Here is a 57,477-nt window from a genome sequence, read left to right on the forward strand (position 1 = left end):
CAAACCTGGACCACCACCAATGAGGCCGGGCTGGGCTGGGACAATCCGGCGATGATCGGCGGGTTCGATGCCGCAAACCTCAATTCCTGGGCCGATATTTCCGAAGTTCTGGCCACCGAAGAATGGCCGGCATCAAGCGGAGTAGTGGCCGCGCAGATCGCCTGCGGGCCGATGCCTTGCCCGCCCTATCCCCCGGCCAGAGATGATGCGGCCTATCCGGCGCAGGCGCAGGCCCTGATCGAAGCCAGCGCGAAGGACTATCTTGATGGACAGGCCAGCACATTCTGGCCCAACCGCTTTGGCCCCGATGGGCCAAAAGCCGGAACCCTGGCCAGCAGCTATAACCGCGCCAACATCGATCCAAGCGAGCGTTATACATTGAGCGTGGCAGATACGGCCCGCATGCGGCTGCGCACCGATGGATCGGGCTATGGCAATCTCTACCTTACCGGAGACTGGATCCAGAACGGCCAGAACCTTGGCTCGTTTGAAGCAACCACGGTTTCGGGCATGCTGGCCAGCCGGGCGATTTCGGGATTTCCTGTTAGCATCAAACGGATCGATGCGGCGCGGTACAGCACGGTTCGGCAGGTGCCCGGCGCCCTGCCGCGGTTTGCCGAGCATTCCGGATCGGCGACGTTCCCCGGCAAAATAGAGCTCAATCAGACCCGGATGTGGGCCTTTCTGGTTGAAGCCGATCAGGCCCGGATGACCGCCTGGTGTCAAGCCATATTCGATGGGCCCAGCCACGGCGCGGTGCAGGTTTTGCCGCTGTCCTCGTTCATGATGATGACGGTGGTCGATATCGGCGTGGGCCGCTTTGCCGCCGCGCCCGAGATGGGCTGGTCAAGCGAGCGAGAGTTGACATTCTGGTTGCCGGCGGTGCGAGTTGAAGACCGGGACGGACTGAAAGTGGCGACCCATTTCAACATGGTCATGCCCTATCTGGTGCTGAACAATCCGGTCGCGATTGCATCGGGCCGCGAGATTTTTGGATACTTCAAGCAAGCCGGGCACATCACCTGCCCCGGCGATCCCGGCAATCCGGCGGGCCTTTCGGTCGATCTGTTCGCCACCAAAACATTTGGCCAGGACAGCCAAGAGCAATACCAGCGGCTGCTGGATCTGACCCCCACCGCCAGTCCGCCGGGCCCGCTGGACCAGGCGGCCCAGACATTCGAGGGCGGAGCCAGGGCGCTGTGGTCGATGATGAAAAGCGATGCCCAGCGCTGGTATCCCAGCCTTGAACTGGGCGAAGACCTGTTGGCCGATGTGCTGGAGCGGCGGATCCCGCAGCTGTTCCTCAAACAGTTTCGCGATGTGGCTGATGGCACCCGGGCCTGCTATCAGGCGATTGCGCAAGCACCCGGTTATGTGACGAAGTTTGACTCGATGCCGCATCTGACCGAATTCGACATGGTGCTGCACCACCTTGATTCGTCACCGATCGCCACTGATTTCGGAATAGCGCCGCAGCAAACCCTGCTGGGCGTCGAATTTGTCTATGACATGACGATCATGCCCGGCTCTGTGTTGTGGAAAGCCTGAGGCGAGCGCGCGGATGAGCCAGATTTTTCTCTCCTATAACCGCGAGGATCAGGCCACTGCGCGCTTGTTTGCCGAAGCGTTCCAGCGCGCCGGACTGGATGTGTGGTGGGATGTCACGCTGCGATCGGGCGAGGCCTATGATGAGGTGACCGAAAATGCGCTGCGCCGCGCCAGCGCAGTTGTGGTGCTGTGGTCGCCGCGCAGTGTGGTTTCGCGCTGGGTCCGTTCCGAAGCAACCCTGGCCGATCGCAACAAGACCCTGGTCCCGGCGATGATCGCGCCGTGCGAACGCCCGATCATGTTCGAGCTGACCCAGACCGCCGAACTGGCGCACTGGAGCGGCGCTGATAGCGATCCGGTCTGGCAGGCCTTTCTGGCCGATGTTCAACGCTTTGTTGCCGCCGGCGCGGCTTCGGCTGACAATGCCGCAATTCCGCTTGCCCCAAACCTGACCCCAAGCCTGACCTCAGCGTTGGCCCCGGCCCCGCCGCCTGCCCGGCCGCGCCGCGGCAAGCATGGCGAAGTGCCATCGCTGGCGGTGCTGCCGTTCGCCAATCGTTCGGGCCTGCCCGAAGACGAGGTGTTCTCGCTGGGGATGGTTGAAGATATCATCGACGCCCTGTCGCAAGGCGTGAACCTGCGGGTGATTACCAGTTCGGCCACGGCCCGGTTCCGCACCGGGGCAATCCCCGATCTGACCGCCATGGCCCGCGATCTGGGCGTGCGCTATGTGATGGAGGGCAATGTCCGCCGGGCCGGGCAAATGCTGCGCGTCACCGCACAGCTGGTCGAGGCAGAAAGCGGTGCCGTGCTGTGGACCCAGCGGTTCGAACGCCCGGTTTCGGAATTGGCAGACCTTCAGGAAGATCTGGTGGTAGAGGTTTCGGCCCACCTTCACAGCCAGGTTGAGCGGCTCGAAATGGCGCGCCTGCTGAAAAAGCCCGACGATCTGACCGCCTGGGAATGTGTGACCCGGGCCAGCGCTGCTTTCCGCAATATCACGGGTGAGACATTGCTGCTGGCGCTGACCGAAGCGCAGCGCGCGGTAGAGATCGCGCCTGACTATGGCCTGGCCCATGCGATGCTGGCCGATGCTGCGGCAACGGTTTACATGTGGCTGGTGCCGGATGATCCGCAAGAGGTGCGCATGATCACAGCCAGCATCGATACGGCCATCGTGCTTGAGCCGGATAATGCGGTGGTGCTGGCCCATTTGGCTGAAGCCTACAACTATGTTGGCCGCCCCGATGATGCCCTTCGGCTGGCCATGCGCGCACGCACGATCAGCCCCAGCTGCGGCCTGGCGCACTATGCCGCGGGGGTGGCGACGACCCAGACTAACCGGATTGATGCGGCTTCGGGACACTTCGAAGATGAGCTGCGCGCTGCGCCAGGATCACACACGCTTTATGCATCGCATACCTGGCGCGGGGCAGGCCAGCTGCGCCTGCGCAATTGGCAGACCGCGCTGGATTGGTATGAAGCGGCCTGGCAACACAATTCGATGTCAACCGGCGTTCTGATCGGCCAGGCAATCGCCAATAGCTATCTTGGCAATACCCCGCAGGCCCATGCCCAGATCGACCAATTGCGCAAGCTGGACCCGGCAACCACCATCGAAGTGTGGCAACGCTGCATGAAGCGTTGGTTCATCAATTGTGACCATGAACCCGAAATGACCGCGCTGCTGACCGGCCTGTGGCACGAAGCCAAGCTGGTCTGAAGACCCGTCGTGCTGCATATCGGTGGTTGGAAAGTGGAGCGGGTAAGGGGAATCGAACCCCTCTAGCCAGCATGGGAAGCTGGTGCATTACCACTATGCTATACCCGCTCAGCTCAGCGCGGTGCGATGATTGGGCGCGCTTGCCACTATCGCGGGGGATTCGTCAAACACTTTGGCACGGGTTCGGGCCTGGGCGCACTACAGGGCCGGAACGCCGGGATCGCAATCCCGGTATCCCGGCCTGTCTTCCCAATGCGATTACCAGGCCAGCGTCATGCCAACCCGCGCCCCGGTTGAGCCCTTGACGCTTGATCCGCTGAAGCCCGCGCTGACATAGACGTGATCGCTTGCCCGGGCGGTTACAGCGGTCGAAAAGCCCTGTTCACCGCGATAGGTTGCAAGGTTGAAGGAAATTGCCAAATTGGCATCGGCCGGCATGATCGTGCCGCCCAGCGCCATCGCGGCGGCGATCCCGGCTTCGTTCTGGCGCTGGTTCAGCGTGACCTGATTGGCCAGCATGGTTGCCGATTGCTGCACGGCATAAAGCTGGCCGCCGTTGACTGCATCGGTACTGGCCGCGCTGATCGTGCCGGGTGCGACATTGACCACGCGGCGTTCGTTGCCGGCCGAACCAACCGAGACGGTGTTGGCAGCATTCGCGATCGAACCGGTGCCCAGCGCAACCGAATTGGGCGCGCTGGCCACCGCACCAACGCCGATTGCGGCCGAATTGGTGCCGGTTGCCGCCGCGGCTGCGCCGGTGCTCTGGAAGGCCAGATAGGGATTGCCCGATGCCACGGCAGCCAGCATCTGGGTCAGGTTTACCGCATCGGTCCCGGCGGTCCCGGCTGCGACATTGGTGATCCGCCGCTGCAGCGTGATCGTGCCAACCGAAACTACGTTACTATCGCCGCCATCGCTGCTGCCCTGCCCCAATGCGACCGAATTGGTGCCTGTAACCGAAGCATTGGCACCCACAGCCGTACCATCCTGCCCGGCTGCCGATGAAGCGCCAAGCGCGGTGGAATTGGTGCCAGTGGTGGCTGCCGTTGGTCCGCAAGCCACAGCGGTTGGTTCGGTGATTACTGTTCCATTGGCAATGGTTATGCCGTCGTTAGTCGCATCAAGGCCTGAATAGGTTTGGCCATTAGCCAGCACGCAGCCATCGGCCAGTGCCGGCTGGGCCACGCCGATAATCCCGAAAACCAACCCGGCAGCGGCAGTTGCCGCCATACCTGAAATGTAAAACCTGCTCATCACTTGTGCTCCTGTATCCTGGCGATGATGCAAAATGCCCCACCCATCAGCCGCCTGGCTTGTGCCGGGCCTGCCAAGGTCGGCGTGGCGGGCGGGATGGTTCAATTGCGGCAGAAATTATTCTGGCACTGCGAAGGCAGGCAAAAGGATGGGGTGCAACGGAGCCTTGTCCATCGCACCCCATCAGGGAACCATCCGTCTTCCAGGGTCGCAAAACGGCGGATGGCTTGGGTGAAGAGCGACGACCTAGCCGGCCGCCTCAAGCAGTTCGGCAGGGGCCAGTTCGAATTTCAGTGCCTTGCGGGCATGGAACAGGCGGGTTTTGACAGTGCCTTCGGGGCAGCGGGCAATTTCGGCGATTGCCGCCAGCGGCAGATCTTCAAAATAGCACAGCATCACGGCCTCGCGCTGTTCAAAGCTTAGCCTGGCCAGCGCAGCCGCCAGCCGGGTAGAGGCATCGCTGGTTTGCGCGGCCTGTTCAGGGTTGACCGCCGGATCAGCATCAAAAGCCCCCAGATCGTCCTCAAGGCCAAGTTCAAACCGGCCATTGGCGCGCAGCCAATCGACCGCCTTGTTGCGCATGATCCGCCGCAGCCAACCTTTGGCCTGGGCATCGCCATACCCCTGATATTGTTTTGCCCCCTGCCAGACCCCGATGAAGGCGGCATCAACAACGTCTTCGGCCGCGCTGCGATCGCCCGCCAGAATGCCGGTGGCAAGCGCCAGCAAGGCCCGGCTTTCAGCACGATAAAGCCGGGTGAAGGCGGCGTGATCGCCCTTGGCTATGCCGCGAATTTCCTCGCTCAGTTCGCGCATTGTCATTCCCCCTCGCTGCCGTTCGCCGGGCACGCGCGCAGTTCCGCCCAGACCAGACTGTCGCTGGCATCATGAAAAAGCCGCGGCTCAAGGCCGGCGGCGCGCGCCGCAGCGCCAAACGCCGCAGGTGCGTGGCGTTCAATCTGCTGATCCAGCCAGATTGTTTGCCAACCGCAGCCCAGATGGCCGGGAACAAAGAATGACAAAACCAGCCGCCCGCCCGCAGCAAGGCTATCCGCCGCCGCCTTGATCGCTGGCTCAAGCTGGGTGCTTGTGATCCGATCGGGCAGGTCTGCCGCCAAAATCAGATCGAACTGGCCTGGGCCAGGACGCGGCAGGCTATCTGCCAGAAACAGGCTGCGATCTCCGCGCTGGTTGGCATGATCCAGGGTTGACCGGGACAATTCCTTGCGCGCATCAAGCGCTGCGGCGATCCCAAGCCGCTGTGACCATGCGGCCAGGACCGGTTCACGCAGTGCCGCGCCCAGTGGATGCGCCAACAGATTCTGACGCACAGCAGCTGGATTGCTGCAATCGATCAGCACGGCATCAAGCAGTCCGGCCAGATGGGTTATTCCCTGATCGATCTGCCCAGCCTCGATCCGGGACAGGATCCGGTCAAACTGGGGGGTCAGGGCGTGATCGGCTTGGTTCATGTCGGGGCATTGGCCCCTGCTGCGCCCAGCCAGCGTGAAACGAACGTCGCAGTGGCGTGAAAAAAAGCAGTGAAATCCCAAAACTTTGCGGTAAGCTTCGCTCCAACAGGGGTTGTTCACACAGTGCAGGTCGCACCATTTTCCATGCAGACGCTTGGCCCGTTCCGGCTGTCCGGTGCTGCCGGGCGGATCGATATTCCGGGCCGGCGCGCACAGGCGCTGCTGGCCATGCTGGCCGCATCGCCCAGCGCAGAACGGACCCGGGTCTGGCTGCAAGATCGGTTGTGGGGATCGCGCCCAGCCGAACAGGCACAGGCAAGCCTGCGGCGCGAGCTTTCCAGTTTGCGCAAGGTGGTCAATCGCGATGGCCAGGAGCTGCTTTGTGCAGATCACCAGCGCATCTGGATCAACCGCGATCTGGTGGTGATCGATCTGCACCAGACTGGCACCCAAGCTGTCGGCGAATTCCTTGAAGGGATCGATCTGCCGGGTGAGGAAGGGTTTGAAGACTGGCTGCGCGAGGAACGCGGCCGGTTGATGGCCGCAGCGCCCGCAGCCCCGGCGCGCAGCCAGCCCGCATTGGCGGACGGTTCATTGACATCGCTGGCGCTGCTGGAGATCGCCGGATCCGATGAGGCCGGCGATCTACTGGCTGAGCGTCTGGCGCGGATCCGCTGGCTGCGGCTGCAGGTCGGGCCGGGCAGCGATGCCGCCCGGTTTGAGATCAAGGGCCAGGTTCGCCCGGCTGGCGCTGCTGCCCCGGTGCTTTCGCTGACCCTGACCGAGCGGCATGGCGGGCGGCTGCTGTGGAGCGGGCGCTTTGCGCTGGCAGGCCTTTCGGCCGAAGCACCATCGACCATCGACGAGGCGGCAAGTGCAATCAGGGCGCGGATTGCCCAGGCCGAACAGGCCGCCGCAATCGCCGCCGATCGATCGGATCAGGCCGGATTAATCTGGCAATCGCAGTGGCACATGCACCGGATGACGCGTGAAGATGCAGTCCGCGCGGCGGAACTGGCCGACCGGGCAAGCGCGATCGATCCCTTTGCAGCCGAAGCGATTTCCCAGGCTGCATGGGTCAAATTGTGGGACCTGTGGGTTACCCGCGCCAATGCAGAGGCGATCGGCGAAGTGCGCAAGCAAGCCCAGCGCGCAATCGTGGCCGATCATCAGGACGCACGCGGGCACATGCTGGCCGGGATTGCAGAGATCTGGCTGATGCAGCCACTGCGCGCCGAAGCGCTGCTGCGCCGGGCGGTGGAACTTGATCCCAGCCTGATAATGGCCCGGGTGCAGCTGGGCTGTGCGCTCTATCTTGGGCTAAAGCTGGCCGAGGCCGAAACCGAATTGCGCACCGCGCTGCGGCTCAGCCCCAATGACCAATATCTGTTTTTCATTGCTGGTGAACTGGCGACCATCAGCCTGATGCAGCAAAATTGGGACGGCGCCCTGGTCTATGCCGAAACCGCGCTGGCAGCCCGGCGATCATACGTTCACGGCCACGTTGCCAAGGTCAACGCGCTGGTCCGGTTGGACCGGATAGCCGAAGCCCGCGCCGCGCTGAACGAACTCTACCGGGCCAATCCCGGCTACAGCCCAAAATTCATCGATTGGATTCCGTTTCTCGATTCAACCTGGAACGAATTTTTGAAAGAAGGATTGAACCGCGCAGGCCCGGCGCGCGACTAGCCTTTCGAAAGGGCCCTTCAATGCCAACTCCAAAATACTTCGCCGCCATCGAAACGGCGCAGCATGCCGCCAGCGCGCATCCCCCTGCTGCGCTTGAGCCGTTCGATTTCAGCGTGCTGGCCCCGAAGGGCAAATTGGCCGCGCTGAAATCAAACCTGGCGGGCCGGCTGTTGCCGCTGGTCTATGCCTTTTCGCGCCGGTTCAAGCCGCTGCTGCCACTGGCCGGCCTGCTGCATGTTACCCGCGAGGCGCAAGTGCGCGAAGTGCTGCTGCGGCCAGACGATTTCATCACTCCGTTTGGCCCAGAAATGGCCGAGCTGGGCGATGGGGCGACCTTCCCTTTGGGCCTCGAAGGGGCCGAACATGACCGGATGCGCGCGTTCCTGCACAAAGCGGTGCAGCGCGATGATGCGGCCTGGATCGGCGCGATGTCGCGTGATTTCACCCGCGCCTTGCTTGATAATTCGCCCGGTGAGATCGATGTCGTGGCCGATTTGCTGAAACGGGTCCCGGCTGAGATATGCCTGCGCTATTTCGGGCTTGAATGCGATGATGTGGACCAGTTCGGCGATTGGACCATGGCGCTTTCGGCCTTCCTGTTCGGCGATCCATATGGCGATGCGGGCACCCGCAAAATGGCGATGAACGCCCAGCGGCGGATCGATGCGGTGCTGGGTGATGCATTGATCCGGGCCCAGCGGCGGGCGCGATCGGGCACACTTGACGGCACCAATGCCGAAACTCTGGTTGAGCGGCTGGCCGTGATCCAGCAAGCTGAGCCGCTTGAAGATAGAGAGATCAAGGCGCTGTTGATGGGGCTGGCAACTGGCTTTATCCCCACCAACACGCTGGCAGCCAGCAACATGCTGCAAGAACTGCTGGCGCGCGGCGATGCCTGGGGCATTGCCAGCGAAGCCGCGCGCTGCGGCGATCTGGCGGCCATGCGCGCGGTGGTGATGGAGCTGGGCCGGCTCAACCCGGCGCTGGCCCCCGGGCAGTGGCGCTATTGCCCGCGCGATACCCGGATCGAGATCGATGGGCGATCGCATCCGATCAAGGCCGGCACGACGCTGCTGGTATCGACCATGTCGGCACTGCGCGATCCGCGCGCCTGGCCGCAGCCCGGCAAGTTCCGGCTCGATCGCAAGCTGGCCGATGGCAGCACCCAGGAACCCGATCTGGTCTTTGGGGTTGGCCCGCATTGGTGCCTGGGCAAATATCTGGCGATTGAACAGATCACGGCCTTGTTTGCCGAGCTGCTGGCGCGTGAAGATCTGAAGCCTGCGCCCGGCCGCGCCGGACGGATGGCCAAGTGCGGGCCGTTTCCACGCCATCTGACGATGCGCTTTTCCTCACCGGCAGCGGGGCAGACAATGTTCATCGTGCTGGCCCCGGTCGCTGATGAGACGGCACCCGTGCTGCGGGCTGAACTGGCCAAGCTGGGCAACCCGGCCGGGGCCGCGATCACCGCCGCGCTTGATGCCACCGGTCTGGTCCATTTTTGCTCGCTGGCCTGCATCGATACCGATCAAGGCCCGCGGCTGGCGTTTGAATTGACCGTCGATGGCAGCGACCGCGAAGGTCTGCGGGCCATCACCGATACGGCCGGGCACCTGCTGCGCCCGGCCTTTGCCTTTGCCGGGCTGGGCGATGGGGAGGATCTGTTCGCCTTCATGGCCGCGCGGATCGTGCCGCTGCATGGCAAACCATGGGGCGCAACCGGGCTCAACTACAATGGCCTGGGTGAATTTCCCGTCGCCAGGATTGCCCGGCAGGCACGTTTTGCCGATTTTGCCGGGCGGGTGCTGCGTGATTATGTGGCCAGCGAAACTGCACGCGGCAGCCATCCGATGCTAACCCTGGCCCATCTGCGCCGGTTGCTGCGCGGCGATGGCGAACTGCGGGCCGATGCCAGCCCGGCGCAGCTTGCGCTGATCGATGAGGCCAAGCGTGAGGGCTGGGACGCCTTTCACCTGCAAATCCAGGCGGGCCGGCTCAAGCTGGCGCAGTATAAGGAAAGCAGCGTCGGACAGCGGTTCGGCAGGTTTCTGGCCTCTCGCGATGGCCGGTTGGTGACATGGCCGCTGGCGGGCTTCGTCGCGGTCTGGGCCTGGCTGCTGGGGGCGCGCGGGGAAATGAGCCTGGCCGTCTGGTTGCTGCTGCTGGCGGCCAAGGCGCTGGCGATGGGGCTGTTCACCGCAACCGCCGTTGTGGGGGCCTATCTGTTTTTGCTGCGCCGCGCGGAAAAGCGCGATGTGCCCGATCTGTCGCACGCGCCGCTGGATAAATTGCGTGCACTGGCGGTCCAGGAAAACCCGCCCGGCTATGCCCAGAACCACATCCTAGCGGTGGGCACCTTGAAGCCTGGCTGGTTCCGTGCGCTTAACCATGCAGTGTCGCTATGGGGGATCAGGGTGCTGATCACCTATGGCTTTCGCCCCGGGCTGATCCTTAACATGGGCACGATTCATTTTGCGCGCTGGTGGCGGGTGCCGGGCACCAACAAGGTGGCATTCTATTCAAACTTCGATGGCAGCTGGGAAAGCTATCTGGAAGATTTCATCACCCGTGCGCGTCAAGGCCAGAGCGCAGCGTGGAGCAATTGGCAAGGCTTTCCCAAGACCCGCTTCATGATGGGCGATGGCGCGCGCGATGGCGATAGTTTCAAACGCTGGGAACGGATCCAGCAACAACTGGTGCCGTTCTGGTATGCCCGGTTTCCCGAACTGACAACCGATCAGATCCGCGCCAACGCGCTGATCCATTCCGGACTGGGCCTGGCCGCCAACGCCAGCGAGGGCGAGGAATGGCTGCGCTGTTTCGGATCGATGCCGCGAACGGCCAACCGGATCGAAACCGACGAAATCCAGGCTCTGGTCCTGCGCGGGATGAAACGGCTGCGCTATTCCGCCGCACTTGCACTGCAATTGCCACAAAGCGGCGAGCCGCTGGGCGAATGGCTTTGCTGGGTGCGCGGCAAGCCGATGCGCCCTGATGGCGCGGGCGGTCAGGCCGCCTGTGCGGCGCTGGTTGACGAAGGGGTCTTGTGCACCGTTCCGCGCCCGGCAGGACGTCCGGCTGAATTCATGTTGGCCAATGCCTTGACGATTGCCTTTGGCGAGCGGCCGCTGACCGGTGAGGATACCGGGTTTGATCCCGCCGCGCTGGCCTCGCCCTATGCCAGCGACGTTGCGGATTCGACCCATCAGGCGGTGTTCCTGGCACTATCGGCGGCGGGCCTGGCCCGGTTTGAAGTGCCCAATTGCCGCAGCGATGCACTGCTCAGTTCGATGCCCTATGCCTTTCGCATGGGGATGGGCGCGCGGGCGCGGGTAAACGGCGATGCCGGGCCCAGCGATCCGGCAGGATGGCGCTGGCACGATGATCCAAGCACAGCTGGCACAACCGAGGCGGTCCTGATGCTCTACGCCTCCAGCCCAGACCGGCTGAAACGGATGGTGGATCTGCACAGCCAGTTGATTGCCAACCATGGCGGATCGGTGCTTTCGCAAACCGATTGCGCGCCGGCCTTTGCCGACGAAGCCCGCGCCGATTTTGAGCACTTCGGCTACCGCGATGGCATTTCGCAGCCGGTCATCGCCGGAACCCAGCGCGGCCTGCGCGGGGTTGCGGCGCGCGATGTGCTTGAACCGGGCGAGATGATCCTGGGCTATGCCAATGCCGAAGGCTATCTGCCGCCCAGCCCGCAATTGCCGGTCGAAGCCGATGTGCGCGGGGCCCTGCCGGCCAGCGGCGTGTCTGACCCGTCGCGCTATCCCGATTTTGGTGAAGCCGCTCAGGAACGCAGCCCGCGCGATTTTGGTCGCAACGGCACCTATCTGGTCCTGCGTGAGCTCAAACAGGATGTCGCTGGCTTCGAGGGCTGGCTTGATGCTGCTGCCGATCAGCTTGGTCAGGGCGGCCTGGCAGAGCTTTACCGGCTGGTTGGGCAGCGCCCCGATCGCGAATGGATCAAGGCCAAATTGATGGGGCGTTGGCCCAGCGGGCGGCCATTGGTGGGCAATCCGATCAACCGGCTGTCCACTCCAGGCAGTATCGAGGCCGAACTGGACAACGATTTTGCCTATGGCAGCGACGACCCGCACGGTTTGGCCTGTCCGTTCGGGGCGCATATTCGCCGGACCAATCCGCGCGATAGCAAGCAGCCCGGTGATCCGGCCGAGCAAGTGATTACCAATCGCCACCGTTTGCTGCGCCGGGGCCGAACCTATACCCGCCCTGAAACCGGCGAAAAGGGCCTGCTGTTTGCCTCGATTTGCGCTGATATCGAACGCCAGTTTGAATTCGTCCAGCAGTTTTGGGCCAATGCCCCGGCATTCCACGGGCTTGAACGCGAACCCGATCCGATCATCGGCAGCGATCCGGTCGATCCGCGCAGCGGCTGTCCGCTGGGCCGCGTCTTCACCATCCCGACCGCCGCCGGGCCGATCCGGATCGAGGGGATGAAAAGCTTCGTCCAGACGATGGGCGGCGGATACTTTTTCCTGCCAAGCCGCTCGGCATTGGGCTGGCTTAGCGATACCGCACTGTATGCGCCCAGCACCGAACCCGAAGGGACAGCACATGACTGACATCGCTGATCGCGGAGAGCTTTCCAAGCTCTTGCCCTTCTACCTCAACGGAACGCTGCCCGAAGCTGCACGGGCACGGATTGAGGCCGGGCTGGCAGCATCGCCAATGTTGCGCGCCGAACTTGAAGAGCATCGCCAACTGCTGGACCTGGTTAAGGCTGGCGGGGCGCCCTGGGCTGAAATCCCTGTGCGAGCCCCTCCGGCAGTGGCCGCCAATGATACGGCTGCCGGCGGACCCGCTTCCAATTCGGTCCTGGCCTTTCTGGCACCGGCAAACTGGAGCCCGGCGGTCTCTTTGGGGCTGGCACTGGCGGTGGCGGTGCAAGCCGGGGCCTTGCTGTGGCAAAACGGCAAGATCGGGACGCTTCGCCAAGAGAACTACGAATTGGCTTCGGGCAAGGATCCAGTTGCCGGCAAAGGCTCTATTCTGGTCGAACTCAAGGCTGGCGCGGCTTGGCAACAGGTGTCTGAAATGTTCGCCGCCGAAGACTTGACGATCGTGGGCGGCGGCGATTTCGGGACATTGATCCTGCACAGCAACCAGCAAGGCGGGCGGCTTCAGCAGCAGATCGAACGCCTGCGCGGTTCTGCGCTGATTGCCACTGCGGACCCGGCCGAATGATCCGGCTGGCCGGGGCCGTTCTGGCGGCTTGTCTGACGGGATGCCTGGCCGTGCCACTGTTTGCCCAGGTGGTTGGCGGGCCTGCCACGCAGTCGCCGCCCAATGGCCCGCGGCAAAATATCGGCAGCAGCGGCGGGGGGCTGGGCATATCGCTATCGCTGGGGGGCAAAAAGATACCCGAACCGCCGCTGACTGGTCCTGCTCTGGACATGCGTGACAGGGCAATGGCAGACTATGTGCCGGACCAGGTTCTGGTCTTTCTGGAGGATCCGGCGGCGCAGCCAGCCCGGATCGCCAAGGCAGCAAAGGTCACCGTGCTTGCGGTTTCACCTTTGCCCGAACTCGGCGTGACCATGGTGGTCGCCCGGCTGGCGATCGGGGATACGCCCGAACAGGCCATGGCGCGGCTGGCGAAGGATCCCAAAGTGGCCTGGGCCCAGCCCGATTTTAATTTCCAGGTGCTGGGCAACAGCCGCGAGCAAGGCGCGGCAATAAGCGGGATCAGGATCGGACCAAAGCACAAGGTCAGCGGCACGATTGCCCTGATCGACAGCCCAGTTGATATTGGCAACGCCGCGCTGCGCGGCGCCAATATCATCCAGGAAGGCTTTGGCACGGCGCTGGATCCATCGTCCCACGGCACGGCGATTGCCGAAATTCTGGTGGGAACGGGTGCATTTGCGGGAGTGGCGCAGGGAGCCCGGTTGTTCAGTCTGGCGGCTTTCGCCCCGGTTGGAGAGGACTGGTGGCGTTCGCAATCCTCGCGGCTGGTACTGGCGCTCAACCGGGCGCTGGCGCTGCGGCCCGATGTGGTCAACATGTCGTTCGGGACCGCCCGTGATGATCCGGCGCTGGCCCGCGCCCTGGCGCGGTTCGAAGGCCTGGGGACCTGTGTGGTGGCGGCAGCGGGCAATGGCGGCGGCGGCCCCGTGCTGTTTCCGGGGCGCGATCCGCGCGTTGTGGCCGTAACCGCAATCGACAGTTCGAAAAAGGCCTATGCCTATGCCTCGCACGGGCCCGAAATTGATGTCGCCGCCTGGGGTGTCAGGATGAACGCGGCGGTGCCGGGCGGACGCCGCGCTGTATCGGGAACCAGCTTTGCCACTGCGATTGTCGCGGGCGCATTGCTGCGCGGCAAGCCATGCGGCCAACAGCATAATCCGGCCATGATGCGCGCTGCGGTTGCCGCAAAGGCGGCCGATCTTGGCCCAAAAGGCCGCGACAGCATCTTTGGGGCCGGCTTGTTTCGCTTGCCCTAGGGTCAGGACCTAATCGCGGCGGCTGAAACGGGCCAGCGGGACCTACATCCGCGCCCGGGCGCTTTGCCCATCGTCAATCCGGATCGTCGCACCAGTAACGCATTCGCTGGCGGGCGCGACCAGATAGAGCAGGGTTGAATCCATCTGCTCTGGCACCGGCACGCGCTTTCTGGGCAGGTGGGGAGCGGGATTTCCGCCCATCCGCTCAAACATTCCGTCGGTCATCTCGGATACGAACATGCCCGGCGCGATCGCGTTGACGTTGATGCCATGGTGCGCCCATTCGACACTGAGCGCCTCGGTCATCCGGGCAATCGCGGTCTTGGTGACGGCATAAAGCGCAGCGCCGCCGCCATCGTAGCGGAAATGCGCGACCGAGCTGATGTTGACAATCCGGCCTGGCTTGCCCGCCGCGATCAGCCGCCGGGCAACTTCGCAAGACAGGATCCACGGGCCGCGCAGGTTTACGCCCAGCACCTGATCGATCAGCGCAGTGCTCATCTTGTGGGCGCGCTGGGCATCGGGCATTCCGGCGTTGTTGATCAGGATATCGATCGTGCCGAATGCGGCTTCGCCCGCAGCCACGGCTGAAACGATGCTATCAGCGTCGGTCGCATCCATTTGCACCGCCAGCGCCCTGCCGCCCGCAGCGGTGATCTTGGCCGCCAGTGCTTCAAGCCGGTCAAGCCGCCGTGCTGCCAGCACCACCGCCGCGCCCTGGCTTGCCAGCACTTCGGCAAATCGCGCCCCCAGACCGGATGAAGCGCCGGTTACCATTGCCACGCGGCCGCCAAGATCGGTTGAATTATATGGCAGGGGAAATTCGCTCATTGCACTGCTCCAGTTGCAGCCTCGACAACATCGCGCAGGCGATCTTTGCCGAACCACATTTCATTGCCAAGGAAGAAAGTTGGCACCCCGAAGGCACCGCGCGCAACCGCACTTTCAGTGCTGGTGATCAGTGCAGCCTTGATCGCCGGATCTTCCACCGCAGCGCCAAGCGCAGCCGCATCGAGCCCGGCCTGGATGAGCACTTCGGCCCAGACCGCTGGATCATCAAGCTTTTGCCCATCCTGCCACAGCGCGGTGTACATCGCTTCGCGATACGCCGCCCCGCAGCCCAGGCGTTCAGCCGCAACTGCGCCGCGCATCGCCAGCAGCGTATTGACCGGAAAGTGCGGATTGAACTGGAACCCGGTGATGCCGTGACGCGCCATGAACCGTTCCATTTCCAGCCGATCATAGTTCACTTTGGCGGCAACATGCCCATAGACCATCAGTGGCGGTTTGTTGCCGGTGGCTTTGAACAGCCCGCCCAGCAGCACCGGGACATAGCGAAAGCGCACTTTGCCTTCAGCCTCGATCGCCGGGATTGCCCGGTGGACGAACCATGAATTGGGTCCGCCAAAATCGTACAGAAATTCGATCTCGCGCGGCATCACCACGTCTCCCCATAAGGCCGGATCACTTGCTCGAATGTCCAGGCTGCCTTGGGCTGGTTGTACAGCGACCAATAGGCCTCGGCCACAGCCTCTGGCGGCATCAGCAGATCGGGCTGCGCGGCAAGGGCTTCGGCTCCGATCCGGTCGGTCACGCGCTGGCGAACCCAGGCGGTATCGACCCCGGCATCGATCACCAGATGCGCCACGTGGATTCCGCTCGGCCACAATTCACGCGCCGCGCTTTCGGCCATCAGGCGCAGTCCGGCCTTGGCTGCGGCAAACGCTGCATAGCCGGGATTGCCGCGCAGGCCGGCCGTTGCCCCGGTCACAAAAATCTTGCCTTGCCCGCGCGGGCCCATGATCCGCGCGCCTTCGCGCACGGCCGCAAAGCCGGCAAAACAGGCCATTTCCCAGACTTTGCGGAACACCCGGTCGGTGGTTTCGGTCAGCGGAAACTGGACATTCGCGCCAACGTTGAACACCACCAGAGCCAGCGGCGCAATCGCTTCGGCTTCAGTAAGGAAGGCGGCGACATCTTCGCTTTGCCGGGCATCCAGACTGCGCCCGGTAATTGCACCGCCCAGCAGCGGGGCCAGTTTTTCACCATCGCGCCGCCCGGCGTGGACCGCAAAACCCTGGGCCGCGAATTTGCGGACGATTGCCGCGCCGATAAAATCACCGGCGCCAATGACGGCAACCGATTGGGTGGGCATGGTCATTTCCTTTCCAGCGCGATTACCGCCACGGTAAGCCGCGAGATGCAGACCAATTTGCCCGCCCCATCGGTAATCCGGATGGTCCAGACCTGCGTGGTGCGGCCAATCGATTCGGGGCTTGCCTTGGCATAGACCCAGCCCGAATAGGCCGGGCGAATATGGTTGGCGTTGATTTCCATCCCCACCGCCACGCTCGTTTCGCGGTTAATGCAGAGACCGGCGGCAACCGATCCGATCGTTTCCGCCAGGGCCACGGATGCCCCGCCATGCAACCGCTGGAACGGCTGCTGGGTGCGGTGATCGACTGGCATCCGCGCGGTGATCCAATCATCGCCGCAATCGACAAATTCGATTCCCAAGTGGCCCGGCATGGCATTTTCGCCCAGCGCGGTCATCGGTTCAAGCGGTGGGCGCTGTCCACCCCACCAGATCATTGCGTTGCTCATTGCAACCGTCTGGCGCAGGCAAGGCGGGCTGTAAACCGGGCTTAGGCCGGTTCGGTCACTTTCAGGCCGGCCCGCACCCCATCGTAAACGAATTCGCCGCCTTCCAGATCGGTATTGGGGATCTGATTTTTTTCGGCCCAGTAATCCTGGTTGTGGCGCCATTCGGGCTTGTCGCCGCGCTGGGGCATTTCCTTCAATCCGCGCATCAGATAGCCAGGATTGAAATTGTCGTTCTCAATCCAGTCACCCAGCGGCATGTTGTGGTCTTCCTCGCGCAGGGCAACCTCAACCCGTTTGACGCCATTGCGGTCCATTCGATTGAGCAGATTGCAGACGAAATCGCCCATCATATCGACCCGCAAGGTCCAGCTGGCGCGGAAATAGCCCATCACCCAGGCCATGTTGGGCACCCCGGTGAACATCATTCCGCGATAGTTGATAGTATCGTGCCAGTTGACCGGCTGGCCATCGACCTTGAAGGGAATATCGCCCATCACCGACAGACGGAAACCGGTGCAGGCAACGATGATATCAGCCTCAATCTCGGTACCATCGGCGGTGCGCACGCCGGTTTCGGTGAAGGTATCAAGCGTATCGGTAACAATCGATACCTTGCCTGCCACCGCCGCGCGGAAAATGTCGCCTTCGGGGCAGAAGGCCAGTCGCTGTTGCCAGATCCGGTATTTTGGCGTGAAATGCGGCTCGAATTCAAAATCGTCCTTGCCGGTAAAGGCCCGGACCAGCATCTTCAGTTCCTCAAACACTGCATCGGGCTCGGTCTGGCAGCGCTTGGTCATAACATCCTGATCGTGCATGATCTGGGTTCGGACGACGCGGTGGATAGTGGGCTCATCAATCCCGCCGGCGCGCAATTTGTCGGCCAGCTCGTTCTTGTTCTCTGCACAGTAGAAATAGGTTGGTGAGCGTTGCAGCATGGTAACATGCGCGGCCTTTTCGGCAAAAGCGGGGATCACCGTGGCCGCGGTTGCGCCTGATCCGATCACTAGGATTTTCTTGCCGGTGTAGTCGGTCCCCGGATCCCACAGTTGGGCATGGACAAATTTGCCCTTGTACTGATCCATCCCCTTCCATTCGGGAATGTACGGCGTTTCGTGATCGTAATAGCCCTGGCACATCCACAGGAAATTGGCGGTGAAGGTCTTGGCTTGCCCGCCTTTGTCGGTCGCTTCGATCGTCCATAGGTTGGATTGGCTGTCAAAGCTGCAGGCGGTGATCCGGTGGCCATAGCGGATGTGCTCTGCAATCCCGTTTTCTTCAATCACTTCGCCCATGTAATCGAGGATCGCCTGGCCCGAAGCGATCGGGGTGCCGACCCACGGCTTGAAGCGATAGCCGAATGTATACAGATCGCTGTCAGACCGGACGCCTGGATACTTGTGGGTTTCCCAGGTCCCCCCGAAGGTGTCCTTCATTTCAAGGATTGCATAGCTTTTGCCCGGGCACTGTTCCTGCAGGTGATAGGCCGAACCGATCCCGGAAATGCCCGCGCCGACAATCAGCACATCAACATGGGTTGCCAAATCTTTCGCTGCCACTGCTGCAGTTGCCATCCTGATTCTCCGTTCAAATCCGGGGCGCAGCTGTGCGCCATTGCGGTCGGTTTCGACTCCGAACGCAATTAGGACATTGACCGGGATCAAGCGCAAGCAGGAATTTAGGGTATTCGCCCTAGATCATGACCAATCAAGCACGATCTTGCCCGAATGGCCTGACCGCATGATCTCAAAACCCTGCTCGAAATCGGTATAGGGCATGCGGTGGGTGATCAGGCCCGAGACGTCGAGCCCCGATCCAAGCATCGCCAGCATCTTGTACCAGGTCTCAAACATCTCGCGCCCATAGATCGCCTTGATGGTCAGCGCCTTGAACACGATCCGGCTCCATTCGATCGTGGTTTCACCGGGCGGGAAGCCAAGCATGGCTACTTTGCCGCCCATCACCATGTTATCGACGATCTGATTGAGCGCAGCACCAGCCCCCGACATTTCCAGCGCCACATCAAAGCCTTCGCTCATCCCAAGCCGATGGCGGACCGCTGCAAGGTCTTCCTGGGCAACATTGACCGGCAGACAATCAGCGATCTTGCCGGCAAGTTCCAGGCGGTACGGGTTGATATCGGTGATCACCACATGCCGCGCGCCAACGTGGCGGGCTACTGCGGCGGCCATGATCCCGATCGGGCCAGCGCCGGTGATCAGCACATCTTCCCCGATCAGATCAAACGCCAGCGCGGTATGGACCGCGTTGCCCAGCGGATCGAGCAATGCCGCAATATCCATCGGCACATGATCGGGCAGCGCAATCACATTGAATGCCGGTATGCACAGATAGTGGGCAAACGCACCGGGCCGGTTGACCCCGACCCCTTGCGTTTCAGGATCAAGATGGAAATGCCCGGCCCGCACCGCGCGGCTCTTTTCACCGATCAGGTGGCCTTCGCCAGAGACCCGCTGGCCGATCTTGAGCGGGCGTTTTACCGCGGTGCCGATCGCGGCGATTTCACCGCCAAATTCATGGCCGACAATCATCGGCACCGGAATGGTGCGCTGGGCCCAATCATCCCAATTGAAAATATGGATATCTGTCCCGCAGATCGCGGTCCGGTGCACCCGGATCAGCACTTCATCGGGGCCTGGCTCCGGGATCGGTTGCTGTTGCAGCCAGATACCAGGTTCAGCCCTGGCCTTGACCAGCGCGGGCATCGTGTTGGGGCTGCTCATGATCCGATAACTTTCAGTTCGCGGCCGACCTTGCTGAAGGCCGCAATTGCGCGGTCAATCTGTTCAAATGTATGCGCTGCACTCATTTGGGTGCGGATCCGGGCCTGGCCCTTGGGCACCACCGGGAATGAGAAGCCGGTGACATAGATCCCTTCGTCCAGCAGCATGGCTGACATCTGCTGCGCCAGACGGGCATCGCCCAGCATCACCGGGATGATCGGGTGCTCGCCCGGTTGCAGGGTGAACCCGGCAGCGGCCATCCCGGCACGGAACCGCGCTGCGTTGGCAAACAGCTGGGCCTGGAATGGATTGCCGCCTTCAAGCATCTCAAACACCTTGAGGCTGGCACCCACCAGCCCGGGGGCCAGTGCATTGGAAAACAGATAAGGCCGCGCACGCTGGCGCAGCAGATCGATCACTTCCTGGCGCGCGCAGATATAGCCGCCCATCCCGCCGCCCAGCGCCTTGCCCAGCGTGCCGGTGAGCAGATCGACCCGGCCCATCACCCCGCAGTGTTCGATTGATCCGCGTCCACCTTGGCCCATGAACCCGGCGGCATGGCAATCATCAACCATCACCAGCGCGCCGTACTTGTCTGCCAGATCACAGATCGCCGAAAGGTTGGCGATAAACCCGTCCATCGAGAATACCCCGTCGGTCACGATCACTTTCGCGCCGCTGCCTTCGCGATCCGCCAATTGTAGCTGCACTTCCAGATCGGCCATATCGTTGTTGGCAAACCGATACCGCCGAGCCTTGGAAAGCCGCACCCCATCAATGATCGAGGCATGGTTGAGGCTGTCAGAGATGATTGCATCATCCGCGCCAAACAGCGGCTCAAACACCGCGCCATTGGCATCGAAGCAGGCCGCAAAGGTGATGCTGTCTTCATATCCAAAGAACCCGGCGATGCGCCGTTCCAACTGGCGATGGATATCCTGCGTCCCGCAAATGAACCGCACCGAAGCCATGCCAAAGCCATGACTGATGCTGTATTGGTGCGCAGCCGCGATCAGATCGGGATGATCGGCCAGGCCAAGGTAGTTGTTGGCACAGAAATTGATCACACTGCGGCGGCCGGCTGGCGTATCAACCGCTACCGCAACGCCCTGGGGCGAAAGCAGCGGCCGCTCGTGCTTGGTCAAACCCTGATCTTCGATGTCTCCAAGGGCCTTCCTGACCCCGGCATAGAACGCATCGCGCATTGCCTCGCCTCCAATTCGGGCGAAGACTGACAGGGGACGCGGAAACAGTCCAGATCATGCGGATTTGATATTATGCCATATCCGCAAGATTGTTTGTTCAGTCGCTAATTTTGTTGCCGGCGGTGAACGGCCAGCAGACCGCGCAGCGTACCCGCGCACATCACCAGCAGCACCAGGGCCAGCGGCAGCCCGGTTGCAATTGCCCCGGCCTGAAGCGAATTGAGCCCGCCCGACAGCAGCAGCACGCCGCCAATCCCGCCCACCGCCAGCAGCCAGAAGGTCTTCTGCCGAAGCGGCGTATCGGTGCGCCCGCCCGATGTCATGGTATCAATCACCAGCGTGCCAGAATCCCAGCCGGTGACGAAGAAAATCAGGATCAGGCAGATCGCAATGAACGAGGTAACTTGCGCCCACGGCAATGTGCCCAGCAGCACGAACAGCTGCTGATCAAGACTGGCCTTGGCCAACCCCGCGCCGTCTCCGCCCACGATATGCGCAATGCTGGCATCGCCAAAAATTGTCAGCCACAAAATCCCCAGCAGACTGGGGGCAATCATCGCCCCCGCAATGAATTCGCGCACCGTCCGGCCCAGCGAGATGCGGGCCATGAACATTCCGACAAACGGCGACCAGCTGATCCACCAGGCCCAGTAATAGACCGACCAATCGCGATAGAACCCGCCGTCTTCGCGCCCGACCGGATTCGATAGGGCTGGCAGGTTCTGCAGATAGACCACGATGTTGCGCAGCAGGTCTGACAGCAGCTCGATCGCCGGGCCAGTCAGCAGCACGAACACCAGCAGTCCCAGCGCGATCAGCATGTTAAGCTCGCTCAGGATACGAATACCGCGATCAATCCCGCCGCGCACCGAAAGAAATGTGATCCCCGCCATTACGGCTACCAGGCCCAGGATAGAACCCGGCGTGCTGCCGATCTTGTACAGGAACGTGATCCCCGCCATCGCTTGCTGCGCGCCCAGCCCCAGCGATGTGGCCAGGCCAAAAATCGTCGCGAAAACGGCCAGCACCTCGATCCCGTCGCCCAAACGGCCCCAGACAGCCTTGCCGAACAGCGGATAGAATGCCGAGCGCATCGAAAGCGGCATGCCGAAATCATAGGCGAACAGTGCCAAGGCAAGCCCGGTAACCGCAAACATCGCCCATGGGTGCAGCGCCCAATCAAAGATCGTTGCCGCCATGGCAAGATCGCGTGCACCAGCCGCATTGCCGGCCGCCCCGCCCAGCGGAGCCGCTGATCCGCCCGCCATCGCGCTGGTGAAATGCGAAACCGGCTCGGCAACGCCATAGAACACCAGGCCGATCCCCATGCCCGCCCCGAACAGCATCGCAAACCAGCTTAGCCGCGAATAGTCAGGCACCGCGCCCTTGCCGCCCAGCCGGATCCGGCCAAGCGGAGACACCGCAACCGCCACACAGAACAGCAGCAGCAGATTTCCGGCAGACATGAAGAACCAGTCAAAGCTGGTTGTCGTCCAGACCCGAATATCATTGAAGGCCTTGGCCGATTGCGCCGGCGCCAGCACCGAATAGGCGATCACGGCCAGCGAGATCAGCGCGGTTGGAAAGAACACCAGCGGGTCAATCTGCATGCCCAGAAAACTGCGCGCGCCTTTGCCATAGTCTCCTGTACTGATTTCGTCCGCCCAATCCGCCATGCCTGCTCTCCGTCTGACTAGCTGATGTTTGAATCCGGGAAGCTGGCCTTTTTCTCTTCCATGAAAGCCACCAGCTTGGCGTCGATCACCGGATCAAGCTCTGGCGCGACATAGCTGCCCAACATGTCCTTGTAGAGCTTTTCAGCACGCTGTTCGGCGTCTTGCTTGCCGTCTTCGATCCATTGTTCGTAGCTGTTGTTATCGGCAATGGTCGAACGGTAGAACGCAGTCTTGAAATTATCCTGGGTGTGGCTGCAACCCAGGAAATGCTGGCCCGGGCCAACTTCGCGTATCGCATCCAGTGCCTGGCCATTTTCACTCATATCGACACCCTTGGAATAGATCGCCATCATCGCCGCCTGATCGCAATCCATCACGAACTTCTCATAGCCCATCGCCAGCCCGCCTTCGAGCCAACCGGCAGTGTGGAGCATGAAGTTCACGCCGGCCAGAAGCCCCTGCTGAAGCGTGTTGGCGCTTTCATAAGCGGCTTGGGCATCGGGCACCTTGGATGCATTGAACCCGCCCGCACTGCGGAATGGCACACCCAGCCGCCGGGCCAACGCCGCACCGCAATTGATGATCAGCGATGCTTCGGGTGTGCCAAAAGTTGGCGCGCCCGATTGCATCGACATCGAGCTTACGAAATTGCCATAGATCACCGGCGCGCCGGGACGAACCAGCTGGGCCAGGGCCATCCCGCACATGCCTTCGGCCAGGCTTTGCGCCGCGACTGCGGCCACGGTGACCGGCGACATCGCGCCAGCGACAATGAACGGGCTGACCATTGTAGCCTGATTGTGCCGGGCATAAACCTTCAGCGCGCCCAGCATCGTTTCATCGAATGTCAGCGGCGAATTGGCGTTGATCAAATTGACGGTAATGCAATTTTCCTCAACGAAATCATCGCCGAAGACAATTTTTGACATCGAGACGGTATCTTCGGCGCGTTGCGGATGCGTGACCGAGCCCATGAACGGCTTGTCGCTGTATTTGATGTGGCTGTAGACCATATCAAAGTGCCGCTTGTTAACTGGAAGATCAACCGGTTCACAGATCGTTCCACCCGAATGGTGCAGGCTGTCAGCGGCATAGGCCAGCTTCACGAAATTGCGGAAGTCTTCGATCGTCGCATAGCGGCGCCCGCCTTCACGGCTGTAGACAAAGGGGCTGCCATAGGCCGGAACCAGAACGGTATTGTTGCCGCCGATCACTACATTGTTTTCCGGGTTGCGGGCATATTGCGTGAAAATCGAAGGCGCGTTGTTCTGGATGATTTCGCGGCACATCCCGCGCGGAAAGCGCACCCGAACCCCATCCGCCGTGGCGCCGGCGGCCACGAACAGCGCAATCGCTTCGGGATCATCCTTGATGTCGATTCCGATTTCTTCAAGGATCGTATCGGCATTGTGCTCCAGGATCGCCAGATCGGCATCTCCCAGCACTGAATAGGGCGGAATTTTGCGCTTGATATAGGGATCGCGCACCGGTGTTTCGGCGGCATTGGCTGCGGCACGGCCGCGGCGGCCTCCGGAACGTCCATCTCTTGACATTAATCTTCCTTCCTTAGCGCTCGCGGGTCCGCATGCTGCTGCGGCGGCCTCGGCCAGTTGCGGCATCGCCTTGTTGTTTTGGTGCGGTGGGGAACTTCATAGCAGCGACAAAATAGTCCTGAAACTTCGGTTCGGTAGCAGTTTCAACTTTGATGATATGTTTCACCGCTTCGATAATCCGGGCTTTCTCAGCCACATTGTAGAGCGCCATTGCCGCGCCCATTCCGGCGGCATTGCCAACCGAGCGGATTTGCGCTGCACTGGCAAAGGGGATGATCCCGATATCGGCGACATACTGGCTATCCAGATGGGTGCCGAAAGCCCCCGCCAGCAGCACTTCATCAAAGCCCGGACATTCAAGAAAATCGACAAGCAGGTTGACGCCAGCCGCCAGTGCGGCCTTGGCCAGCTGAACCGCGCGCACGTCAGTCTGTTTAACCCACAATGGGTTTTCCGGGCGATCGAGCAGCAGGAACTTCCAGCTTTGCCCTTCCTGAACAAACCGGTGCGGGGCCGCATCGGGCCGGAACAGGCCGCTTTCGTCCACCAGACCGGCGCTGGCCAGCTCAACCATGACTTCGAAAATGCCCGACCCGCAGATCCCCACCACGCGCTGTTCGGCGATGGCAGGATCGGCATCCGATAGCCATTCATCGCTGCCGATCACCTTGAAGCTTGGCTGGAAGGTCTGCCGATCGATCCGCACGCGTTCGATCGCGCCGGGCGTGGCGCGCACCCCGGCGCTGATTTCCGCACCTTCAAACGCCGGGCCGGTCGGCGATGAACAGGCCGCAACCTTGCCGCCATGGCTAAGCACGATTTCGGCATTGGTGCCGATATCGACCAGCAGCACCGACCGGTCTTTCATCGTATCCAGCTGGGTCAGGTAGGCCCCGGTTGTATCCGCGCCAACATGCCCGCCAACCAGCGGCAGGAAGGCGATCCGGGCAGTTTCCGAAATCCCCAGGTTAAAGCGTGTGGCCGGTGCCTCGAACCAGTCCTTCACCGCCAGCGTGAACGGCGCCTGGCCCAATTCAACCGGGTTAATGCCCAGGAAAAAGTGGTGCATGATCGGGTTGCCCACCAGCACAACTTCAAGAATTTGGTTCGGCCCAAGATCAAGCTTGGCCCGCGCTTCTTCAAGCATTGCGGCAACCTGACCCTGAATCTCGGCGGTCAGTTTTTCCTCACCGCCCTTGTTCATCATCACGTAGGAGACCCGGCTCATCAGATCTTCGCCGTAGCGGATCTGCGGGTTCATCGCCGAAGCCTGGTGGACCAGCGCGCCGTTGGTCAGATCATAGAGATAAAGCGCCAGACTGGTCGATCCGATATCAATTGCCGCACCATAAGCATCGAAGGGCGAAGGCGGCCAGACATCGATGATCCACGCATCATCGCGCACAACTGCAATAAGCTCGCGCTCATTTTGCGCGAGGATCGGTTGCAGCTTGGTCAGCGGGCGATGCTCGATCTGGGCTTCCACCCCGAAAAGGCGCAGCGCTGCGATAAGGGCTTCGGTATCGCTGGGGTTGTCATCCAGCTCGGGCACCGGCAGCTTGACCATGAAGAGTTTGATCGCGGGGTTGAGCTCGGTTTCAAACCCGGTCGAATCCTTTGAAATGCTCGATACCTGATGCCGCGCATCACCCGGCACTTCAACCACCACATCGCCCAACACCTGCGCCCGGCAGGCCAGCCTGCGTCCGGGCTTCAGATCGCCGCGTTTCGCTGCCTTTTCCTCGCTATCGGTCCAGGGCGAAAGGTGATCGGCCTCTACTTTCATGTCGAACTTGGAATAGTCACCCGGTTCGAATTCTATCTGACAGCGGCGGCATAGCCCCTTGCCGCCGCAGATCGAGAGGATATCGACCCCGCTGGCCAAGGCTACGTCATAGACGCTTTGCCCATGCTGCGCCGTGGCCCGAATTCCCGAAGGGGTGAAGATGACTTTGTGTTCGCCCAAGGTCTAAAACCCGCCTGTCGGAGTACCGGTGAACTGGGGCAGCCCATCGGCGATTGCATAGTAATCACCCTTTTCGCCAACAAAGGCGTGGCCCAGCGGATCAAGACCTGCGGCATGGTCAAGACTACCAGCCAGAACACTAAGCGTTGGCGATCCGGGTTGCTGCCAGAATAACGGGCTGGCGCAGCGCGCGCAGCGGCCCAGTTGCGACGTGCCCGAATGGCCGGACCAGCTGATCGCGCCGGAAATATCAAACCGCTCGCGCTCGGTCCGGCAGGCTGCCAGATAGTGCCCGGTTACCTTGCGGCACTGCGTGCAGTGGCAAAACCACACATCGCGCAGGCCCAGGGCACGGTAATTGACCGTACCACACAGGCACCGCCCGCTGTGCTGGACAGAATCAGCCACGCCGCCGCCCACCACCGCGCCGTCCGCCCCGGCCTTCACCTTCGGGGCTGGGTTCGCGGAACATCCGGATCCAGTTGGCGCAATTTGGATCAACCCCGTTGAGCGTATCGGCCGCCTTGATCGCCGGGACCAGCCCTTCGTGGCATGGATTGAGAATTGCGCTGGTCATCCCGGCACAGGCCGCCATCGGCAAGAAGCTGTTGTTGATTGCGTGGCGGTTGGGCAGGCCAAAACCGATATTCGAAGCACCGCAAGTGGTGTTGACCCCCAGCTCTTCGCGCAGGCGGCGCACGAACCTGAATACGTCGCGCCCGGCCTGGTTGATTGCACCAATGGGCATAACCAGCGGATCGACCACCACGTCTTCAGGCTTGAGCCCGTGATCCTGCGCGCGCTCGACGATCAGCTTCGCAATGCGGAAACGTTCGTCGATGTCTGCGGAAATGCCGGTATCATCGTTGGAAATTGCGACAACTGCAGCGCCGTACTTCTTCACCAGCGGCAGCACCCGTTCCATCACCTCTTCTTCGGCGGTGGTCGAGTTGACCAGCGCACGGCCCTTGTAAACCGCCAAGCCGGCTTCAAGCGCTTCGATGATCGAGCTATCGATGCACAGCGGCACATCGGTGACCGATTGGACCAGCTGGATCACTTCGGCCAGAATTCTGGGCTCATCGGCCAGCGGAATACCGGCGTTTACGTCCAGCATCTGTGCGCCTGCTTCAACCTGGGCCAGCGCATCGGCAACCACACGGTCGTAATTGCCTTCCTTCATTTCCGCAGCCAGCAGCTTGCGTCCGGTGGGATTGATGCGCTCTCCGATCATCACAAAGGGCTGGTCGAAGCCGATGATGACTTCCTTGGTGGCAGATGAAAGCACGGTCCTGGACATCGACTGTTCCCTTAGGCTTTTGCGAGTTGGGTAAGGTGGGCGAGGTGGCTGGGTGACCATGGCCTGCGGCCCTGGAGAACCCCCGACTGGGTGACAATTTCGCCAACCCATTCTTCCTGTTTGAAGGCCATCAGATGCACACCGCTGATCCCTTCGATTTCGGCCAGTTGCTGCATCAGCTCAACTGCGATCTTGCGGCCTTCGGCCCGGGGCTTTTCGGCCTGCTCAAGACGGTGGATAATGTCTTCGGGAATGTGCACCCCGGGAATCGCGCTGCGCAGCCATCTGGCGGTTTTGGCCGATGCCAACACCCCCACGCCCATCAGCACATAGCAGCGCTCGGTCAACCCCAGATCGCGCGATCGGGCCATGAACGCACGCGCCATTTCTATATCGAAGCAATATTGCGACTGGACGAATTGGGCCCCGGCCGAAACCTTCTTGGCAAACTGATCGACCCGGGCACTGTGCGGCGGTGCAAATGGATTGATCGATGCCCCCAGAAACAAGCGCGGCGGCAGATCAAGCTGACGTCCTGAAAGAAACCGGCTTTCATCGCGCAGTATCCGAACGGTTTGCAGCAGCGATACCGAATCAAGATCGAACACCGGTTTGGCTTCGGGGTGATCGCCAACCGATACGTCATCACCCGAAAGGCACAGCACCGAACAGACCCCCAGCGCCGATGCCCCCAGCAGATCGCCCTGGATCGCGATCCGGTTGCGATCGCGGCAACTGATTTGGATGATCGGCGAATGGCCTTCGCGGGTCAGCAGCGCGCAGACCGCCAGGCTCGACATGTGGCAATTGGCACCCGACCCATCGGTGGCGTTGATCGCATCGACATGGCCATCAAACAACGCCGCGCGGCGCAAGACCTCTTGCGGATCGGCAGAATCGGGCGGGGCAATCTCGGTCGAGATTGCAAAGTGGCCGGCGCGCAGCACACGTTCAAACCGGCCGTGCGATACATGGCCCGAAAGCTGCGCCAACGGATCACCGGGGTTGAGCCCTTCAGCATCAATGGTCGCGCGGTCAGTCATCCCGGGCCAGCTTGAGCCACGAGCTCTGCCCCTTCAGCCTGTGATCGAGCGCGAAATTGGCTTCTGCGATCCGGTCGCCCTGCTTCATCCGCGAAGCCCCATCCCAGGCCGCAACCCAGACGCAGCGCATCTCGGGCTTTACTTCGCAGTGGCCGTTTTCGCGGACCCCGCCGCAGGGGCCATTGCGCAGCGTCTTGGGGCAATTCATCGGGCACGACATGCCGGTTTTCGAAAGCGCGCAATCACCGCACATCTTGCAATCGAACAGAAATCCCTTGGCCAGCGCCTCGGCCTTGGTGATCGGCTTATCAAGCTTGCGACCAAACACCTTGACCACGCCGCGCAGCACGGCAACCACGGCGGGATTGAAAGTGTTGTAGGCCCATTCCATCTGGCGTGAATGGCGCGCCGACCAAAGCCGCACGCTATACATCGGCCGCGCCCTTGATCGCTTCGGTCAGATCGCCAAAGCCAACCTGGCGATAGACATACCTAAGACCAAGCCGCTCAGCAGCCTCCTGCGCCTTGATCTGCAGCGCCGGGGTTTCGGTTTGGGCCAGATAGACGAGATCGCGATAGTTGCCGAAATAGCTTTCAACCATGTCAGGCCTGGTATCGAGGCCGAGGCCTTCCCACACCAGTCGATCGAAATGCCGCACGAGAAAATCGGTGACGAAATAGCTGCCGATCTCGGCTTCAGTAATCTCATTGAAGCGCGGCGTTGTGGCAAAGAATTCATAGCAGTGCGCATGCGGCAGCCGGCTGGCGGCGTGCCGCTCCAGCACCTTGTCAAGTGCGCCGCCGGTGCCGCAATCACCGTAGCCGAGCACGACCCGCGAATATTTATGGCGGTGCTCGGTCAGGAAGGCATCGACCCGCGGCGCGATTTGGCCTGGGCGATTGTGCAATTCGGCAGGTAGGCAATGCAGAACCATGGCATCGTCGGCGATGCCAAGTTGCTCGCGCAGGGCAATGATTTCATTGGCGATCGCGCCGCAGGCCAGCACCAGCGCCGGGCCTTCGGGGTTGGGGCTGGTGGTTGCGAGCAATTCTGGCGCAGCCGTCGGCGCTTCCTGCGGCCGTGCACGGCGGCCCAGCCGTGCCTCGCGGCCACCGGTCCGGCGGCCACCGGTCCGACGGGCAGCGGGATCACCCATTAACGATTCTTGCCGACCAGCGCCTTGGCCAGTTCAGCACTGACCGCAGCATCGCGGCCATAGCTGGTGGCGTTGATCGCATCGGCGAATTCCTGGTTCAGCGGCGCGCCGCCAACCATCACCGGCAAGTTCTTAAGGATGCCGCGCTTGTCGAGCTCTTCGATCACCACCTGCATATAAGGCATCGTGGTGGTGAGCAGCGCCGACATCCCCAGGATCGAAGGGTTATGCTTGTCGATCGCGTGGAGATAATTATCGACCGGATTGTTGATGCCAAGGTCAACCACTTCAAAACCAGCGCCTTCCAGCATCATCCCGACCAGGTTCTTGCCGATATCATGGATATCGCCCTTGACCGTGCCGATCACATAAGTGCCCAGGCTGGACTTGTCTTCGCTGTTGGCCAGGATCGGGCGGATCAGGCCCATCCCGGCCTTCATTGCACCGGCGCACTGCAGAACTTCGGGGACGAACAGGATTCCGTCGCGGAAATCTATGCCGACGATCCGCATGCCTTCGACCAGCGCTTCGGTCAGCACGTTGTTGGCATCCCAGCCGCGTTCGAGCAGGATCTGGGTGCCCTCATGAACCTCATCGGCCAGGCCGTCGTACAGGTCGTCCTTCATCTGCTCGACAAGGTCGGCATCGTTCAGGTCGCGCAGAATGATTTCTTCGCCGTCAGACATGGGCATCCCTCAACCGTTAATGATCGACTTGATCGCAACAACCGGAACATCCTGCGGCAAATATCGCGATCAATATGTTCCATTTACGCCATTTGCTGATATATTGGCGACATGACAATTTGGTATGCCGCGTGACCGCAACCACCAGACCACCGCGCTGGCCGCGCAGCTTTGCCTTTGTCCTGATCAAGGACTTTTCGATGATGCCGTTTACCGCGGCAATAGAGCCTTTGCGGGCTGCCAACCGGATGGCGGGCCGCACGCTTTATGAATGGAGCACACTGAGCAAGGATGGCGCCCCGGTGCGGGCCAGCAACGGCGCAGTGATCCAGGTTGATGGAATGCTGCGGCTGATTGGATTGGCCGATGCCGTGGTGGTTTGCGCTGGGATCAATGCCTACGATCACCGCGATAGCGATCTGGCCGCACAGCTGCGCCGCGCTTCGCGCCAAGGCGCCATGATCGGCTCGGTCTGTTCGGGCAGCATCGTATTGGCCGATGCCGGCCTGCTTGATGGGCGGCGCTGCACCGGGCACTGGGAAGATCTTGAAACTCTCGCCGAAAACTATCCCACGCTCGATGTAACCAAGAGCATCTACGAATTCGATGGCAACCGCTTCACCTGTTCGGGCGGGACTGCACCGCTCGATCTGATGCTGCACTTCATTGCCGAGGATTTTGGGCGCGACCTGGCCGCACAGGTGGCCGATCAAATGCTGCACCACGCCGCCCGCGCCGCTGCGGGGCCCCAGCGGCTGGCGCTTTCCGAACGGACCGGCGTGCGCCATCCCGGGCTGCTCGATGTTATCGCGGCCATGGAAGCGAACCTCGAAAATCCGCTACCGCTGCCGGCCCTGGCCGAGATCGCCGGGCTTTCGCTGCGGCAACTGGAACGGTTGTTCGCGGCCCAGTTGGGTGATCGTCCGGCAGCCCATTACCGCTCTATGCGCCTGGGCCGGGCGCGCCAACTGGTCAGGCAGACCGGTCTTTCAATGCTGGAAGTAGCGGTCGCAACCGGCTTTTCCTCGGCCCCCCATTTCGCTCGCGAATACCGCCGCACCTTTGGCTGCGCGCCCAGCCGGGATCGCACGGCCATGGGCCCGGCGCGCTACCTCTTCAATCGCTCGGCATGCCAGCGAACATGCTCGGCCATAAAGGTCGACACAAACTCGTAATAGTGATTGTAACCAGGCTGCATCCGGATCATTGCCGGGATCCCGGCCTTGCGACAGGTCATCACCAGCAGCCCGGTTTTGAGCTGTTCGTGGAGGTGATCATCCGCATCGCCCTGATCGACCAGCAGATCGGGCAACCGCGCGCCGTCTTCGATCAGCGCGCAGGCGTCGTATGCGCGCCATGCCGCTTTATCTGGCCCAAGGTAGCCGCCCAGCGCCTTTTCACCCCATGGGCAATTGAGCGGCGAGACGATCGGGGCAAAGGCGCTGACCGATTTGAACTGGCCCGGATTGCGCAGGGCGATGGTCAATGCGCCGTGCCCGCCCATCGAATGGCCGGTAATCCCCTGGCGGCTCATATCTGCGGCTGGAAATTGCGCTGCAATCAGTGCCGGCAATTCCTGTTCGATATAGCTGCGCATCTTGAAATTGGCGGCCCAGGGCGCCTGGCTGGCATCGACATAAAAGCCCGCGCCTTTGCCAAAGTCATAACCATCATCATCGGGCACATCATCACCGCGCGGGCTGGTATCGGGCGCGATGAAGATCACCCCTGCTTCGGCGCATGCTGCCCTAAACTCACCCTTTTCGGTGACGTTGGCATGGGTGCAAGTCAGCCCCGAAAGATACCACAGTACAGGCAGCTGCACGCCTTCGGCATGATCGGGCACGAACACTGAAAACGTCATCGCGGTGCCAGTAGCGCTCGACTGATGGGCATAGACCCCTTGGCTGCCGCCATGGCTGCGGATTGTGCTTACCTGTTCCATCAAACGATCCTGTGAAAGCCGCAAAGCTTGTTACCCGCAGGATCGCGCAGATAGGCCAGATAGAGCACGCGCCCGTCGGGCGGTCTGCGCTCGCCAGGAGGATTCTCGATTGACGTGCCGCCGTTTGCCACGCCCGCTGCATGCCAGGCCTCTACCTCTGCCGGCGAGGCAGCAAGTAAACCCAGAGTGCCGCCATTCGCGCCATGCGCGCTGGCACCGTCGAGCGGCGTGCGGATTACCAATCGGCCGCCGCCATGCATGTAGACCAGCCGGCCCTGTACATCGATCTCACCAGCAGGAACGCCCAGCGCGCCCAATGTAGCATCATAGAACCGCTTGGCGGCGGGCACATCGTCTGTGCCCAATGTTACGTGACTGAACATGATTTGGTCCTAATCAGAAAACCACGACGCTGCGGATCGATTTGCCCGCGTGCATCAGATCGAAAGCGGTGTTGATTTCTTCCAGCCCCATCACGTGGGTAATCATCGGATCAATTTCGATCTTGCCGGTCATGTACATGTCCACGATCCCCGGCACATCGGTGCGGCCCTTGGCTCCGCCAAAAGCGGTGCCGCGCCAATTGCGGCCTGTAACCAGCTGGAACGGGCGGGTGGCGATCTCCTTGCCGGCTTCGGCCACCCCGATGATGATGCTGGTGCCCCAGCCGCGGTGGCAGGCTTCAAGCGCGGTGCGCATCACTTCGGTGTTGCCGGTGGCATCGAAGGTGTAGTCCGCCCCGCCATCGGTTAACGCCACAATCATCGCGACCGTATCTTCGCGGCTCATGCCCTTGGAGTTGAGGAAGTCGGTCATCCCGAACCTGCGGCCCCATTCCTCGCGATCGGGGTTGATATCCACCCCGATGATCTTGTTCGCACCGGCCAGCCGGGCGCCCTGGATCACGTTAAGCCCGATCCCGCCGAGGCCAAAGATAACCACATTATCGCCAACCTGAACCTTGGCCGTGTTGATCACCGCGCCAACCCCGGTGGTTACCCCGCAGCCGATATAGCAGCTTGATTGGAACGGCGCGTCCTTGCGGATTTTTGCCAGGGCAATTTCGGGCAAAACGGTAAAGTTCGAAAATGTGCTGCAGCCCATGTAGTGAAACACAGTCTCACCCTTATAGCTGAAACGCGAGGTGCCATCGGGCATCAGGCCCTGGCCCTGGGTGGCGCGGATCGCGGTGCACAGGTTGGTCTTGCCCGAAAGGCAGCTTTTGCACTGGCGGCATTCGGGGGTGTAAAGCGGGATCACGTGATCGCCCGGCTTCACGCTGGTCACGCCTGCGCCCACTTCGCGCACGATCCCGGCACCTTCGTGGCCCAGCACCGAAGGGAAGATCCCTTCGCTATCGAAACCGTCTAGCGTATAGGCATCGGTGTGGCAGATCCCGGTGGCCATGATTTCAACCAGCACTTCGCCGGCCTTGGGGCCTTCCAGATCAAGCTCGACGATTTCGAGCGGCTGCTTGGGGGCAAAGGCAACTGCGGCGCGGGTCTTCATGGGCTCTGATCCTCTTGACTACCGGCTATCGTGCGGCGTTCCGGGGGCGCTTACCGTGCCGCCAAATGCTCCGTCAATGTTTCGCTATCCGCCATGCTGAAAAGGCATCGGCTTGGCAAGGCGGCGGCAGGCGGCTAGCCCGGCACGATGAAGGCGCTGAAAGATCCCGATTGCCTGCTGGCCGATGGGCTGGCCGCAATCCGCACGCAGTTCAAAGTCCCCACAAATTTTCCGCCGCAGGTTCTGGCCGCGGCCGAGACTGCCGCCCGCCGGGTCTCAACCGAGCATCGCGATCGCACCGCCTTGCCATTTGTCACGCTTGATCCTGCAAGTTCGACCGATCTTGACCAGGCATTTGCGATTGAACGATCCGGCCATGACCTTTTGCTGCATTATGCCATCGCCGACGTGCCGTGGTTTGTCCGCGATGGCGATGCGATCGATGCCGAGGCCTGGGCCCGCGGCGAAACCTTTTACCTGCCCGATGGCAAAGCCGGCCTGCATCCCCCGCTGCTGGCCGAAGGTGCCGCCAGCCTGCTGCCTGATGGAGAGCGCCTGGCCGTGGTGTTCACCACCCGTGTCGCGCCTGATGGCGCAGTCAAGCTTGAAGGGACCGAACGCGCAACAATCCGCAGCCGCGCCAAGCTGGGCTACGAAAGTGTCCGCGAGGATGAACTGCCAGCTGATTTTGCCGCGCTGGCCCGCCGCATCACTGATGCTGAGGAAGCCCGCGGCGCGGCCCGGGTCGATCCGCCCGAGCAAGAGGTTGAACGCGACCGGGCTGGCCACTTTACCCTGCGGCTGCGCCCCCTGTCCGGACCCGAAAAGAGCAACGCCGCCCTCTCACTCGCCACCAACCTGGCCGTTGCAGATGCGCTTTACGCCGCCAAAACCGGACTGTTCCGGGTGATGGCCGGGCCCGATCCGCGCGCGGTGGCAAGGCTGCGGTTTACCGCCAAGGCATTTGGCCTGATCTGGCCCGAACAGGCCAGCCTCGAACAGTTCGAAAAGACCCTCGATCCGCTTGAACCCGGTGCCGCCGCTTTCATGCTGGCGATCCGCCGCGCGGGCAACGGGGCAAGCTATGTCCCCTATCAGGATGGCACAAAGCCTTGGCACGCCGCAATGGCCGCAACCTATTGCCACATGACCGCGCCCTTGCGCCGCCTGGCCGATCGCTATGTCATCCGCGCCGCGCTTAGCCTTGCAAATGGCCAGCCGATCGAGGCTGAGGTTGAAGCGGCGTTTCAACGGCTTGGCCCGGTAATGGGCAAGGCTGATGCCCGCGCGGGGCAGGTTGAACGCGCGGTGATCGATCTGGCCGAAGCCGCGATCCTGGCTGGGCGCGAAGGCGAAAGCTTTGCCGCGGTGGTAACCCAGATCGACGAAGCCGGAGTGCGGATCCAGCTGTGCGATCTGCCAGTGGTAGCCCGCACCAACGCCCATTCGGTCAAACCGGGCCAGCCGATCACCGTGCGGCTTGATGCAGCCGATCCGGCCCGGCGGATCGTGGGCTTCAGCCGGATCGCGTAAATCGTCTTGCACGGCCATCCCGGCTAAGCTAGTGGCGCTCGCTCCTGCGGGCCTGGCCTGCAGGCGAGGCCCGATGGCGGAGTGGTTACGTAGCGGACTGCAAATCCGCGCACGCCGGTTCGATTCCGGCTCGGGCCTCCACATTCTAGGCGAAGTGCCGCTTTAGCTCAGTCGGTAGAGCACATCATTCGTAATGATGGGGTCACAGGTTCGAATCCTGTAAGCGGCACCAGCCCTTTCACAAAGAAAATCAAAAAGATAAGCTGCAGGGCGCTTCCGCTCTGGGAGACGAATTTGTGCGGTTGAAGGCACTTTCAGCATAGAATCGCCACTGACCCGTGCCATACCCAGTTTGATGGGCCATAAGGCTTTGCGTTAGCTTGATGAATTGGCTGATTTGAGGATCGTTCGGCTGGTCGCGCTTGACCTGCATTCACCGTATCTTCCCAAAGTCTCAAGACAGCAGCGATACCGTGTGCCGATTATGGAACGCATCCGTGGGCGCAAATGACCTGCTCCCGCGCTGATCGCTCGATTGCAGACCAAAGCAGTAATAGCGATCCGACAGACCCACTGATTTTTTCAAAAGTCACATCCAACTCTGCTTGATCCCAGAACGTCGTTCGATGACCAAAACTCAGCATATCCTCGATGTCAGAATGTCCGCAATCGAATTGCAAATCGGTTAGTGCGGGTGGTGGAAATGTTGGGGAAAGCAGTCGTAGCTCAACTACAAATTTTCGACCCGTCAGTGTGACTTCGCGCCTGCCCGCCGCGCACGATAGTTCGCAACTTTGTCGCGATTGCCGCAGATCGACATGGTGCACCAGCGGCGGCGATTGTTCTTGCCGCGATCGTAGAACACCATGTCGCATGTCGGATTGTCGCAGTTCTTCAACCGGCCGGCCTCGTAGTCATCGAGGAAGTGAGCAAGCTCGCTCGCCAGCCGAGTTGCGACGAATGGCCCGGCGATGTGATCCGGAAAGTCCAATTCGAAGGCACCCTCGGCAAGCCGGGCCTGCTCGAGGATCGTCCTGTTCCTGAGTAGCCCGTTGAGCTGATCGACCTGATTGAGGGTCAGCGATAGCCCGTTGTTGAGCCTGACCAATACCTCGCGCGTCAGGCCTCGCAAGCCAAGTGCGGCCAGCCGTTCGGCTTCAAGGCTTTCAGGCGCTACGGCGAATCCGGCAGCCTCGACCCAGCGCGCGAAGCTTGGGCCATCGGACAGAAAGTCGAATGCATTACCGTCCAGCCTGAAGCTGCTGTTGGCCAGATCAAGCCACGGAGCTCCGCCCAGAAAGGGCATTCCGTCCCTGAAATCCGCGGATTTTTCGCTGTTGCTCACCGGGCATGTTTCCTTGTGATCATGCGTGTTTTGTAACTGATAAAAAGACACTTGACAAGTGTCGCATGTCTTGACACCATTAAAAACATCAAACATCGGTTACAAGGCTGTCCTATGAAACTTCCCCGCCGCTCGCTCCTGCTGCACTCAGCCACGGCTTTCGCCCTGGCCGGATTGTCCCTCGCCCCGTCCGGATCGGCCTTGGCCGCACCTGCCCATCCAAAGGCTCACATGTCCATGACCGTCCATCCAGTCGCCTATCGCTATGCCACGGTGAACGGCCACAAGATCTTCTACCGCGAGGCCGGCAATCCAGCGGCACCGACGATCATCTTGCTTCACGGCTTCCCGTCGAGCTCGTTCATGTACCGCGATCTAATTCCGGCGCTGGCGGACAAGTTTCACGTCATCGCGCCGGATTACATAGGCTTCGGCCAATCCGATGCGCCACCAGCCAGCGAATTTTCATACACCTTCGATAGCCTGACCGAACATGTGACCGGTCTGATCGACCAGCTCGGCCTCAAATCATACGTCCTCTATATGCAGGACTACGGCGGCCCAGTGGGCTTTCGGATCTTTGCCCAGCGGCCCGATGCCGTAAAGGGCCTGATCGTGCAGAACGCCAATGCCTATCTCGACGGCGTCGGCGATATGCCCAAGGCGGTGTTCCTGCCGCTGTGGGAAAGGCGTGATGCTAAGACCGAAGCTGCCGCGCGTAGCTTCCTTGCTGCAGGAACCACCCAGTTCCAGTACACGGTCGGGGCAAAGAACCCCGAAGCGATCAGCCCGGATAACTGGACCCACGATCAGGCGTTGCTCGACCGGCCGGGGACCGATGCTTACCAGCTCGACCTGCTCGAAAATTACAAGACCAATGTCGCCCTCTACGACAGCTGGCACGCTGCCTTCCGCGAGCATCACCCAAAGACGCTGATCGTCTGGGGCAAGCACGACCCGTTCTTCGTGCCCGCCGGCGCAGAGGCGTTCCACCGCGATCTGCCGCAGGCAAAGCTCGTCTGGCTCGATGCCGGACACTTCGTGCTCGATGAAAACACCCCCCAGATCGCCACCGAAATCAAGGCGATGTTCGCAACAAAGTGATCATTGAGATGCGATTCCCCAACCCGTTCAGAAGGATGAAAACCGTGACAAAAGTGCTCTACATCAAGGCTTCGCCGCGCGGCGCCGAATCCAAATCAGCTGCCGTGGCCGATGCCTGGCTTGAAGCCTTCACCGCCAAAAACCCCGATGCCGAGATCGACCTGCTTGATCTGGCGGCGGAAAAGCTGCCCGAGTTCGACGGCAACAAGGCCGCCGCCAAGATGGCGATCATTACCGGACAAGATCACGACGGCGCGCAGAAGACTGCGTGGGATGAGATCACCGCGATTGCCGGACGCTTTGCTTCGGCTGACATCTACCTGCTCGCCGTGCCGATGTGGAATGGTGGCATTCCCTATAAGCTCAAGCAGTTCATCGACATCATCCATCAACCAGGCCTGACTTTCGGCCTCGACCCCGAGAAGGGCTATTCCGGCTTGCTGACCGGCAAGAAGGCCGTGCTGGTGCTGACCAGCGGCGCTTATGGGCCGGCGATGCCTTCGCCGGAGTTCGGCACCGACCATCACTCAACCTATCTGAAAGCGTGGCTCAACCAGGCCGGGGTCGAAGACATCGTCGAAGTTTGCTTCCAACCCACGCTGCTGACTGCTGATCCCGAGGGCGATCTCGCATCCGCCCAAGCCGCCGCGAGAGCTGCTGCCACCTAAGTCCGCGCTGTGGCCGGAGCAGCCCACCCCTTCGCCGCTCCGGCCACCCATTGCCACCCGACGCGGCAACCAGGCGCATCAATCACCTGATGTTTCGAGTCCGGTCAGTTATTGGGTGGTTCTGCCCCTAACTCATTGCAGGCCTTCTGGCAGCTGGTGTTCCATAGTCCATCGGCCCAGTTGTGCCGTGACGAAACCGGCGTCCACTTTTCACACTTCCGTTGCTAGGAGCGGGCTCACAGGAGATAGCCCAGCTTCCATTGCCGGCGAGTGTTTGAACACGGGGCAGCTTTCAGGCAAAATTCTCTGATAGCAGACGAGGCTGTGTGTTGCCTGGGTCGTCCCGCTCCAAATGTGAACTGCCGCATCCGGCAACCCTCATCAGATTTTATGATCAAGTCAGACTGCTGACACACTGGAAACACATAAAATTACCTCAAGGCGCCCCCATGCACCTTGGCCGCACAGAGTGAGCGTTTCGATGTTTTGGCTTAGTGGCGCATCCCGAAATGTACCTTCCTAAGCCGCTGGAATCATTCCAATTTTCGTAGTGATGGGGTCACAGGCTCAAATCCTGTAAGCGGCACCAGCGCCTTGGCTACTCAATCCCGGCCAGCACTTCGGTGATTTTGCCGAAGATCTCATCGATGTGGCTCTTCTCCAGGATCAGCGGCGGGGAGAGCGCGATGATATCGCCGGTTACGCGGATCAGCAGGCCGGCGTCAAAGCAGCGATGGAACACCTCCATCGCCCGCTTGGTTGGCGCACCGGGGCGGGGGTTCAGCTCGATCCCGCCAATCAGGCCCACGTTGCGGCAATCGATCACGTGGCGCGCATCCTTCATCGCATGGACGGCATCGGCCCAGTATTGCTCAAGCTCAATCGCCTTTTCGAACAGGCCCTCTTCGGCATAGACATCAAGGCTGGCAATCGCAGCAGCGGCCGCCAGCGGGTGGCCCGAATAGGTATAGCCGTGGAACAGTTCGATACCGGGGCCGGCATTGTTGACCACGGTATCGTGAACAGACCCGCGCACCGCCACCGCGCCCATCGGCACGGCGGCATTGGTCAGGCCCTTGGCCATGGTGATGATATCCGGGGTCACGCCAAACCGCTCTGCCGCGGTCGCTTTTCCTACCCGCCCATAGGCAGTAATCACTTCATCAAAAATCAGCAGGATTTCATGGGCATCGCAAATTGCGCGAAGCCGCTCAAGATAGCCCACTGGCGGAATGAGTACCCCGGTTGAACCGGCCACCGGTTCGACAATCACTGCCGCGATCGTATCGGCACCGTGCAGCGCGACGATCCGTTCCAGATCGTCAGCCAGTTCCGCGCCGTGCTGGGGGAACCCGCGGCTGAAAGCGTTTCGGGCAAGGTCATGGGTGTGGCGCATATGATCCACCCCGGCCAGCAATGTCCCGAACTGCCGCCGATTGGTGACGATCCCCCCAACCGAGATTCCACCGAAGCCAACCCCGTGATAGCCGCGCTCACGCCCGATCAGCCGGGTGCGGCTGCCCTGCCCGCGCGCACGCTGATAGGCCAGCGCGATCTTGAGCGCGGTATCAACGCTTTCCGAGCCAGAATTGGTAAAGAAGATCCGGTCCAGCCCTTCAGGCATGATCGCGGCAACCCGCGCTGCGGCTTCGAACACCAGCGGGTGGGCCAGCTGGAACGTGGGCGCAAAATCGAGCGTGCCGGCAGTCTGGCGGATCGCCTCGACGATCCTGGGCCGGTTGTGCCCGGCATTGACGCACCACAAACCGCCAGTGCCATCCAGCACTTTGTGCCCTGCCGCCGCAGTGTAATGCATCCCTTCAGAGGCAACCAGCATCCGCGGATTGGCCTTGAACCCGCGATTGTCGGTGAACGGCATCCAGAAGGCGGAAAGGTCGTTGCGATCAGGCATGCAGGGGCTCCTTTGAGGGTCCGTCGGTGGTTCGGGGCGGGCGGAATTGTGCTGTTAGGCGGCAACTAGCGACGATACCATTCGGATCGCAAGGAATTAACCTATCGGAAAAGTCGATAGGCATAGCTCCAACAAATCCCATTGGCATTGTCGCCCAAAACCCGGCATTGTTTGAAACAGGAGAGGGTTAGCAACCAGACTGGGGTCATAAACTGTCGATATAACGGCAGAATTGACGATCAGGCCGGTTCCAAATCCCTCCGGTCTATGATGAGGGGATAGCAATGAAAATCAAAACCTTACTGGTCGCAATGGCGTTCGCCATGCCACTCACCGCGCTGCCAACGGTGGCCTATGCGCAAGAAGCCGAAGCTGAAGAGCCGACCCCGACCTGGGATCTTTCGGGCGAAGTGGGCGCTGCATCCGATTACCGGTTCCGTGGTATTTCGCTTTCGGGCAAAGAGCCTGAAGCCATGGCTTCGATCAGCCTGGCGCACCAATCGGGGCTCTACGCCTCGGCCTGGGGCTCAAATGTGGAGCTTGGCAGCGGCAAGGCCGATGATCTTGAGGTTGACTGGACCATGGGCTTTTCCAAGGACGTGGGCCGGATCAATGTCGATGTGGGCGGGATCTATTATTCCTACCTTGGCAACAAGGGCTTCAACTATTTTGAAGTCTATGGCTCGCTTGGCACCAAGGTTGGTCCGGCCGACATGAAGGTTGGCGTGGCCTATGCCCCCAGCCAGACCAACATTGGCAGCCAGGACAACACCTACGTCTATGTCTCGGGCGAAATGCCGCTGGGCGATGGTCCGGTTTCGCTGCACGGCACCTTCGGGTTCGAAAACGGCGCCTTTGGCAGCAACAAGAAGGACTGGCTGGTTGGCATGAGCGTCGATCTGGGCAGCGGGCTGACCGGCTCGATCGATTATGTTGATACCGCACGTTCGTTTTCCACCAATGGCGATCCCATCGCGGTGGCATCGCTCAAGTTCGGTTTCTGAGCTAAGCCGGGTAGGCCGCAGCGTAAAACGCGCTGCGGCCCCCAAACCGAACGAGGCATGCAATGACCATCGACATCGCCAGCTGGATCAAGGAACGCGGGATCGGCGAGGTTGAATGCATCGTGCCCGATATGAACGGGATCCAGCGCGGCAAAGTGCTGCCCGCGGCCAAGTTCGTAAAATCGCTGGCCGACAAGACATTGCGAATCCCCGGCAGCGTATTCATTGTGACGGTGACCGGCGGCTATCCCGAGGATGTCCAGCACATCGTGCCAGACTTTGATCCCGACGTTTTTCTGGTGCCCGATCCATCAACTTTGCGCGAGGCACCAGGTTACAAGACACCAACCGCCTATGTGATCTGCGATGCCTACAATGCGGCAGGAAAGCCGATCGAAATTGCCCCGCGTGAGATCCTCAAGAAGGTCCTCGCGCTATACGAAGCCAAGGGCTGGCAGCCGGTGATTGCACCCGAGGCCGAGTTCTATCTGGTTTCCAAAAATCTCGACGCTGATTTTCCGCTGACCCCGCCGCCGGGCCGCTCGGGCCGGGCCGAAACCGCCAGCGAGGCCTTTGGCCTTGAGGCGCTGAGCGAATATGAAGACATCATCGAACAGATCTATGATTGGTGCGAAAAGGCCGAGCTGAACATCGATACGATGATCCACGAGGCCGGCGCCGCCCAGCTGGAAGTGAACTTCATCCACGGCGATCCGCTGGCGCTGGCCGATCAGGTGTTGCTGTTCAAACGGATCGTCCGGCAGGTTGCGCTGGAGCACGGGGTCTATGCTACCTTCATGGCCAAGCCGATGGCTGACCAGCCCGGCAGCGCGATGCACATCCACCAATCGGTGCTGAGCCTCGAAACCGGGCGCAACGTATTTTCAACCGGAAATGGCAAGGAAACCGCGCTGTTTCGCAACCATATTGCCGGGCTGGTCCGGCTGATGCCGCAAGTCCTTCCGCTGGTAGCCCCCAACGTCAATTCGTTCCGGCGGATGCGGCCCGATACCGCCGCCCCGATCAACGTTCACTGGGGCAGCGACAATCGCAGCTGCGGCTTCCGCGTGCCGGTTTCCGAAGCCAAGGATCGCCGGGTTGAAAACCGGCTGGCCGGGGCCGATGCCAATCCATATCTGGCGATCGCAGCCTCGTTGATCTGCGGCTACATCGGCATGGTTGAGCGGATGATCCCGCCCAAGATGATGGAGGGCAATGCCTATAACCGGGCGCGCACCCTGCCGCGGACGCTCGAAGCTTCGCTGGACCGGTTCTATCAGTGCAAACCGGTCAAAACCTTGCTGGGCGAGGAATTTTTCGAGATCTTCTGGGCGATCAAGGACGCTGAGCTGTACGCCTATCAATCGGTGATCTCATCGTGGGAACGCGAACACCTTTTGCTCAAGGTATAGCCCTTGGAGCCGCATGCGCGATCATACTACGCCGCCAGTGCCAATTCATTTGCGGACCAGCCCAGACTGGCAGGCAACGAAACCGCCGATGTGGTGGTGGTGGGCGGCGGTTTTACCGGACTTTCAGCGGCGCTTCATGCGGCAGAGGCCGGCTATTCGGTGGTGCTGCTGGAAGCCCGGCGTATCGGCTGGGGCGCATCGGGGCGCAGCGGCGGACAGATGATCCCGGGGCTGCGCTGGGGCCCGGAAGAGCTGATCCGCGAGTTGGGGCGAACCCGCGCTGCTGAACTGCTCGCGCTGGCCAATGGCGCCGGCGATATGGTCCGCCAACGGATCGCCCGGCACCAGATCGCCTGCGATCTTCGCAGCGGCCACTTTCATGCCGCCGCAAAACCAGCACACCTTGAGGCGATGCGGCGCGAGCTTGAATGCTTGCAAGACCTGCTGGACTATCGCGGCGCGTCGATTGTCAGCCGCAACCAGCAGGCTGAATTCGTTGGATCGCAGCTTTATCACGGCGGGATGATCGATCCCAGCGGCGGGCATCTTCATCCGCTAAACTATGCGTTGGGCCTGGCCAAAGCTGCGCTGGCGGCCGGGGTCCGGATTTTTGAGGGCTCGCCGGTAAGCCGGGTGGATCATGGCACCCCGGTCTGCGCGATCGCCGAGGCCGGCACCGTAACGGCGCGTTTTGGCGTGCTGGCCGCCGATTCCTGGATGGGCGATCTAGAGCCGAAACTGGCGCGAATGACGATGCCTGTGGTCAACTACAACGTTGCCACAGCAGTTCTGGATCCGGATCTTGCACAGCGCCTGATGCCCACTGGCGCGGCGGTATCTGACAGCAAATTTGTGCTCAATTATTACCGGCTGAGCGCCGACGGCCGTTTGATCTTTGGCGGCGGCGAGAAATATTCACCGCGCCCTCCGCGCGACGTGGCCGAATTTGTCCGGCCCTATATCGAACAGGTCTTTCCGCAGCTCAAAGGCGTGGGCATCGACTATGCCTGGGGCGGCGCAGTAGGGTTGACGCTCAACCGGTTGCCGCAATTCGGGCGGATCGGCAATTCGTTCTATGCCCACGGCTGGTCGGGCCACGGAGTCTTGCTGACCACACTGGCAGGCGATCTGATCGCCCGGGCGATGCGCGGCCAGGCCGAACAGTTTGATCTGTTTGCCCGGTTGCCGCAGCGCGCCTTTCCGGGCGGCAAGCTGCTGCGCCATCCGCTCTACGTGGCGGGTATGCTCTACTATGCCCTGAAAGACCGGCTATGATTACCGATGCCGCCATAGCCCGGATGCGCGCCACCGAATGCGAACGCTTTGTCGCCGCCAATCCGCGCTCGGCCGCGCTTGGCAGGGAAGCCGCGCGCCATTGGCACCGCGGCGTACCGTTTCACTGGATGCTCGATTGGGGCACCCCGTTTACGCTGTTCGCGAGCCGTGCCCAAGGGGCAGAGCTATGGGACGCGGATGGCCATCGCTATGACGATTTCTGTCTGGGTGATACCGGATCGATGTTTGGCCATTCCCCCGCGCCAGTGGCCGCAGCCCTTGCCCGGCAAGCAGCGCAGGGCCTTACCTGCATGCTGCCAACAGAGGATGCGGTGGTGGTAGCAGATGCGTTGGCCAAGCGCTTCAAGCTGCCATTCTGGCAGGTTACCTCCAGCGCCAGCGAGGCCAATCGTGCGGTAATCCGCTGGTGCCGTGGGATCACCGGGCGCGACAAGGTTCTGGTCTTCAACGGCTGCTATCACGGCGCGGTCGATGATGTGTTTGTCGATCTGCGCGCTGGCGAACCTGAATTGCGCAAGAGCCTGGTCGGGCAGGTCTATGACGTTCGGGCGCACACTGTGGTGATTGAATTCAACGATCTGCCCGCGCTGGAAGCCGCGCTGGCTGTGGGTGATGTAGCCTGCGTTCTGGCCGAACCAGCGATGACCAATGTCGGCATGGTCCTGCCCCAGCCGGGCTATCTGGAAGCCGTGCGGGCGGCCTGCACCCGCCACGGCACCTTGCTGGTCTGGGATGAAACCCATACGATCAGCACCGGATACGGCGGGCACAGCGCCACTTTTGGGCCGCTGGGCGATCTGTTTGTGCTGGGTAAGCCGGTTGGCGGCGGGGTGCCCTGCGCTGTGTTCGGCTTCACCGCAGAAGTGGCTGAGCGCATGGAAAAACTTCGCGATGAGGGCGAAAAGGGCCATTCCGGGATCGGCACCACGCTTTCGGCCAATGCCCTGGCGCTCGCCGCGATGCGTGCCTGCCTGACCGAGGTGATGACACCCGCGGCCTACGATCACATGCTTCCGCTGGCCGAAGTATTGGCGGCCAAAACCAGGGATGTGATCATCGCCAACGGGCTTGATTGGCACGTTGCCCAGATCGGCTCGCGCGGCGAATTTATCTGCGATCCCACCCCGGCCAGAAATGGCACCGAAGCACGGGCCAAGATGCATGGGCAGCTCGAACATGCCTTGCACCTGTTCCTGATCAATCGCGGCGTGCTGATCGCGCCATTCCACAACATGACCCTGGTCAGCCCGGCCACCCGCCCGGAGCAGGTTGACCGATTGGCCGAAGTGCTCGACCAATGCCTCAAGACCCTGATTGGAAGTGACCGATGACTGCAATAAGCTCAAACCAGCGTGCCCTGGCGGATGAGGCGGAAGCCTTTTTCAAGGCCAACCCCGATGTTGATGCGATTGATCTGATTCACACCAACATGTGCGGCGTTCCGCGCGGCAAGCGGCTGCGCCAACACGAGGTTAAGGCGGTCTATCAATCGGGCCGGTTCCTGCCGGGATCGGTGCTGGTGGTCGATATCACCGGGCGTGACTGCGAAGAGACCGGGCTGGTCTGGGAAGACGGCGATGCCGATCGTTACGTCTTTCCGGTCCCCGGCACTTTGGTCCGCGCGCCGTGGCTGGGGGATAATGCCGCCCAGTTCCTGACCAGTTTCTATGAATTGGACGGCACCCCCAACGATCTCGATCCGCGCCACGTGCTGGGCAAGGTGATCGATGGGCTGGCCCAGGAAGGCCTGACCCCGGTGGTAGCGGTGGAGCTGGAATTCTATCTCTGCGATCTGGAAGACGGGCGGCCGGTGCCGGCCCGCGGGCTCGTAACCGATCACCGTTCCAAGGATATCCAGGTCTATGGCCTGCGCGAGATGGAAGATCTCAAGCCGTTTTTCGACGCGCTTTACGAAGCCTGTGACGAGCAGGATCTGCCGCTGGAAAGCGGGATTTCGGAATATGCCCCCGGCCAGTTCGAATTCACCCTGCGCCACAAGCCCGACGCGCTGCGCGCGACTGATGATGCGATCATGTACAAGCGGCTGGTCAAAGGCGTAGCGGTGAAGTTTGGGATGGAGGCAACCTTCATGGCCAAGCCGTTTGCCGAAACCGCCGGTTCGGGCATGCACCTGCATATCTCGATGAACGACAAGCACGGCAACAATGCCTTTGCCAGTGAAGATCCCCAAGGCACCGAGCTGCTGCTCCATGCTATCGGCGGGATGAAGATGATGCTGGCCGAATCGATGGCAATTTTCGCCCCCAACGCCAATTCGTTCCGCCGGTTCAAGGCCAATTCCTATGCCCCGGTGGCGGCAACCTGGGGGGTCAACAACCGCACGGTCAGCTTGCGCATTCCGGCTGGCTCGCCGGCTTCACGCCACGTCGAACACCGCATCTGCGGGGCCGATGCCAACCCCTACCTCGCCATGGCCGCCGTGCTGGCCGCCCAGCTCCACGGGATCCGCAGCAAGATCGATCCGGGCCCGGCGGTCGTCGGCAACGGTTATGAGGCCGAAGGCGCGGACATCCGCCTGCCCAACAGCTGGGGTGCCGCAATCGAGGCGTTCGAGACCTCTGATCTGAGCAAGCAGTATCTGGGCGAGCGGTTCGTGAAACACTATTCAACCGTCAAGGGCGTGGAAATGGCGCGGTTCATGGCTGAGGTGACTGAGCTGGATTATGCCTGGTATTTGCGGAATGCGTGATTCATGCCCCGGTTCGGTGAGGGCCGTTTAACCCTTCACCGCCGGTGCTGATGCACCGTTTCCATAAACAGGCTCGCCGCCTCCGAATGCCGGGTCAGCCGCCGCCAGGCCACGCCGATATCGACCGTCGGCAAGGTTTCGCGGGTCCGCTTGGCCACGATCCGGTCGCCATCGAGGCTCCAGGGGCGATAGACCAGATCGGGCAACAGGGTGATGCCCGCCCCGGTCCCGACCAAACTGCGCACGCCTTCCATACTGCTGGTTCGCCAGGCGACGCGCGGGGGGTGATCGAACTTGCCCCAGATCCCGTCGATCAGCCCTTCAAGCTCATCAAGTTGCAGCGCCACCACCGGCTCGTTTTCCAGATCGCCCAGGGTCAGCCCATCAACATCAGACAGCGGATGGCTGGGCGCCATCCAGGCGCGGCATTCGCTGCGCAGCAGCACTTCGTGATCGATCGCATCGCGTTCTTCTAGATTCGAGACAATCAGCAGCGCCAGATCAAGTTCCCCGCCAACCAGCATGTGTTCAACGTAGCTGCGCTTATCCTCAACCAGCGCAATCTCGATCTTGGGGAACAGCTTCCTGAAGCGTGATAGCAGGTCGGTCAGGAAATAGCCGGTTACCACCGGGGTTACCCCGATCCGCACGTTGCCCACTGTCTCCTCACCCTCGCGCCCGACGCCGCCGGCCAGATCCGCGATCGCGCTGATGATCGAGCGGGCGTGGCGCAAAAACTGGTGCCCTTCACGGGTCAGCGTTACGCCCTTGGCGTGGCGGTGAAACAGGGTGACACCGGTTTCAATCTCTAGCGTGCGGATCGCGTCGGTTACCGCGCTTTGCGAAATCCCGACCGCGCTTGAACCGCCCGAGACCGAGCGCGCCTCAGCCACGGCGATAAAATAGCGGATCTGGCGAAATGTGATGTTCATCGGTTTTTTCGATAGCTATCGCTTTGTATAATCGACTGGCCCACAGCGCAAGAGCGGGCATGTTGCCACCAAAGTGATGCTTGGCTTTCGGACAATCCGCGCTAGCATTGCAAAACAAAAAACGGGCAACGCAATCGAGGGGTAGTGTGATGAGCGCTTCTGATAATTTCAAAAGCCAGAAGCTGGGGCGGCGTTCGCTGCTGCAGGGTCTGGGTGTGGCCGCGATCGGGATCAGCTTCACCACGCTGGGTGCCTGCAGCAAGGGCGAATCAGGCAGCGCGCCTGCCGGCACTGGCGCTGCGGAAGAGCCCAAGCTCAATTTCTATACCTGGGACACCTACATCGGCGAAACCACACTGGCCGATTTCAAGGCCTCCAACGGGATCGACATCAAGATGGACCTGTTCGATTCGAACGATGTCCTGTTCGCCAAGTTCAAGGCCGGCAATCCCGGCTATGACTTGATCGTGCCTTCCAACGATTTTGTTGAGCGGATGGCCCAGGCCGGGATGCTGATGGAGCTGGACCATAGCCAAATCCCCAACCTGAAGAACGTCGATCCAACCTTTATCGATGTCGCATATGACCAGGGCCGCAAATTCTCGATGCCTTACACCTGGCTCAGCCTGGGGATCGGCTATCGCAAGAGCAAAGTGAAAACGAAGCCCGATAGCTGGAAGGTGCTGTTTGACAGCCCCGAATATTCGCAGCGGATTGCGCTGCTTTCTGAAGCGGGCGATCTGTTCCGGCTCTATGCCAAGTATCTGGGCAAATCGGTCAACGCGCTGACCCCGGCCGACGTCAAGACGATCGAGGCGATGCTGATCAAGCAGAAGCCGCATATCAAGAAGTTCCATTCCGATGATGGGCAAGATCTGCTGGCCAAGGGCGATGTCGATCTGGTGCTGGAATACAACGGCGATATCGCCCAGTTGATGGCCGAAGACGACGACATTGATTTCGTCATCCCCAAGGAAGGCAGCCAGCTTAATTCGGATAACCTGTGCATTCCCAAGGGCGCCAAGCACCCGGGCAACGCGCATGCCTTCATCAACAATTTGCTCGATGCGCAAGTGGGCAAGAAGATCACTGAAACGATCCTTTATCCCACCCCCAATGCCGCCGCAAAAGCGCTGATGCCGGATGATTACAAGAACAACCCGGTGATCTTCCCAGCCGCTGAAGTGCTGGCAAAGTGCGAATATGCCGCGTTCAATCCGGTGCTGCAGCCGCTCTATGAAGAAGCCATGACCCGCGTCAACGCAGCCTGACCGGGAGCTGAAAAGGGCATGTCCGACCAGAACTGGCGTGAGCACAAGCAAAGCTTTCTGGCCGCTTCGCTTGCGCCGGCCGGTTGGACACTGCTGTTCTTCATCGTGCCGATGGCGATCGTTTGGGCATACAGTTTTGGCCGCAATGCCGGGCTGACCGAAATCGACATTTCCGGCACGCTGGACAATTACAAGCGCGCCACCGAATGGCTGTATCTTTCGATTTTTGCGAAAAGCCTGGTGGTGGCGGCTCTGGTCACGCTGATCTGCCTGGTGATCGGCTTTCCGGTGGCCATGGCGATCACTTTCGCAAGCGAGAAATGGCGCCCGTGGCTGCTGCTGGGTATCATGCTGCCGTTCTGGACCAACTTGCTGATCCGCACCTATGCGCTGATGATGCTGCTGGGCACGCAAGGCTATGCCAACAAGGGGCTGGGGGCGTTGTGGGGCGGGGCCAGCTGGCTTAAGACTCTGGTCGGGCTTGAGCCGCTGCCAACCTGGGAACCAGTCCAGCTGCTGTTCAACAATTTCGCGGTGGTGTTTGGCCTGGTCTATGTCCACCTGCCGTTCATGGTACTGCCGCTCTATTCGGCGCTTGACCGGCTTGACCGCAGCCTGATCGAGGCCAGTCTGGATCTGGGCGCAGGGCATTTTCGCACGATCATGCGGATCGTTGTTCCGCTGGCGATGCCGGGCATTTTCGCCGGCGTGATGATTACGCTGATTCCGGCCTTGGGCGCCTACCTGACACCGGATCTGATGGGCGGGACCGACAGCCAGATGATCGCCAATGTGATCGAGCGCCAGTTCAAGCGCGCCAACGACTGGCCATTTGGCGCAGCGCTTTCCTTTATTCTGATCTACGCGATGTTCGCGCTGATCGCACTGCAGGGCCTGCGCAAGAAGCCGGTGGGGACCTGATCATGGCGCTGTTCAAACGCACCCCGCTGGCCCCACTGGAATATTCACGCACCTGGTGGCTGCGCAGCTGGGTAACCCTGGTGATGGTGTTCCTTTACGCACCGCTGGTCGTGCTGATGGCGTTCAGCTTCAACGATTCAAAGCGCAACGTGGTGTGGCGCGGCTTTACCACAAAATACTATGAGAAGGCCTGGAACGATTCGACCCTGATCGAGGCGCTGGGCAATTCGCTGACGATCGCGGCGCTTTCCACGCTGTTCAGTCTGGTGCTGGGAACCTTGGCGGCGATCATGCTGTGGCGCTTCCGGTTTCCATTCAAAAGCGCGGTCGATGGGGTGATTAGTCTGCCGATCATCGTTCCCGAGATTTGCCTGGGGGTGGCCTTCCTGATTTTCTTTGCGGCAGTCGATTGGCCCACTGGTTTGCCCTGGCCCTTCAGCCTTTCGGCGATCACCATAGCCCACATCACTTTCAGCTTTCCGTTCGTGACCATGGTGGTGCGATCGCGCCTGACCAGCTTTAACCGCGAACAAGAGGAAGCCGCCAAGGATCTTGGCGCAAACGAATGGCAGGCCTTTCGCGATGTGTTGCTGCCGCATATCCGTCCGGCGCTGATTGCCGGTGCGCTAATGGCGTTCACGCTCAGCCTGGATGATTTCGTGATAACCTTCTTCACAGCCGGGCCAGATACGATCACCTTCCCGGTCAAGGTCTATTCGATGGTCCGGTTTTCCGTCTCGCCCGTGGTCAACGCCGCATCGACCGTGCTTATCATCATGACGGTAGTGCTGACCGCCGTGGCCCTCCGTTATCAGGGCATCAAATCGATCGCCGAAAGTCACTGACATGTCCGAAACCAAGAGCCCGATCATATCGATTCAGAACATCACAAAACGCTATGCCGGATCGCCGGTGGCAGCGGTGGACGATGTCAGCCTGGATATCATGCCGGGCGAATTCTTCGTGCTGTTGGGCCCATCGGGCTGCGGCAAAACCACGCTGCTAAGGATGATTGCCGGATTTGAGATCCCCACATCAGGCCGGATCCTGATCGATGGACAGGATATGGCCGCCGTTCCGCCCAACAAACGGCCGGTCAACATGGTGTTCCAAAGCTATGCGGTGTTCCCGCATATGACGGTGGCGCAGAATGTCGGTTATGGCCTGAAGATTGCCCGAACCCCCAGTGACGAGATTGACATCCGGGTGCGTGAGGCACTGGAGCTGGTCAAACTCGACGGGCTCGACAAGCGCCGCCCGGATCAGCTTTCGGGCGGCCAGCGCCAGCGCGTTGCACTGGCGCGTAGCCTGGTGATGCGGCCCAAAGTGCTGCTGCTGGATGAGCCGCTTTCAGCGCTGGACGCCAAGCTGCGGGCGCAGATGCAGTTCGAACTCAGCGATCTGCAGGACGAGGTCGGGATCACATTCGTAACCGTGACCCACGATCAGGACGAAGCCCTATCGATGGCCGGGCGGATCGCGGTGATCAATAAAGGCGAAGTGGCGCAACTGGCCACGCCTGCGGATCTCTATGAATATCCCGCCAACCGTTTCGTTGCCGATTTCGTCGGATCAGTGAACCTGTTCGCAGGCAAGCTGACGCTTGACGAGGCCGATCGGGCTGCGGTTGATTGCCCGGGACTGGGCAAGATTTTCCTCAACCACGGCGTAACCGGCCCGCACGGGGCTGACGTGTTTGTCGCACTGCGGCCTGAGAAGATTTATCTACACGTCCCCGGCAAAGGCGAAGCGATCCGCGCAGCGGCGCAGGATGCGCCTGAAGATCACAACCTGGCGCGCGGGCAGATCAAGGGAATGAGCTATCTGGGCGATATCACGCTGTTCGAGATAAAGCTCACCTCAGGCGCGATGATCCGGGTTTCGCGCCCTAATCTTTCGCGCCGCGATCAGGAAGACTTCACCTGGGATGATCTGGTTTCGATGCATTGGCGCGCCGATAGCCCGGTCGTACTGCTCAGCTGAGCTTTATCGGCTTTTCCGATAAGCGACGGTTTCCTTTTCATATTTCACGTCCAGCCCGCCGGGCTCTAGGCTTGCCGTTCAACCGCAGAGGCGCATCTCTCCATGTACGAAAGCAGCAGCCAGTTCTTTGCCGGCAAGGCCCTGACCGGCGATGAAGCGGGAGAACCGGTGTTCAACCCGGCCAATGGCGAACAGGTTGCGCTGATCGCCAGCGCCAGCCGCGCGCAAGTTGATGCCGCTGTTGCCGCCGCCGAAGCCGGGTTCGCGGTCTGGTCGCGGATGCCGCCCAAGGAACGCGCGCACCGGATGCTGCTGATTGCGGACCGGATCGAAGCCCTGGCCGATGAATTCGCTGCGCTCGAAACGCTCAACTGCGGCAAACCGATTGGCACCGCCAAGGCAGTTGATGTTGGCAATACGGTTGACGTGTTCCGGTTCTTTGCAGGGGCGGCGCGGACAGTTCCCGGCCTGCCGGCGGGTGAGTACCGCCCCGGCTTCACTTCAATGTTGCGGCGCGATCCACTGGGCATCTGTGTTGGCATTGCGCCGTGGAACTATCCGCTGATGATGGCGAGCTGGAAAATTGCCCCGGTCATTGCCGCTGGCAACGCGGTGGTCCTCAAACCCAGCGAGCACACTCCGCTAAGCGCGCTGCGGCTGGCCGAGGTCTGCGCCGAATTTCTGCCCGACGGGGTGGTCAACGTTGTCACCGGAAATGGCCAAAGCGTTGGCGCGCGGCTGGTCGCGCACCCCAAGGTTCGAATGGTATCGCTGACCGGCGATGTTTCCACCGGCCGCAAGATCCTTGAAGCCGTTGCGCCCACGATCAAACGGACCCATTTCGAACTGGGCGGCAAGGCCCCGGTGATCGTGCTGGCTGATGCCGAAGTCCCAGCCGCTGTCGAAGCGATTGCCGAAGCGGGCTTTTATAACGCTGGGCAGGATTGCACCGCCGCATGCCGGGTCTATGCCCATGCCAGCATCCATGACCGGCTGGTGGCCGATTTGCAGGCCGCGATCGAATCAATCCGGATCGGCGATCCGAACGCGCCAGGCACGGTGCTGGGTCCATTGATCACGGCCCGCCAGCGTGACCGGGTGGATGGCTTCGTGGCCCGCGCCGCATCGGATACTCCGGCCACGGTGATCACCGGCGGCTATGCCCCCGACGGACCCGGCTTTTTCTATGCCCCCACCCTGATCGCCGGGGCGCGCCATTCAGACGAGATAGTCCAGAAAGAAGTGTTTGGCCCGGTCGTCTCGGTGACCCGCTTTGACGAAGATACAACCGCGCTTGAATGGGCCAATGATTGCGAATACGGCCTCGCCAGCTCAGTCTGGACCCGCGATGTCGGCAAGGCTGCCGAATTTGCCGCTCGGCTGGAATACGGGGTCACCTGGATCAACACCCATTCCGCCAACGTCACCGAAATGCCGCATGGCGGGATCAAGGGTTCGGGATATGGATCAGACCTGTCGGTCTATAGTCTGGAGCATTACATGACGACCCGCCACGTTATGATAAAGCATTGACCCTGCGATGATCGCTCGCCCCGTCCTTGGCATTATCGCCTGCAACCGCACCGTTGGGGCTGAACCGGCACAGGCGGTGATGGAACGCTATGTCAGCGCAGCAATGCGCCATGCCGATTGTGCGGCCTTGCTGATCCCTTCGCTGCCCGATCTGATGAGCGCCCGCGAGGTGGCGGGACGGCTTGATGCGGTATTGCTCACCGGCAGTCCTTCTAACCTCGAAAGCCATCGCTATAGTGACGAAGGCGGGGACGGTCCGTTCGATGCCGGCCGCGATGCAATTGCACTGGGCATGGTTGAAGCGATGATCGGCAACAGCCGTCCGGTCTTCGGAATCTGCCGCGGTTTTCAGGAAATCAATGTCGCGCTGGGCGGCACTTTGCGGCGCGATACTTCGTCCGGCGGCGATCTGCTGCGCCACCATGCGCCAGATGACGTCAGCTTCGATGCAATGTTCGATCATTTGCACCCGGTCAAACTAAGCCAGGGTGGGGTGCTGGCGCGGGCCTTTGAAAAACCAGAGCTGACAGTCAATTCGGTCCACTTTCAGGGGATCGGCAAACTGGCACCAGGCCTTAGCATCGAAGCCACGGCGCCAGATGGACTGATCGAAGGCTATTCAGCCCGGCTGGGCAGCGCGCCTGTGGTGGCAGTGCAGTGGCACCCCGAATGGGACGCGAACCGCAACCCAGACAGCGCAGCTTTCTTCCGCCTGCTGGGCCGTGCTATGCGGGGTGAGCTATGAACACGCGCGTGACCCGCACCAACCGCTTTCTCGCCCGGACCGGCTTCTCTCCCTGAAGCAGCGCGCCTTTGCGTACGCCAGTTTCAATTTACCAGTCCAAGGGAGAAAACCATGCCCCGCAATTACGATATCGCCGAACTAAAGCGCCTTGATGTTGCGCACCACTTGCCCGCGCAGGCCGATTGGCAAGAGATTGAGAACCTGGGCGGCAGCCGCATCATCACCCACGCCGAAGGCTGCTACATCTACGACGGCGATGGCAACCGCATCCTTGATGGCATGGCGGGCCTGTGGTGTGTCAATGTGGGCTATGGCCGCGAAGAGCTGGTCCAGGTCGCATCGGAACAGATGCGCGAACTGCCGTTTTACAACACCTTTTTCAAAACCGCGACGCCGCCAACGGTACTGCTGGCCCAGAAGATCGCCAGCCTGACCCAGAACCGGTTGCCGCACGTGTTCTTCAACAGCTCTGGTTCTGAAGCCAACGACACCATCTTCCGGTTGGTCCGCCAATACTGGAAGCTGAAAGGCGAACCAGCTCGCAAGGTCTTCATCAGCCGCTGGAACGCCTATCACGGCTCAACTGTAGCAGGCGTATCGCTGGGCGGAATGAAGGCGATGCATCCGATCGGCGATCTGCCGATCCCCGGGGTAGAGCATGTCCGTCAACCCTATTTGTTCGGCGAAGGCTTCGGTCAGGACCCAGCCGAGTTTGGCAGTGCCTGTGCCGCCGCAATCGAGGAGCGGATCCTTGAAATCGGCCCCGAAAACGTCGCCGCCTTCATCGGCGAACCCGTGCAGGGTGCCGGCGGCGTGATTATTCCGCCAGCCAATTACTGGCCGCAGGTTGAGGCAATCTGCCGCAAGTATGGCATCTTGATGATCTGCGATGAAGTGATCGCCGGTTTTGGCCGTACGGGTAATATGTGGGGCCACGAAACCGTGGGTGTAAAACCCGATATCATCGCCATGGCCAAGGGGTTGTCGAGCGGATATTTGCCAATTTCCGCGGTCGCGGTTTCGGATGAGATCGTCAAAGTGATGAAAACCGGCGGCGATTTCGTCCACGGCTATACCTATTCGGGCCACCCGGTCTGCGCGGCAGTGGCGCTGCGCAATATCGAGATCATGGAGCGCGAGGGGTTGGCCGAAAAGGTTCGCAGCGATAGCGGGCCCTATCTGGCCAAGGCGCTGGCCGGCCTCAACGATCATCCGCTGGTGGGTGAAGTGCGCTCAATCGGGCTGCTTGGTGCTATTGAACTGGTTGCCGAGAAGGGAACCAACAAGCGCTGGGGCGGGGCCGAGGGCACCGCTGGCCCGATTGTGCGCGATCGCTGCATCGCGGGTGGGCTGATGGTTCGCGGGATCCGCGATAGCATCGTGATGTGCCCGCCGCTGATCATCAGCCATGATGAGATCGACGAGCTGGTGGGTATCATCCGCAAGGCGCTCGACGAGGCACTGCCCCTGCTTCAGGCACTGTAAGGATAGCCCGATGACCATCTCTCCCCTGCTGCGCCAGCAATGCTTTATCGGCGGTGAGTGGGCCGCAGCAGACAGCGGCGAAACGATCGCGGTGACCAATCCGGCCACCGGCGCGCATTTAGGGACAGTCCCCAAATGCGGCGCGGCTGAAACCCGCCGGGCAATCGAAGCCGCCGAAGCAGCCCTGCCGGCCTGGCGCGCCAGAACGGCCAAGGAACGCGCCACCATTTTGCGCAAATGGTTCGATCTGATCATGGCCAATCAGGAAGATCTGGCCAGGTTGTTGACCCTGGAGCAGGGCAAAAGCCTGGCCGAGGCGCGCGGCGAGATTGCCTATGGCGCAAGCTTCATCGAATGGTTCGCCGAAGAGGGCAAGCGGCTCTACGGCGATGTGATCCCCGGCCACATGGCCGACAAACGGATCCTGGTGCTGAAGCAGCCGATCGGCGTGACTGCGGCGATCACCCCGTGGAACTTTCCCAATGCGATGATCACCCGCAAGGCAGGCCCGGCACTGGCCGCGGGATGCCCGATGGTGATCAAGCCGGCGGCACAAACGCCCTATTCGGCGCTTGCCCTGGCGGTGCTGGCTGAGGAAGCGGGTATCCCCAAAGGCATCCTTTCGGTCATCACCGGCAGCGCCAGCGCGATTGGCGGCGAGATGACCTCCAACCCAAAGGTCCGCAAACTATCCTTCACCGGATCGACCGAGATCGGGCGGCTGCTGATGGAACAGAGCGCCGCTACCATCAAGAAGCTGAGCCTGGAACTTGGGGGCAACGCGCCCTTCATCGTGTTCGACGACGCGGATGTGGATGCCGCGGTGGCTGGCGCCATGGCCAGCAAGTATCGCAATTCGGGCCAGACCTGTGTCTGCACCAACCGGATCTACGCGCAGGCCGGAATCTATGATGCGTTTGTGGGCAAACTGGCCAGTGCCGCGGCGGCGCTCAAAGTTGGCAATGGGCTTGATGCCGGGACCGAACAGGGCCCGCTGATCGACGCCAAAGCCGTGGCCAAGGTTGAAGAACATGTCGCCGATGCCCTGGCCAAAGGTGCAACGCTGCTGGCTGGCGGCAAACGCCATGCGCTGGGCGGCACGTTCTTTGAACCGACCGTGCTGGCAGGCGTAACCCAGGACATGCTGGTTGCCAGCGAAGAGACCTTCGGCCCGCTGGCCCCGGTGATCCGATTTGAGACCGAAGAGCAAGCGATTGCGATGGCCAACGATACCGAATTTGGCCTGGCCAGCTATTTCTATGCGCGCGATATCAGCCGGGTCTGGCGGGTGGCCGAAGCGATCGAGAGCGGTATGGTTTGCGTAAATTCAGGAATTCTCTCAACCGAGGTTGCTCCATTTGGAGGGGTCAAGCAATCAGGTCTGGGGCGTGAGGGATCGCGCTATGGGATCGATGAATACGTTGAAATGAAATACGTTTGTCTGACTATCTAGGGTCAGCGAATCGAAAGCCCAGAAATCCGACCACTTCACTGGATGTTTAGCGCCCGATCCGCCGATTGCCATCCAGACAGCATCCAGATAGGCGGCAGACATGATCAGACTGTCCCGCCCTGCCCCGCTGACCCTGGCCATGTGCCTGGCCTTGCCCGCCGCCGCGCAGGCGCAAGAAAACAGCACGCGCGAAACCGAAATTATCGTCACCGGAACCGGCCTTGCCGAAGCCCCGGGTGCCCCGGCCTATGACCGCCAGACGATCGTGGCTGATCGCCTGTCGAGCACGGCATCGGGGCGGATCGAGGATGCTCTGGGATCGATCGCGGGCTTCCAGCAATTTCGCCGCAGCGATAGCCGCAGCGCAAATCCATCGGCCCAAGGGGTAACGCTGCGTGCGCTGGGCGGGAATGCCACCAGCCGCAGTCTGGTACTGCTTGATGGTGTGCCGATGGCCGATCCGTTTTTTGGCTTCATCCCGCTTTCGGCGATCGCGCCCGAGCGGCTGGCTCTGGCCCGGGTAACGCGCGGCGGCGGATCGGGCGCATTTGGCAGCGGCGCGGTGGCCGGAACAATCGAGCTGGAAAGCGCTGGGCCGCGCCAGCTGGGGCTGTTTTCAGGCG

49 protein-coding genes and 3 tRNA genes (2 of these 52 cut by a window edge) are annotated in these 57,477 nt (G+C 61.3%); 26 read left to right on the forward strand and 26 right to left on the reverse strand.

What is annotated here, in order from left to right:
• Both ABL914_RS01910 and ABL914_RS01915 read left to right on the forward strand, forming a co-directional pair.
• Positions 1–1,548, forward strand: the 3' portion of a protein-coding gene (locus ABL914_RS01910; RefSeq protein WP_391561459.1) for an NAD(P)-binding protein. Its footprint begins 1,491 nt before the window's first position; only the last 1,548 of its 3,039 coding nucleotides appear in the window; the start codon falls outside the window, past its left edge; it ends in the stop codon at positions 1,546–1,548.
• Positions 1,549–1,561: 13 nt separating this feature from the next.
• Complete coding sequence (locus tag ABL914_RS01915; RefSeq protein WP_391561460.1) at positions 1,562–3,271, forward strand: TIR domain-containing protein; 1,710 nt, start codon at positions 1,562–1,564, stop codon at positions 3,269–3,271.
• 34 nt (positions 3,272–3,305) lie between these two features.
• Here ABL914_RS01915 and ABL914_RS01920 read toward each other — a convergent pair.
• The 4 genes from ABL914_RS01920 to ABL914_RS01935 all read right to left on the reverse strand — a co-directional run bounded on the left by ABL914_RS01920 (position 3,306) and on the right by ABL914_RS01935 (position 6,000).
• Positions 3,306–3,379 (reverse strand) — tRNA-Gly (locus ABL914_RS01920).
• A 150-nt stretch (positions 3,380–3,529) separates the two neighbouring features.
• On the reverse strand, positions 3,530–4,528 hold the full coding sequence (locus tag ABL914_RS01925) for a YadA family autotransporter adhesin (RefSeq protein WP_391561461.1): 999 nt from the start codon (positions 4,526–4,528) through the stop codon (positions 3,530–3,532).
• A gap of 246 nt (positions 4,529–4,774) precedes the next feature.
• Entirely contained in the window at positions 4,775–5,344 is a 570-nt protein-coding gene (locus ABL914_RS01930) for an RNA polymerase sigma factor (protein ID WP_391561462.1), read from the reverse strand.
• A gap of 2 nt (positions 5,345–5,346) precedes the next feature.
• Positions 5,347–6,000: a hypothetical protein gene (locus ABL914_RS01935; protein ID WP_391561463.1), complete on the reverse strand. Its 654-nt coding sequence runs from the start codon at positions 5,998–6,000 to the stop codon at positions 5,347–5,349.
• Between the two features lie 123 nt (positions 6,001–6,123).
• Here ABL914_RS01935 and ABL914_RS01940 point away from each other — a divergent pair, with 123 nt between their 5' ends.
• From ABL914_RS01940 to ABL914_RS01955, 4 genes are read left to right on the forward strand one after another with little or no spacing between them, the layout of a single operon-like run.
• Complete coding sequence (locus tag ABL914_RS01940) at positions 6,124–7,689, forward strand: hypothetical protein (RefSeq protein ID WP_391561464.1); 1,566 nt, start codon at positions 6,124–6,126, stop codon at positions 7,687–7,689.
• 20 nt (positions 7,690–7,709) lie between these two features.
• Positions 7,710–12,281: a cytochrome P450 gene (locus tag ABL914_RS01945; RefSeq protein ID WP_391561465.1), complete on the forward strand. Its 4,572-nt coding sequence runs from the start codon at positions 7,710–7,712 to the stop codon at positions 12,279–12,281.
• Positions 12,274–12,903, forward strand: coding sequence for an anti-sigma factor family protein (locus ABL914_RS01950; RefSeq protein ID WP_391561466.1), 630 nt, complete (start codon positions 12,274–12,276; stop codon positions 12,901–12,903). Before ABL914_RS01945 ends, ABL914_RS01950 begins: the two co-directional genes overlap by 8 nt.
• Complete coding sequence (locus ABL914_RS01955; RefSeq protein ID WP_391561467.1) at positions 12,900–14,162, forward strand: S8 family serine peptidase; 1,263 nt, start codon at positions 12,900–12,902, stop codon at positions 14,160–14,162. The genes ABL914_RS01950 and ABL914_RS01955 overlap by 4 nt, the downstream gene beginning before the upstream one ends.
• Before the next feature lie 42 nt (positions 14,163–14,204).
• Here ABL914_RS01955 and ABL914_RS01960 read toward each other — a convergent pair whose 3' ends face one another.
• The 16 genes from ABL914_RS01960 to ABL914_RS02035 form a co-directional block, all read right to left on the reverse strand.
• Positions 14,205–14,993 (reverse strand): SDR family NAD(P)-dependent oxidoreductase, encoded by a 789-nt coding sequence (locus ABL914_RS01960; protein WP_391561468.1) that lies wholly within the window; start codon positions 14,991–14,993, stop codon positions 14,205–14,207.
• Positions 14,990–15,601, reverse strand: a complete 612-nt coding sequence (locus tag ABL914_RS01965) for a 2-hydroxychromene-2-carboxylate isomerase (RefSeq protein WP_391561469.1) — start codon at positions 15,599–15,601, stop codon at positions 14,990–14,992. Before ABL914_RS01965 ends, ABL914_RS01960 begins: the two co-directional genes overlap by 4 nt.
• The gene (locus tag ABL914_RS01970; protein ID WP_391561470.1) at positions 15,601–16,323 is read right to left on the reverse strand and encodes an SDR family NAD(P)-dependent oxidoreductase; all 723 of its coding nucleotides are present in this window, start codon (positions 16,321–16,323) and stop codon (positions 15,601–15,603) included. Before ABL914_RS01970 ends, ABL914_RS01965 begins: the two co-directional genes overlap by 1 nt.
• The gene (locus ABL914_RS01975; RefSeq protein WP_391561471.1) at positions 16,320–16,766 is read right to left on the reverse strand and encodes a hotdog fold thioesterase; all 447 of its coding nucleotides are present in this window, start codon (positions 16,764–16,766) and stop codon (positions 16,320–16,322) included. Before ABL914_RS01975 ends, ABL914_RS01970 begins: the two co-directional genes overlap by 4 nt.
• 41 nt (positions 16,767–16,807) lie before the next feature.
• Entirely contained in the window at positions 16,808–18,337 is a 1,530-nt protein-coding gene (locus ABL914_RS01980) for a flavin-containing monooxygenase (RefSeq protein ID WP_391561472.1), read from the reverse strand.
• Positions 18,338–18,460: 123 nt separating this feature from the next.
• Positions 18,461–19,507 (reverse strand): L-threonine 3-dehydrogenase, encoded by a 1,047-nt coding sequence (gene tdh, locus ABL914_RS01985; RefSeq protein ID WP_391561473.1) that lies wholly within the window; start codon positions 19,505–19,507, stop codon positions 18,461–18,463.
• Entirely contained in the window at positions 19,504–20,712 is a 1,209-nt protein-coding gene (locus ABL914_RS01990) for a glycine C-acetyltransferase (protein ID WP_391561474.1), read from the reverse strand. Before ABL914_RS01990 ends, tdh begins: the two co-directional genes overlap by 4 nt.
• 104 nt (positions 20,713–20,816) lie before the next feature.
• Complete coding sequence (locus ABL914_RS01995) at positions 20,817–22,388, reverse strand: BCCT family transporter (protein ID WP_391561475.1); 1,572 nt, start codon at positions 22,386–22,388, stop codon at positions 20,817–20,819.
• Positions 22,389–22,405: 17 nt separating this feature from the next.
• Positions 22,406–23,941 carry a trimethylamine methyltransferase family protein gene (locus tag ABL914_RS02000; RefSeq protein ID WP_391561476.1) on the reverse strand — a complete coding sequence of 512 codons (1,536 nt, stop codon included), beginning with the start codon at positions 23,939–23,941 and terminating at the stop codon, positions 22,406–22,408.
• A 13-nt stretch (positions 23,942–23,954) separates the two neighbouring features.
• Complete coding sequence (locus ABL914_RS02005) at positions 23,955–25,907, reverse strand: ASKHA domain-containing protein (protein WP_391561477.1); 1,953 nt, start codon at positions 25,905–25,907, stop codon at positions 23,955–23,957.
• Positions 25,908–25,910: 3 nt separating this feature from the next.
• Positions 25,911–26,315: a GFA family protein gene (locus ABL914_RS02010; RefSeq protein WP_391561478.1), complete on the reverse strand. Its 405-nt coding sequence runs from the start codon at positions 26,313–26,315 to the stop codon at positions 25,911–25,913.
• A complete protein-coding gene (locus ABL914_RS02015) occupies positions 26,308–27,207 on the reverse strand; it encodes a dihydropteroate synthase (protein WP_391561479.1) in 900 nt (299 codons plus the stop codon). The genes ABL914_RS02010 and ABL914_RS02015 overlap by 8 nt, the downstream gene beginning before the upstream one ends.
• An 11-nt stretch (positions 27,208–27,218) precedes the next feature.
• Positions 27,219–28,250, reverse strand: coding sequence for a methylenetetrahydrofolate reductase (locus ABL914_RS02020; protein ID WP_391561480.1), 1,032 nt, complete (start codon positions 28,248–28,250; stop codon positions 27,219–27,221).
• Positions 28,243–28,683, reverse strand: coding sequence for a methylenetetrahydrofolate reductase C-terminal domain-containing protein (locus ABL914_RS02025; protein ID WP_391561481.1), 441 nt, complete (start codon positions 28,681–28,683; stop codon positions 28,243–28,245). The genes ABL914_RS02020 and ABL914_RS02025 overlap by 8 nt, the downstream gene beginning before the upstream one ends.
• Positions 28,676–29,407 carry a DUF1638 domain-containing protein gene (locus ABL914_RS02030; RefSeq protein WP_391561482.1) on the reverse strand — a complete coding sequence of 244 codons (732 nt, stop codon included), beginning with the start codon at positions 29,405–29,407 and terminating at the stop codon, positions 28,676–28,678. The genes ABL914_RS02025 and ABL914_RS02030 overlap by 8 nt, the downstream gene beginning before the upstream one ends.
• On the reverse strand, positions 29,407–30,093 hold the full coding sequence (locus tag ABL914_RS02035) for a corrinoid protein (RefSeq protein WP_391561483.1): 687 nt from the start codon (positions 30,091–30,093) through the stop codon (positions 29,407–29,409). The genes ABL914_RS02030 and ABL914_RS02035 overlap by 1 nt, the downstream gene beginning before the upstream one ends.
• Before the next feature lie 131 nt (positions 30,094–30,224).
• Between ABL914_RS02035 and ABL914_RS02040 the strand changes: the two genes are divergently transcribed.
• The gene (locus tag ABL914_RS02040) at positions 30,225–31,268 is read left to right on the forward strand and encodes a GlxA family transcriptional regulator (protein WP_391561484.1); all 1,044 of its coding nucleotides are present in this window, start codon (positions 30,225–30,227) and stop codon (positions 31,266–31,268) included.
• On the opposite strand, the gene fghA is transcribed toward ABL914_RS02040, so the two are convergent.
• The 3 genes from fghA to ABL914_RS02055 are packed head-to-tail and all read right to left on the reverse strand — an operon-like array spanning position 31,202 to position 33,547.
• Positions 31,202–32,038, reverse strand: a complete 837-nt coding sequence (fghA, locus tag ABL914_RS02045; protein ID WP_391561485.1) for an S-formylglutathione hydrolase — start codon at positions 32,036–32,038, stop codon at positions 31,202–31,204. The genes ABL914_RS02040 and fghA overlap by 67 nt on opposite strands.
• Positions 32,038–32,421, reverse strand: a complete 384-nt coding sequence (locus tag ABL914_RS02050) for a VOC family protein (protein WP_391561486.1) — start codon at positions 32,419–32,421, stop codon at positions 32,038–32,040. The genes fghA and ABL914_RS02050 overlap by 1 nt, the downstream gene beginning before the upstream one ends.
• A 13-nt stretch (positions 32,422–32,434) precedes the next feature.
• A complete protein-coding gene (locus ABL914_RS02055; RefSeq protein WP_391561487.1) occupies positions 32,435–33,547 on the reverse strand; it encodes an S-(hydroxymethyl)glutathione dehydrogenase/class III alcohol dehydrogenase in 1,113 nt (370 codons plus the stop codon).
• A 147-nt stretch (positions 33,548–33,694) separates the two neighbouring features.
• Between ABL914_RS02055 and ABL914_RS02060 the strand changes: the two genes are divergently transcribed.
• From ABL914_RS02060 to ABL914_RS02070, 3 genes are all read left to right on the forward strand, one after another.
• Positions 33,695–35,080 (forward strand): RNB domain-containing ribonuclease, encoded by a 1,386-nt coding sequence (locus ABL914_RS02060; protein ID WP_391561488.1) that lies wholly within the window; start codon positions 33,695–33,697, stop codon positions 35,078–35,080.
• Positions 35,081–35,147: 67 nt separating this feature from the next.
• A tRNA-Cys gene (locus ABL914_RS02065) sits at positions 35,148–35,221 on the forward strand.
• Positions 35,222–35,236: 15 nt separating this feature from the next.
• Positions 35,237–35,312 (forward strand) — tRNA-Thr (locus ABL914_RS02070).
• A gap of 516 nt (positions 35,313–35,828) precedes the next feature.
• Here the strand turns inward: ABL914_RS02070 and ABL914_RS02075 are convergent.
• The gene (locus ABL914_RS02075; RefSeq protein WP_391561489.1) at positions 35,829–36,521 is read right to left on the reverse strand and encodes a CGNR zinc finger domain-containing protein; all 693 of its coding nucleotides are present in this window, start codon (positions 36,519–36,521) and stop codon (positions 35,829–35,831) included.
• A gap of 141 nt (positions 36,522–36,662) precedes the next feature.
• Here ABL914_RS02075 and ABL914_RS02080 point away from each other — a divergent pair, with 141 nt between their 5' ends.
• Together ABL914_RS02080 and ABL914_RS02085 are read left to right on the forward strand one after the other, a co-directional pair.
• A complete protein-coding gene (locus ABL914_RS02080; RefSeq protein ID WP_391561490.1) occupies positions 36,663–37,529 on the forward strand; it encodes an alpha/beta fold hydrolase in 867 nt (288 codons plus the stop codon).
• A gap of 44 nt (positions 37,530–37,573) precedes the next feature.
• The gene (locus tag ABL914_RS02085; RefSeq protein ID WP_391561491.1) at positions 37,574–38,197 is read left to right on the forward strand and encodes an FMN-dependent NADH-azoreductase; all 624 of its coding nucleotides are present in this window, start codon (positions 37,574–37,576) and stop codon (positions 38,195–38,197) included.
• Between the two features lie 598 nt (positions 38,198–38,795).
• Here ABL914_RS02085 and ABL914_RS02090 read toward each other — a convergent pair.
• Positions 38,796–40,109: an aspartate aminotransferase family protein gene (locus ABL914_RS02090; protein WP_391561492.1), complete on the reverse strand. Its 1,314-nt coding sequence runs from the start codon at positions 40,107–40,109 to the stop codon at positions 38,796–38,798.
• Positions 40,110–40,393: 284 nt separating this feature from the next.
• Here ABL914_RS02090 and ABL914_RS02095 point away from each other — a divergent pair, with 284 nt between their 5' ends.
• From ABL914_RS02095 to ABL914_RS02115, 5 genes are all read left to right on the forward strand, one after another.
• Entirely contained in the window at positions 40,394–41,113 is a 720-nt protein-coding gene (locus tag ABL914_RS02095; protein WP_391561493.1) for a TorF family putative porin, read from the forward strand.
• Between the two features lie 62 nt (positions 41,114–41,175).
• Positions 41,176–42,525, forward strand: coding sequence for a glutamine synthetase family protein (locus ABL914_RS02100; protein WP_391561494.1), 1,350 nt, complete (start codon positions 41,176–41,178; stop codon positions 42,523–42,525).
• A gap of 3 nt (positions 42,526–42,528) precedes the next feature.
• Positions 42,529–43,800: an NAD(P)/FAD-dependent oxidoreductase gene (locus ABL914_RS02105; protein WP_391561495.1), complete on the forward strand. Its 1,272-nt coding sequence runs from the start codon at positions 42,529–42,531 to the stop codon at positions 43,798–43,800.
• Positions 43,797–45,152 carry an aspartate aminotransferase family protein gene (locus tag ABL914_RS02110; RefSeq protein ID WP_391561496.1) on the forward strand — a complete coding sequence of 452 codons (1,356 nt, stop codon included), beginning with the start codon at positions 43,797–43,799 and terminating at the stop codon, positions 45,150–45,152. Before ABL914_RS02105 ends, ABL914_RS02110 begins: the two co-directional genes overlap by 4 nt.
• Positions 45,149–46,531, forward strand: a complete 1,383-nt coding sequence (locus tag ABL914_RS02115) for a glutamine synthetase family protein (RefSeq protein ID WP_391561497.1) — start codon at positions 45,149–45,151, stop codon at positions 46,529–46,531. Before ABL914_RS02110 ends, ABL914_RS02115 begins: the two co-directional genes overlap by 4 nt.
• A 35-nt stretch (positions 46,532–46,566) precedes the next feature.
• Here ABL914_RS02115 and ABL914_RS02120 read toward each other — a convergent pair whose 3' ends face one another.
• Entirely contained in the window at positions 46,567–47,463 is an 897-nt protein-coding gene (locus ABL914_RS02120; protein WP_391561498.1) for a LysR family transcriptional regulator, read from the reverse strand.
• A gap of 149 nt (positions 47,464–47,612) precedes the next feature.
• Between ABL914_RS02120 and ABL914_RS02125 the strand changes: the two genes are divergently transcribed.
• From ABL914_RS02125 to ABL914_RS02165, 9 genes are all read left to right on the forward strand, one after another.
• Complete coding sequence (locus ABL914_RS02125) at positions 47,613–48,734, forward strand: PotD/PotF family extracellular solute-binding protein (RefSeq protein ID WP_391561499.1); 1,122 nt, start codon at positions 47,613–47,615, stop codon at positions 48,732–48,734.
• An 18-nt stretch (positions 48,735–48,752) separates the two neighbouring features.
• Positions 48,753–49,655: an ABC transporter permease gene (locus ABL914_RS02130; RefSeq protein WP_391561500.1), complete on the forward strand. Its 903-nt coding sequence runs from the start codon at positions 48,753–48,755 to the stop codon at positions 49,653–49,655.
• Between the two features lie 2 nt (positions 49,656–49,657).
• Positions 49,658–50,500 (forward strand): ABC transporter permease, encoded by an 843-nt coding sequence (locus ABL914_RS02135; RefSeq protein ID WP_391561501.1) that lies wholly within the window; start codon positions 49,658–49,660, stop codon positions 50,498–50,500.
• Position 50,501: 1 nt separating this feature from the next.
• On the forward strand, positions 50,502–51,638 hold the full coding sequence (locus tag ABL914_RS02140; protein WP_391561502.1) for an ABC transporter ATP-binding protein: 1,137 nt from the start codon (positions 50,502–50,504) through the stop codon (positions 51,636–51,638).
• A 102-nt stretch (positions 51,639–51,740) separates the two neighbouring features.
• Complete coding sequence (locus ABL914_RS02145; protein ID WP_391561503.1) at positions 51,741–53,171, forward strand: gamma-aminobutyraldehyde dehydrogenase; 1,431 nt, start codon at positions 51,741–51,743, stop codon at positions 53,169–53,171.
• A gap of 7 nt (positions 53,172–53,178) precedes the next feature.
• Positions 53,179–53,916, forward strand: coding sequence for a gamma-glutamyl-gamma-aminobutyrate hydrolase family protein (locus ABL914_RS02150; protein WP_391561504.1), 738 nt, complete (start codon positions 53,179–53,181; stop codon positions 53,914–53,916).
• Between the two features lie 111 nt (positions 53,917–54,027).
• On the forward strand, positions 54,028–55,401 hold the full coding sequence (locus ABL914_RS02155; RefSeq protein WP_391561505.1) for an aspartate aminotransferase family protein: 1,374 nt from the start codon (positions 54,028–54,030) through the stop codon (positions 55,399–55,401).
• Positions 55,402–55,411: 10 nt separating this feature from the next.
• Positions 55,412–56,854 carry an NADP-dependent succinate-semialdehyde dehydrogenase gene (gene gabD / locus ABL914_RS02160; protein WP_391561506.1) on the forward strand — a complete coding sequence of 481 codons (1,443 nt, stop codon included), beginning with the start codon at positions 55,412–55,414 and terminating at the stop codon, positions 56,852–56,854.
• A 100-nt stretch (positions 56,855–56,954) separates the two neighbouring features.
• A protein-coding gene (locus ABL914_RS02165) for a TonB-dependent receptor plug domain-containing protein (protein WP_391561507.1) crosses the window boundary here: on the forward strand, positions 56,955–57,477 show its start. Its footprint extends 1,505 nt past the window's final position; the window shows 523 of its 2,028 coding nt (coding positions 1–523); it begins with the start codon at positions 56,955–56,957; its stop codon lies beyond the right edge, outside the window.

This window comes from Novosphingobium sp. (genome assembly GCF_040079535.1).
Lineage (GTDB): Bacteria > Pseudomonadota > Alphaproteobacteria > Sphingomonadales > Sphingomonadaceae > Novosphingobium.

What these genes read in the sequence shown, in the direction of transcription:
- ABL914_RS02075 (WP_391561489.1), bottom strand. Translation starts at nt 36,521, where the DNA reads ATGTTTGATGTTTTTAATGGTGTCAAGACATGCGACACTTGTCAAGTG.
- ABL914_RS02125 (WP_391561499.1), top strand. Translation starts at nt 47,613, where the DNA reads ATGAGCGCTTCTGATAATTTCAAAAGCCAGAAGCTGGGGCGGCGTTCG.
- ABL914_RS01930 (WP_391561462.1), bottom strand. Translation starts at nt 5,344, where the DNA reads ATGCGCGAACTGAGCGAGGAAATTCGCGGCATAGCCAAGGGCGATCAC.
- ABL914_RS02155 (WP_391561505.1), top strand. Translation starts at nt 54,028, where the DNA reads ATGCCCCGCAATTACGATATCGCCGAACTAAAGCGCCTTGATGTTGCG.
- ABL914_RS01960 (WP_391561468.1), bottom strand. Translation starts at nt 14,993, where the DNA reads ATGAGCGAATTTCCCCTGCCATATAATTCAACCGATCTTGGCGGCCGC.
- ABL914_RS02130 (WP_391561500.1), top strand. Translation starts at nt 48,753, where the DNA reads ATGTCCGACCAGAACTGGCGTGAGCACAAGCAAAGCTTTCTGGCCGCT.
- ABL914_RS02120 (WP_391561498.1), bottom strand. Translation starts at nt 47,463, where the DNA reads ATGAACATCACATTTCGCCAGATCCGCTATTTTATCGCCGTGGCTGAG.
- ABL914_RS01990 (WP_391561474.1), bottom strand. Translation starts at nt 20,712, where the DNA reads ATGCGCGATGCGTTCTATGCCGGGGTCAGGAAGGCCCTTGGAGACATC.
- ABL914_RS02135 (WP_391561501.1), top strand. Translation starts at nt 49,658, where the DNA reads ATGGCGCTGTTCAAACGCACCCCGCTGGCCCCACTGGAATATTCACGC.
- ABL914_RS01980 (WP_391561472.1), bottom strand. Translation starts at nt 18,337, where the DNA reads ATGGCAACTGCAGCAGTGGCAGCGAAAGATTTGGCAACCCATGTTGAT.
- ABL914_RS02050 (WP_391561486.1), bottom strand. Translation starts at nt 32,421, where the DNA reads ATGTTCAGTCACGTAACATTGGGCACAGACGATGTGCCCGCCGCCAAG.
- ABL914_RS02035 (WP_391561483.1), bottom strand. Translation starts at nt 30,093, where the DNA reads ATGTCTGACGGCGAAGAAATCATTCTGCGCGACCTGAACGATGCCGAC.
- ABL914_RS02020 (WP_391561480.1), bottom strand. Translation starts at nt 28,250, where the DNA reads ATGACTGACCGCGCGACCATTGATGCTGAAGGGCTCAACCCCGGTGAT.
- ABL914_RS02145 (WP_391561503.1), top strand. Translation starts at nt 51,741, where the DNA reads ATGTACGAAAGCAGCAGCCAGTTCTTTGCCGGCAAGGCCCTGACCGGC.
- ABL914_RS02095 (WP_391561493.1), top strand. Translation starts at nt 40,394, where the DNA reads ATGAAAATCAAAACCTTACTGGTCGCAATGGCGTTCGCCATGCCACTC.
- gabD (WP_391561506.1), top strand. Translation starts at nt 55,412, where the DNA reads ATGACCATCTCTCCCCTGCTGCGCCAGCAATGCTTTATCGGCGGTGAG.
- ABL914_RS01975 (WP_391561471.1), bottom strand. Translation starts at nt 16,766, where the DNA reads ATGAGCAACGCAATGATCTGGTGGGGTGGACAGCGCCCACCGCTTGAA.
- ABL914_RS01965 (WP_391561469.1), bottom strand. Translation starts at nt 15,601, where the DNA reads ATGCCGCGCGAGATCGAATTTCTGTACGATTTTGGCGGACCCAATTCA.
- ABL914_RS02015 (WP_391561479.1), bottom strand. Translation starts at nt 27,207, where the DNA reads ATGTCCAGGACCGTGCTTTCATCTGCCACCAAGGAAGTCATCATCGGC.
- ABL914_RS01950 (WP_391561466.1), top strand. Translation starts at nt 12,274, where the DNA reads ATGACTGACATCGCTGATCGCGGAGAGCTTTCCAAGCTCTTGCCCTTC.
- ABL914_RS02055 (WP_391561487.1), bottom strand. Translation starts at nt 33,547, where the DNA reads ATGAAGACCCGCGCCGCAGTTGCCTTTGCCCCCAAGCAGCCGCTCGAA.
- ABL914_RS02150 (WP_391561504.1), top strand. Translation starts at nt 53,179, where the DNA reads ATGATCGCTCGCCCCGTCCTTGGCATTATCGCCTGCAACCGCACCGTT.
- ABL914_RS02100 (WP_391561494.1), top strand. Translation starts at nt 41,176, where the DNA reads ATGACCATCGACATCGCCAGCTGGATCAAGGAACGCGGGATCGGCGAG.
- ABL914_RS02000 (WP_391561476.1), bottom strand. Translation starts at nt 23,941, where the DNA reads ATGTCAAGAGATGGACGTTCCGGAGGCCGCCGCGGCCGTGCCGCAGCC.
- ABL914_RS01935 (WP_391561463.1), bottom strand. Translation starts at nt 6,000, where the DNA reads ATGAACCAAGCCGATCACGCCCTGACCCCCCAGTTTGACCGGATCCTG.
- ABL914_RS01955 (WP_391561467.1), top strand. Translation starts at nt 12,900, where the DNA reads ATGATCCGGCTGGCCGGGGCCGTTCTGGCGGCTTGTCTGACGGGATGC.
- ABL914_RS02115 (WP_391561497.1), top strand. Translation starts at nt 45,149, where the DNA reads ATGACTGCAATAAGCTCAAACCAGCGTGCCCTGGCGGATGAGGCGGAA.
- ABL914_RS02090 (WP_391561492.1), bottom strand. Translation starts at nt 40,109, where the DNA reads ATGCCTGATCGCAACGACCTTTCCGCCTTCTGGATGCCGTTCACCGAC.
- ABL914_RS01925 (WP_391561461.1), bottom strand. Translation starts at nt 4,528, where the DNA reads ATGAGCAGGTTTTACATTTCAGGTATGGCGGCAACTGCCGCTGCCGGG.
- ABL914_RS01915 (WP_391561460.1), top strand. Translation starts at nt 1,562, where the DNA reads ATGAGCCAGATTTTTCTCTCCTATAACCGCGAGGATCAGGCCACTGCG.
- ABL914_RS01970 (WP_391561470.1), bottom strand. Translation starts at nt 16,323, where the DNA reads ATGACCATGCCCACCCAATCGGTTGCCGTCATTGGCGCCGGTGATTTT.
- ABL914_RS02060 (WP_391561488.1), top strand. Translation starts at nt 33,695, where the DNA reads ATGAAGGCGCTGAAAGATCCCGATTGCCTGCTGGCCGATGGGCTGGCC.
- ABL914_RS02110 (WP_391561496.1), top strand. Translation starts at nt 43,797, where the DNA reads ATGATTACCGATGCCGCCATAGCCCGGATGCGCGCCACCGAATGCGAA.
- ABL914_RS01945 (WP_391561465.1), top strand. Translation starts at nt 7,710, where the DNA reads ATGCCAACTCCAAAATACTTCGCCGCCATCGAAACGGCGCAGCATGCC.
- ABL914_RS02025 (WP_391561481.1), bottom strand. Translation starts at nt 28,683, where the DNA reads ATGTATAGCGTGCGGCTTTGGTCGGCGCGCCATTCACGCCAGATGGAA.
- ABL914_RS02030 (WP_391561482.1), bottom strand. Translation starts at nt 29,407, where the DNA reads ATGGGTGATCCCGCTGCCCGTCGGACCGGTGGCCGCCGGACCGGTGGC.
- fghA (WP_391561485.1), bottom strand. Translation starts at nt 32,038, where the DNA reads ATGGAACAGGTAAGCACAATCCGCAGCCATGGCGGCAGCCAAGGGGTC.
- ABL914_RS02140 (WP_391561502.1), top strand. Translation starts at nt 50,502, where the DNA reads ATGTCCGAAACCAAGAGCCCGATCATATCGATTCAGAACATCACAAAA.
- ABL914_RS01995 (WP_391561475.1), bottom strand. Translation starts at nt 22,388, where the DNA reads ATGGCGGATTGGGCGGACGAAATCAGTACAGGAGACTATGGCAAAGGC.
- ABL914_RS02080 (WP_391561490.1), top strand. Translation starts at nt 36,663, where the DNA reads ATGACCGTCCATCCAGTCGCCTATCGCTATGCCACGGTGAACGGCCAC.
- tdh (WP_391561473.1), bottom strand. Translation starts at nt 19,507, where the DNA reads ATGAGCAGCCCCAACACGATGCCCGCGCTGGTCAAGGCCAGGGCTGAA.